Annotated in this window: 56 protein-coding genes and 1 tRNA gene (1 of these 57 cut by a window edge); 23 read left to right on the top strand and 34 right to left on the bottom strand. The window is 63.9% G+C overall.

Annotation, left to right across the window (positions count from 1 at the left end; genetic code table 11):
- Positions 1–95: 95 nt before the first annotated feature.
- Positions 96–635 (top strand): SH3 domain-containing protein, encoded by a 540-nt coding sequence (locus MUU55_RS14645; protein ID WP_244761462.1) that lies wholly within the window; start codon positions 96–98, stop codon positions 633–635.
- Here MUU55_RS14645 and MUU55_RS14640 read toward each other — a convergent pair.
- Complete coding sequence (locus tag MUU55_RS14640) at positions 628–1,620, bottom strand: adenosine kinase (RefSeq protein ID WP_244761461.1); 993 nt, start codon at positions 1,618–1,620, stop codon at positions 628–630. The two genes, MUU55_RS14645 and MUU55_RS14640, sit on opposite strands and share 8 nt — an antisense overlap.
- Before the next feature lie 174 nt (positions 1,621–1,794).
- Positions 1,795–2,364, bottom strand: coding sequence for an elongation factor P (gene efp, locus MUU55_RS14635; protein ID WP_244761460.1), 570 nt, complete (start codon positions 2,362–2,364; stop codon positions 1,795–1,797).
- Between the two features lie 150 nt (positions 2,365–2,514).
- On the opposite strand from efp, the gene epmA reads away from it, so the two are divergent.
- A complete protein-coding gene (epmA, locus tag MUU55_RS14630) occupies positions 2,515–3,579 on the top strand; it encodes an EF-P lysine aminoacylase EpmA (protein ID WP_244761459.1) in 1,065 nt (354 codons plus the stop codon).
- On the top strand, positions 3,576–4,631 hold the full coding sequence (locus MUU55_RS14625) for a lysine-2,3-aminomutase-like protein (RefSeq protein WP_244761458.1): 1,056 nt from the start codon (positions 3,576–3,578) through the stop codon (positions 4,629–4,631). Before epmA ends, MUU55_RS14625 begins: the two co-directional genes overlap by 4 nt.
- Positions 4,632–4,648: 17 nt before the next feature.
- Here the strand turns inward: MUU55_RS14625 and MUU55_RS14620 are convergent, their stop codons facing one another.
- A complete protein-coding gene (locus MUU55_RS14620; RefSeq protein WP_280518948.1) occupies positions 4,649–6,682 on the bottom strand; it encodes a HAMP domain-containing methyl-accepting chemotaxis protein in 2,034 nt (677 codons plus the stop codon).
- Positions 6,683–6,839: 157 nt separating this feature from the next.
- Here MUU55_RS14620 and MUU55_RS14610 point away from each other — a divergent pair, with 157 nt between their 5' ends.
- Entirely contained in the window at positions 6,840–7,565 is a 726-nt protein-coding gene (locus tag MUU55_RS14610) for a sulfate transporter family protein (RefSeq protein WP_244761457.1), read from the top strand.
- Here the strand turns inward: MUU55_RS14610 and MUU55_RS14605 are convergent.
- A complete protein-coding gene (locus MUU55_RS14605; RefSeq protein ID WP_244761456.1) occupies positions 7,548–7,973 on the bottom strand; it encodes a VOC family protein in 426 nt (141 codons plus the stop codon). The two genes, MUU55_RS14610 and MUU55_RS14605, sit on opposite strands and share 18 nt — an antisense overlap.
- A gap of 135 nt (positions 7,974–8,108) precedes the next feature.
- Here MUU55_RS14605 and MUU55_RS14600 point away from each other — a divergent pair, with 135 nt between their 5' ends.
- Entirely contained in the window at positions 8,109–8,681 is a 573-nt protein-coding gene (locus tag MUU55_RS14600) for a TetR/AcrR family transcriptional regulator (RefSeq protein ID WP_244761455.1), read from the top strand.
- Here MUU55_RS14600 and nth read toward each other — a convergent pair.
- Complete coding sequence (gene nth / locus MUU55_RS14595) at positions 8,671–9,426, bottom strand: endonuclease III (protein WP_244761454.1); 756 nt, start codon at positions 9,424–9,426, stop codon at positions 8,671–8,673. The genes MUU55_RS14600 and nth overlap by 11 nt on opposite strands.
- 22 nt (positions 9,427–9,448) lie before the next feature.
- Between nth and MUU55_RS14590 the strand changes: the two genes are divergently transcribed.
- Entirely contained in the window at positions 9,449–9,949 is a 501-nt protein-coding gene (locus tag MUU55_RS14590; RefSeq protein WP_244761453.1) for a DUF2244 domain-containing protein, read from the top strand.
- Between the two features lie 69 nt (positions 9,950–10,018).
- Complete coding sequence (locus MUU55_RS14585) at positions 10,019–10,891, top strand: methylated-DNA--[protein]-cysteine S-methyltransferase (protein ID WP_244761452.1); 873 nt, start codon at positions 10,019–10,021, stop codon at positions 10,889–10,891.
- A gap of 58 nt (positions 10,892–10,949) precedes the next feature.
- On the opposite strand, the gene MUU55_RS14580 is transcribed toward MUU55_RS14585, so the two are convergent.
- The 6 genes from MUU55_RS14580 to mepA all read right to left on the bottom strand — a co-directional run bounded on the left by MUU55_RS14580 (position 10,950) and on the right by mepA (position 16,999).
- Positions 10,950–11,585: a 2,3-bisphosphoglycerate-dependent phosphoglycerate mutase gene (locus tag MUU55_RS14580; RefSeq protein ID WP_244761451.1), complete on the bottom strand. Its 636-nt coding sequence runs from the start codon at positions 11,583–11,585 to the stop codon at positions 10,950–10,952.
- A gap of 26 nt (positions 11,586–11,611) precedes the next feature.
- Complete coding sequence (gene dapB, locus MUU55_RS14575) at positions 11,612–12,430, bottom strand: 4-hydroxy-tetrahydrodipicolinate reductase (protein ID WP_244761450.1); 819 nt, start codon at positions 12,428–12,430, stop codon at positions 11,612–11,614.
- Positions 12,431–12,439: 9 nt separating this feature from the next.
- Positions 12,440–14,242, bottom strand: coding sequence for an ABC transporter ATP-binding protein (locus MUU55_RS14570; RefSeq protein ID WP_244761449.1), 1,803 nt, complete (start codon positions 14,240–14,242; stop codon positions 12,440–12,442).
- A gap of 120 nt (positions 14,243–14,362) precedes the next feature.
- Positions 14,363–15,388 carry a glucokinase gene (locus MUU55_RS14565; RefSeq protein ID WP_244761448.1) on the bottom strand — a complete coding sequence of 342 codons (1,026 nt, stop codon included), beginning with the start codon at positions 15,386–15,388 and terminating at the stop codon, positions 14,363–14,365.
- A gap of 63 nt (positions 15,389–15,451) precedes the next feature.
- Positions 15,452–15,832: a methylglyoxal synthase gene (locus MUU55_RS14560; protein WP_244761447.1), complete on the bottom strand. Its 381-nt coding sequence runs from the start codon at positions 15,830–15,832 to the stop codon at positions 15,452–15,454.
- A gap of 96 nt (positions 15,833–15,928) precedes the next feature.
- Entirely contained in the window at positions 15,929–16,999 is a 1,071-nt protein-coding gene (mepA, locus tag MUU55_RS14555) for a penicillin-insensitive murein endopeptidase (RefSeq protein WP_244761446.1), read from the bottom strand.
- 181 nt (positions 17,000–17,180) lie between these two features.
- On the opposite strand from mepA, the gene MUU55_RS14550 reads away from it, so the two are divergent.
- The 5 genes from MUU55_RS14550 to MUU55_RS14530 all read left to right on the top strand — a co-directional run bounded on the left by MUU55_RS14550 (position 17,181) and on the right by MUU55_RS14530 (position 24,003).
- Positions 17,181–19,025 carry an extracellular solute-binding protein gene (locus MUU55_RS14550; protein ID WP_244761445.1) on the top strand — a complete coding sequence of 615 codons (1,845 nt, stop codon included), beginning with the start codon at positions 17,181–17,183 and terminating at the stop codon, positions 19,023–19,025.
- Between the two features lie 160 nt (positions 19,026–19,185).
- Positions 19,186–20,262, top strand: a complete 1,077-nt coding sequence (locus tag MUU55_RS14545; RefSeq protein WP_244761444.1) for a microcin C ABC transporter permease YejB — start codon at positions 19,186–19,188, stop codon at positions 20,260–20,262.
- Positions 20,262–21,401 (top strand): ABC transporter permease, encoded by a 1,140-nt coding sequence (locus tag MUU55_RS14540; RefSeq protein WP_244761443.1) that lies wholly within the window; start codon positions 20,262–20,264, stop codon positions 21,399–21,401. Before MUU55_RS14545 ends, MUU55_RS14540 begins: the two co-directional genes overlap by 1 nt.
- Positions 21,398–23,032 (top strand): ABC transporter ATP-binding protein, encoded by a 1,635-nt coding sequence (locus MUU55_RS14535; RefSeq protein ID WP_244761442.1) that lies wholly within the window; start codon positions 21,398–21,400, stop codon positions 23,030–23,032. Before MUU55_RS14540 ends, MUU55_RS14535 begins: the two co-directional genes overlap by 4 nt.
- Positions 23,033–23,043: 11 nt before the next feature.
- On the top strand, positions 23,044–24,003 hold the full coding sequence (locus tag MUU55_RS14530) for a 2-hydroxyacid dehydrogenase (RefSeq protein WP_244761572.1): 960 nt from the start codon (positions 23,044–23,046) through the stop codon (positions 24,001–24,003).
- A gap of 3 nt (positions 24,004–24,006) precedes the next feature.
- Here the strand turns inward: MUU55_RS14530 and MUU55_RS14525 are convergent, their stop codons facing one another.
- From MUU55_RS14525 to MUU55_RS14515, 3 genes are all read right to left on the bottom strand, one after another.
- Positions 24,007–24,861 carry a C40 family peptidase gene (locus MUU55_RS14525; protein WP_244761441.1) on the bottom strand — a complete coding sequence of 285 codons (855 nt, stop codon included), beginning with the start codon at positions 24,859–24,861 and terminating at the stop codon, positions 24,007–24,009.
- A gap of 7 nt (positions 24,862–24,868) precedes the next feature.
- Positions 24,869–25,219, bottom strand: a complete 351-nt coding sequence (locus MUU55_RS14520; protein ID WP_244761440.1) for a MarR family transcriptional regulator — start codon at positions 25,217–25,219, stop codon at positions 24,869–24,871.
- 165 nt (positions 25,220–25,384) lie between these two features.
- The gene (locus MUU55_RS14515; RefSeq protein ID WP_244761439.1) at positions 25,385–26,776 is read right to left on the bottom strand and encodes a leucyl aminopeptidase family protein; all 1,392 of its coding nucleotides are present in this window, start codon (positions 26,774–26,776) and stop codon (positions 25,385–25,387) included.
- Positions 26,777–26,912: 136 nt separating this feature from the next.
- On the opposite strand from MUU55_RS14515, the gene MUU55_RS14510 reads away from it, so the two are divergent.
- Positions 26,913–27,731 (top strand): tetratricopeptide repeat protein, encoded by an 819-nt coding sequence (locus MUU55_RS14510; RefSeq protein ID WP_244761438.1) that lies wholly within the window; start codon positions 26,913–26,915, stop codon positions 27,729–27,731.
- Positions 27,732–27,829: 98 nt separating this feature from the next.
- Here MUU55_RS14510 and MUU55_RS14505 read toward each other — a convergent pair whose 3' ends face one another.
- From MUU55_RS14505 to MUU55_RS14465, 9 genes are all read right to left on the bottom strand, one after another.
- Complete coding sequence (locus MUU55_RS14505) at positions 27,830–28,816, bottom strand: type II secretion system F family protein (RefSeq protein WP_244761437.1); 987 nt, start codon at positions 28,814–28,816, stop codon at positions 27,830–27,832.
- A 14-nt stretch (positions 28,817–28,830) separates the two neighbouring features.
- Positions 28,831–29,841 carry a type II secretion system F family protein gene (locus tag MUU55_RS14500; RefSeq protein ID WP_244761436.1) on the bottom strand — a complete coding sequence of 337 codons (1,011 nt, stop codon included), beginning with the start codon at positions 29,839–29,841 and terminating at the stop codon, positions 28,831–28,833.
- 9 nt (positions 29,842–29,850) lie between these two features.
- The gene (locus MUU55_RS14495) at positions 29,851–31,329 is read right to left on the bottom strand and encodes a TadA family conjugal transfer-associated ATPase (protein ID WP_244761435.1); all 1,479 of its coding nucleotides are present in this window, start codon (positions 31,327–31,329) and stop codon (positions 29,851–29,853) included.
- 49 nt (positions 31,330–31,378) lie between these two features.
- The gene (locus MUU55_RS14490; RefSeq protein WP_244761571.1) at positions 31,379–32,674 is read right to left on the bottom strand and encodes a CpaE/TadZ family protein; all 1,296 of its coding nucleotides are present in this window, start codon (positions 32,672–32,674) and stop codon (positions 31,379–31,381) included.
- A gap of 58 nt (positions 32,675–32,732) precedes the next feature.
- A complete protein-coding gene (locus tag MUU55_RS14485; RefSeq protein ID WP_280518947.1) occupies positions 32,733–33,431 on the bottom strand; it encodes a CpaD family pilus assembly protein in 699 nt (232 codons plus the stop codon).
- An 11-nt stretch (positions 33,432–33,442) separates the two neighbouring features.
- Positions 33,443–34,972, bottom strand: coding sequence for a type II and III secretion system protein family protein (locus MUU55_RS14480; protein WP_244761434.1), 1,530 nt, complete (start codon positions 34,970–34,972; stop codon positions 33,443–33,445).
- Between the two features lie 13 nt (positions 34,973–34,985).
- Complete coding sequence (gene cpaB / locus MUU55_RS14475) at positions 34,986–35,795, bottom strand: Flp pilus assembly protein CpaB (RefSeq protein WP_244761433.1); 810 nt, start codon at positions 35,793–35,795, stop codon at positions 34,986–34,988.
- 196 nt (positions 35,796–35,991) lie between these two features.
- On the bottom strand, positions 35,992–36,495 hold the full coding sequence (locus MUU55_RS14470) for an A24 family peptidase (protein ID WP_244761432.1): 504 nt from the start codon (positions 36,493–36,495) through the stop codon (positions 35,992–35,994).
- A 106-nt stretch (positions 36,496–36,601) separates the two neighbouring features.
- Entirely contained in the window at positions 36,602–36,778 is a 177-nt protein-coding gene (locus MUU55_RS14465; protein ID WP_244761431.1) for a Flp family type IVb pilin, read from the bottom strand.
- 388 nt (positions 36,779–37,166) lie between these two features.
- Between MUU55_RS14465 and MUU55_RS14460 the strand changes: the two genes are divergently transcribed.
- The 7 genes from MUU55_RS14460 (at position 37,167) to MUU55_RS14430 (ending at position 42,560) form a co-directional block, all read left to right on the top strand.
- Positions 37,167–37,511, top strand: coding sequence for a pilus assembly protein N-terminal domain-containing protein (locus MUU55_RS14460; protein WP_244761569.1), 345 nt, complete (start codon positions 37,167–37,169; stop codon positions 37,509–37,511).
- 122 nt (positions 37,512–37,633) lie between these two features.
- Entirely contained in the window at positions 37,634–38,242 is a 609-nt protein-coding gene (locus MUU55_RS14455; protein WP_244761430.1) for a TadE/TadG family type IV pilus assembly protein, read from the top strand.
- Between the two features lie 50 nt (positions 38,243–38,292).
- Positions 38,293–38,850: a TadE/TadG family type IV pilus assembly protein gene (locus MUU55_RS14450; RefSeq protein ID WP_244761568.1), complete on the top strand. Its 558-nt coding sequence runs from the start codon at positions 38,293–38,295 to the stop codon at positions 38,848–38,850.
- 111 nt (positions 38,851–38,961) lie between these two features.
- The gene (locus MUU55_RS14445) at positions 38,962–40,191 is read left to right on the top strand and encodes a phosphopentomutase (RefSeq protein WP_244761429.1); all 1,230 of its coding nucleotides are present in this window, start codon (positions 38,962–38,964) and stop codon (positions 40,189–40,191) included.
- 8 nt (positions 40,192–40,199) lie between these two features.
- Positions 40,200–41,156 (top strand): adenosine deaminase, encoded by a 957-nt coding sequence (locus MUU55_RS14440; RefSeq protein ID WP_280518971.1) that lies wholly within the window; start codon positions 40,200–40,202, stop codon positions 41,154–41,156.
- Positions 41,157–41,264: 108 nt separating this feature from the next.
- Positions 41,265–41,894 carry a uracil phosphoribosyltransferase gene (gene upp, locus MUU55_RS14435; RefSeq protein WP_117367370.1) on the top strand — a complete coding sequence of 210 codons (630 nt, stop codon included), beginning with the start codon at positions 41,265–41,267 and terminating at the stop codon, positions 41,892–41,894.
- A 126-nt stretch (positions 41,895–42,020) separates the two neighbouring features.
- Positions 42,021–42,560, top strand: a complete 540-nt coding sequence (locus MUU55_RS14430; RefSeq protein WP_244761427.1) for a TIGR02281 family clan AA aspartic protease — start codon at positions 42,021–42,023, stop codon at positions 42,558–42,560.
- Here MUU55_RS14430 and deoA read toward each other — a convergent pair.
- The 7 genes from deoA to MUU55_RS14395 are packed head-to-tail and all read right to left on the bottom strand — an operon-like array spanning position 42,550 to position 49,464.
- Positions 42,550–43,863: a thymidine phosphorylase gene (gene deoA, locus MUU55_RS14425; protein WP_244761426.1), complete on the bottom strand. Its 1,314-nt coding sequence runs from the start codon at positions 43,861–43,863 to the stop codon at positions 42,550–42,552. The two genes, MUU55_RS14430 and deoA, sit on opposite strands and share 11 nt — an antisense overlap.
- A 1-nt stretch (position 43,864) precedes the next feature.
- Complete coding sequence (deoC, locus tag MUU55_RS14420; RefSeq protein WP_244761425.1) at positions 43,865–44,626, bottom strand: deoxyribose-phosphate aldolase; 762 nt, start codon at positions 44,624–44,626, stop codon at positions 43,865–43,867.
- Positions 44,619–45,431 carry a purine-nucleoside phosphorylase gene (locus tag MUU55_RS14415; RefSeq protein ID WP_244761424.1) on the bottom strand — a complete coding sequence of 271 codons (813 nt, stop codon included), beginning with the start codon at positions 45,429–45,431 and terminating at the stop codon, positions 44,619–44,621. Before MUU55_RS14415 ends, deoC begins: the two co-directional genes overlap by 8 nt.
- Positions 45,428–45,820 (bottom strand): cytidine deaminase, encoded by a 393-nt coding sequence (locus tag MUU55_RS14410; RefSeq protein WP_117367381.1) that lies wholly within the window; start codon positions 45,818–45,820, stop codon positions 45,428–45,430. Before MUU55_RS14410 ends, MUU55_RS14415 begins: the two co-directional genes overlap by 4 nt.
- Positions 45,821–45,823: 3 nt before the next feature.
- The gene (locus MUU55_RS14405; RefSeq protein WP_244761423.1) at positions 45,824–46,795 is read right to left on the bottom strand and encodes an ABC transporter permease; all 972 of its coding nucleotides are present in this window, start codon (positions 46,793–46,795) and stop codon (positions 45,824–45,826) included.
- Positions 46,796–46,798: 3 nt separating this feature from the next.
- The gene (locus tag MUU55_RS14400) at positions 46,799–47,932 is read right to left on the bottom strand and encodes an ABC transporter permease (protein WP_244761422.1); all 1,134 of its coding nucleotides are present in this window, start codon (positions 47,930–47,932) and stop codon (positions 46,799–46,801) included.
- A complete protein-coding gene (locus MUU55_RS14395) occupies positions 47,929–49,464 on the bottom strand; it encodes an ABC transporter ATP-binding protein (RefSeq protein ID WP_244761421.1) in 1,536 nt (511 codons plus the stop codon). The genes MUU55_RS14400 and MUU55_RS14395 overlap by 4 nt, the downstream gene beginning before the upstream one ends.
- A 157-nt stretch (positions 49,465–49,621) precedes the next feature.
- On the opposite strand from MUU55_RS14395, the gene MUU55_RS14390 reads away from it, so the two are divergent.
- Positions 49,622–49,846 carry a SlyX family protein gene (locus MUU55_RS14390; protein ID WP_244761420.1) on the top strand — a complete coding sequence of 75 codons (225 nt, stop codon included), beginning with the start codon at positions 49,622–49,624 and terminating at the stop codon, positions 49,844–49,846.
- 93 nt (positions 49,847–49,939) lie between these two features.
- On the opposite strand, the gene MUU55_RS14385 is transcribed toward MUU55_RS14390, so the two are convergent.
- From MUU55_RS14385 to MUU55_RS14375, 3 genes are all read right to left on the bottom strand, one after another.
- Entirely contained in the window at positions 49,940–50,932 is a 993-nt protein-coding gene (locus tag MUU55_RS14385) for a BMP family lipoprotein (RefSeq protein ID WP_244761419.1), read from the bottom strand.
- A gap of 231 nt (positions 50,933–51,163) precedes the next feature.
- Positions 51,164–51,814: a peptide-methionine (S)-S-oxide reductase MsrA gene (msrA, locus tag MUU55_RS14380; RefSeq protein WP_244761418.1), complete on the bottom strand. Its 651-nt coding sequence runs from the start codon at positions 51,812–51,814 to the stop codon at positions 51,164–51,166.
- A gap of 39 nt (positions 51,815–51,853) precedes the next feature.
- Positions 51,854–52,159, bottom strand: a complete 306-nt coding sequence (locus tag MUU55_RS14375) for a hypothetical protein (RefSeq protein WP_244761417.1) — start codon at positions 52,157–52,159, stop codon at positions 51,854–51,856.
- A 245-nt stretch (positions 52,160–52,404) separates the two neighbouring features.
- Between MUU55_RS14375 and MUU55_RS14370 the strand changes: the two genes are divergently transcribed.
- Positions 52,405–52,494: transfer RNA gene (locus MUU55_RS14370), tRNA-Ser, on the top strand.
- 607 nt (positions 52,495–53,101) lie between these two features.
- Positions 53,102–54,271, top strand: coding sequence for a nucleotide sugar dehydrogenase (locus MUU55_RS14365; protein ID WP_244761416.1), 1,170 nt, complete (start codon positions 53,102–53,104; stop codon positions 54,269–54,271).
- A gap of 4 nt (positions 54,272–54,275) precedes the next feature.
- Here the strand turns inward: MUU55_RS14365 and lhpI are convergent, their stop codons facing one another.
- Positions 54,276–55,191, bottom strand: partial view of a cis-3-hydroxy-L-proline dehydratase gene (gene lhpI / locus MUU55_RS14360; RefSeq protein WP_244761415.1) — the 3' portion only. 767 nt of this gene lie beyond the right edge of the window; only the last 916 of its 1,683 coding nucleotides appear in the window; the start codon falls outside the window, past its right edge; the stop codon is at positions 54,276–54,278.

The following is a 55,191-nucleotide window of genomic DNA, read 5'->3' as shown; positions in this document are numbered from 1 at the left end:
CGAAGACAATCCGCCCATCGTGCGGTCCCCGCGATTTGCCACCGCTGACCGGCATGGCAGCCCGATGCCCCCTCAAAAATGTGTGCGGATCGTCCATGCGTAACCTTGTCGTGCGTCTCAGCCTTGTCGCCCTTGCGGGCATCCTCCTCTCCGTCGCCGGCCTTCAGTCGGCCCATGCACAGGCGGCAAAGGGTCCGAGCGGCCTGCCGCTGCCGCGCTTCGTCAGCCTGAAAGCAAAGAGTGTCAACCTGCGCGTCGGTCCGAGCGTCGATTATGCCGTGGCCTGGCGGTACCTGAAATCGGGCGTGCCGGTCGAAATCATCCAGGAATACGATAACTGGCGCCGCATCCGCGATGCCGACGGCACGGAAGGCTGGGTGAACCAGGCATTGTTGTCAGGCGAGCGCACCGCCGTCACCGCGCCGTGGATGCGCGGTAAGGGCGAAAACATCTTCGTCAACATGCGCCGTGAGGGCATGTCGAATGCCACGTTGGTGGCCAAGATCCAGCCCGGCGTCGTCGTCAAGGTCGGTGAATGCAACGGCGACTGGTGCCGCGCCGAAGTGGACGGCACGGCCGGCTGGGTCTCGCAGAACGAGATCTGGGGTGCCTATCCCGGCGAAGCCTTCAAATAAGGCCCAGTTTCTTCGCCTCCGCGGCCAGCGATTGCAACGGGCGGGGGCCGACCTGCTGAATGACGAGGCCGGCGGCCAGGCTGCCGAGGCGGCCGCAGTCGGCAAGCGACCGTCCGACGGTATAGCCATAGAGGAAGCCGGCGGCATAGAGATCGCCGGCACCCGTCGTGTCGACGACCGCGGGAATGCTGATCGCCTCCACCTTGGTGCGCTCACCCTTCGACAGGATGACCGAGCCCTCCTCGCTCATCGTGACCGCCGCAAGCCGGCAATCCTGAGAAATCTTCGTCAGGGCTTCTTCAAAGTCTTCCGTCTCGTAGAGCGCCAGCGCTTCGGCCTTGTTGGCGAAGACGATGTCGATGGTGCCGGAGCGCATCAGGTCCAGAAACTCGCCACGGTAGCGGTGCACGCAGAAACTGTCCGACAGCGTCATCGACATTTCGCGGCCATGGGCGTGCGCGATGCGGGCGCATTCGCGGATCGCATCCTTGGCGCGCGGCGGATCCCAGAGATAGCCTTCGAAATAGGTGACCTTGGCTTCGGCAACGACCTGCTCTTCGACATCCTCGGGGCCAAGCTCGACGCAGGCGCCGAGATAGGTGTTCATCGAGCGCTCGCCATCCGGTGTCACGAAGATCATCGAGCGGGCGGTCGGCGGCGGGCCGGCCAGCGGCTTCGTCTCGAAATGCACGCCCTGGGCGCGGATGTCGTGGATGAAGATGTCGCCGAGCTGGTCGTTTGCCACCTTGCCGAAATAGGCGGCCTTGCCGCCAAAGCTCGCAACGCCCGAGGCGGTGTTGCCGGCGCTGCCGCCGGAGGCTTCGAGCGCAGGCCCCATGCGCGAATAGAGGAGTTCCGCGCGTTCGGCATCGATGAGGTTCATCGCCCCCTTGATGATGCCGTTGTCCGTGATGAAGTTTTCGTCGCAGCGCGCGATGATGTCGACGATGGCATTGCCGACCGTCAGCACGTCGAATTTGGTCATGCGGAAGTCCCGTCTCGATAAGCCTGCCGCGCAAAAGTGTTTAGCGGTTTTGCGGCAACGGCATGCGTCAAAAAAGTAAGAGCCGGGATTTGGTCATAATGGTTTTTGCGGAGTTTAAAAGAAAAAAGCCGCCGCGCCGTTTCCGGCGGGCGGCTTGATGTCCGCGAAAGCGGATCAATCCTTGGCGCGTTCCACGTAGGAACCGTCTTCCGTCGCGATAACGACGCGCGTGCCGGCCGAAATGTGCGGCGGAACCAGCGTGCGGATGCCGTTCGACAGGATCGCAGGCTTGTAGGAGGATGAGGCCGTCTGGCCCTTCACAACCGGTTCCGTCTCGGCGATTTCCAGCGTGACGTGACGCGGCAGGTCGATGGCGATGGCGACGCCTTCATGCACCGAAAGGATGACCGTCATGCCTTCCTGGAGATAGGCCTTGAGGTCGCCGATGTCGTCGTGGGACATGGTGAGCTGATCGTAGCTCTCCGGGTTCATGAAGTGGAAGCCTTCACCGTCCTCATAGAGGAAGTTGTGCTCGCGGTCTTCGACGAAGGCGCGCTCGACCTGCTCGGTCGTGCGGTAGCGCTCGGAGACCTTCACGCCGTCGGAGATGCGGCGCATGTCGATCTGCGTGACCGGCGTGCCCTTGCCGGGGTGGAAGTTCTGCGCCGTCAGCACGACATAGAGCTTGCCTTCGACCTCGAGGACATTGCCCTTGCGGACGGAAGAGGCGATGATCTTTACCATAAGTCTTCCTTGTAAGTGGATGGTTCGCGTCGTAGAGGACCGCTTAAGGACGCTTCCCGGACGCTGAAAATCTGTATTCGGGGCCGCAACTACCCTATATCACGGCAAAAGACCAGTCTTCCCGCCGGCAAGGCCCAAGAAACCTGTCACATGAGCGTAACAAGCCAAAAACCCTCGCCCTGGTGGACGCCTGACGTCCATGCCGACCGCCGGCCGTTCCTTTTGGCCCGCAACCGCATCCAGGCGGCGCTGCGTGGCTGGTTTGCCGCACGTGATTTCGTCGAGGTCGATACGGCGACGCTGCAGGTTTCCCCCGGCAACGAGGCGCATCTGCATGCCTTCCAGACCGCCGCCATCGGTCATTCGGGCGCGGAGACGCCGCTCTATCTGCACACCTCGCCGGAATTCGCCTGCAAGAAGCTTTTGGCCGCTGGCGAACGGCGCATCGCCTGTTTCGCCCATGTCTATCGCAACCGCGAGCGCGGGCCGCTGCACCATCCGGAATTCACCATGCTGGAATGGTATCGCGCCGGCGAGACCTATGACGTGCTGATGGAAGACTGCGGCGCCATGCTGGCGCTCGCCGCCGACATCACCGGCGCCTCGATGCTCACCTATCGTGGCGCCACCTGCGATCCAACGCTTGCGGCCGAGCGGCTGACAGTGGCGGCCGCCTTCCAGCGCCATGCCGGGATCGACCTGTTGGCGACGATCGATCCCGATGGCGTGACGGACCGCGAAAAGCTTGCCACGGCCATGCGGACGGCCGGCTTGCGGGTGGCCGAAGACGACACCTGGGCCGACCTGTTCAGCCGCGTGCTGGTGGAGAAGGTCGAGCCCGAACTCGGCTTCGGCCGTGCCACCCTTCTCTGCGAATATCCGACGGCCGAAGCCGCCCTGGCCCGCCCCGCGCCGCACGACCGCCGCGTTGCCGAGCGTTTCGAGCTCTATGCCTGCGGCGTGGAACTGGCGAACGCCTTCGGCGAGCTGACCGACGCCGCCGAGCAGCGCCGCCGCTTCGAGCTGGAAATGGCCGAAAAAGCCCGCGTCTATGGCGAGACCTATCCGCTCGACGAGGATTTTCTGGCGGCCCTTGCGGTGATGCCCGAGGCAAGCGGCATCGCGCTCGGCTTCGACCGGTTGGTCATGCTGGCGACGGGCGCGTCGCGCATCGACCAGGTGATTTGGGCGCCGGTCGCGGAGACCGCGCCGTGACGGCGGCCCGCAGCCTCTCCACCGTGGACGATCTCGTCGCCGCCGGCCTCGTGCGGGAGGACAAGCGCGCGCAAACCGCCGCCGTTGCCGAGCGCTATGCGGTCGCCGTCACGCCGCCGCTCGTCGCGCTCATCGATGCCGACGATCCGTTCGATCCCATCGCCCGCCAGTTCGTACCCGATGCGGCCGAGCTGGTGACGCTGCCGGAAGAGCGCGACGACCCGATCGGCGACCTCGCGCATAGCCCCGTCGAAGGCGTCGTGCACCGTTATCCCGATCGCGTCCTGCTGAAGGCCGTGCATGTCTGCCCGGTTTATTGCCGTTTCTGCTTCCGCCGCGAGATGGTCGGGCCGGAGGGCCTCGGCACGCTGACGCCGGCAGAACTTGATGCTGCCATCGCCTATATCGCCGGCCGACCGCAAATCTGGGAAGTGATCCTGACGGGCGGCGATCCGCTCGTGCTGTCGCCGCGTCGGCTGCGCGACATGATGGAGCGGCTTGCGGCGATCGACCATCTGAAGATCGTGCGCTTCCACACCCGCGTGCCGGTCGTCGATCCCGCCCGTATCGATGCCGCGCTGATCGAGGCGCTAAAGGCCTCCGGCAAGACCACCTATGTGGCGCTGCATGCCAACCATCCGCGCGAGTTCACCGAGGACGCCCGCGCCGCCATCGCCCGCATCGTCGATGCCGGCTTGGTGATGATCAGCCAGACAGTGCTCCTGAAGGGTGTCAACGACGACGCGGATGTGCTGGCCGCGCTGATGCGCACCTTCGTCGAAAACCGGATAAAGCCCTACTACCTGCATCACCCGGACCTCGCGCCCGGCACGGCGCATTTCCGCCTGTCGCTCGCCGAAGGTCGGGCGCTCGTGGAGCGCCTGCGCGGCCGCGTCTCCGGCCTCTGCCAGCCCGCCTATATCCTTGACATCCCCGGCGGCCACGGCAAGGTGCGGGCGGATTCCATGGCAGTGGAAGAGGCGGACGACGGCTGTTTCCGCCTGCGCGATTTTCGCGGCGAGACGCATTTTTATCCGCCGAAAGAGAGTTAAGGCCTTAAGGGCCTTTCTCAAAACTCTTCCCAGTCCCCTTCATTGCCCTTCTCCTGCCGCACGCCGAGCGCGCCGGCGAGCTTTTCGCTGAGGGCGAGCGCCGGGGAGCTGACCGGGCGGGATTTGGCGCTGGCGGTCTTGACGTTCCATTGGCCGGGCGATTTGCGGGCGACGGCAGGTTCCGGCGCGGAGACGACCGGCGGGGCCGGGGTGGAGGGCACGATGTGGAGATGCGGTGCCTGCATGGAGCGGCCGGCAGCCGCGCTGCCGCCGACGTTGAAGCGGCCGATCAGCGCGTTCAGTGCCTGCACTTCCGAGGCGAGGCCGTGGCTGGCCGCCGTCGTCTCCTCGACCATGGCGGCGTTCTTCTGCGTGCCCTGGTCCATGGCATTGACGGCGGTGTTGATTTCCTGAAGGCCGGTCGACTGTTCGCGTGCGGCCTCGACGATCGCCACGACGTGGCTGTTGATCTCCTGCACCTCGGTGACGATGGTCTGGAGCGCGCGGCCGGTATCGCCGACCAGCGACACGCCTGTGCGTACCTGCTCGCCCGAAGTGGTGATCAGCGCCTTGATTTCCTTGGCGGCCTTGGCGGAGCGTTGTGCCAGTTCGCGCACTTCCTGCGCGACGACCGCAAAGCCCTTGCCGGCTTCACCGGCTCGCGCCGCCTCCACGCCGGCATTGAGAGCCAGAAGGTTCGTCTGGAAAGCGATCTCGTCGATCACGCCGATGATATTGGTGATCTCGCTGGAGGACTTTTCGATCTCCTGCATGGCCGAAACGGCGCGGCGCACGATCTCGCCAGATTTTTCCGCACCCGTGCGGGTGCGGCCGACCAGCGCGCCGGCCTCTTCCGCCCGCTTGGTGGAATCCTTGACGGTCGTGGTGATTTCTTCCAGCGCGGCGGCGGTTTCCTCGACGGAGGCGGCTTGCTGCTCGGTGCGGCGCGACAGGTCGTCGGCGGCGGCGCGGATCTGGCTGGCGCCGGCATCGATGGCGCGGGCGTTTTCGCCCACTTCGCGCAGCGCGTCGCTGAGCCGCGAGACCGAGGCGTTGAAATCCTCGCGCAGGCGATCGAGATCGCCGTCGAAGGGCTTTTCGATCTGGCAGGTCATGTCGCCGGCGGCGAGCTTTCCGAGTGCGTCGGCAAGGCTGGCCACGGCCTCCTGCACGCGGCCACTGTCGCGGGTGCGTTCGGCGTCGCGGGCCTGGCGTTCGCCATCGGCGCGGCGGCGATCGTCCTCGCTCTGGCGCTCCAGGCGCTGGCGGTCTGCGGCATTGTCGCGGAAGATCGCGACGGTGCCGGCCATTTCGCCGATCTCGTCGGTGCGGTCGGCATGCGGGATGGTGACGGTCGTGTCGCCCTCGGCCAGCCGCTTCATCGCGGCACCCAGGCCGTTGAGCGGCTTCACGACGCGGCGGTTGACGAGGAAGATCGCGGCAAGCGCGATACCCATGGCGGCGGCAAGCGACGCCCAGGTCAGCGCGAAGGCCGAGCCCTCCTCGGCGCGGGCCGACAGGATAGTCTCGTCCGTCACCTTCTGGGTGCGGGCGACGAGGTCGTTCAGCGCGGCGGTGATCGCATCGGCGCTCGCCTGCATCGGGCCTTTGTAAACTTCCAGCGCCGGCCCCTTGGCGGCAATGGCGGAGAACTGGATGAGCTTGGCGGATTCGTCGAGATAGGTCTTCAGCGTCGCCTTGATGCCGTCCACCTCGGTCGTCGTCGCCGCGTCGCCGGTATTGGCGGCGCCATAGCGGTCGACCATGCCGGCAAAGGCGTCTGCGCGTTCCTTGATGCGCGCCTCGATGCGGCCGATCTCGTCCGGATCCATCGAGAGCAGGTGTTCGGAATAGGTGGCGTTCAGCTCGGAAAAGGCATGGCTCAGCTGCAGGATGCTGCTCATCTGCGGCATGCGATCGGTGCCGATGCGCTCGATATGGCCGGTCATCGCCGAGAGCGAGCGGAAGGCGACGGCGCCCTGCAGGCCGCCCAGCACCACCATGAGGAGGAAGAGGGCGGGTAGCAGCCTGCTGATCCGGACATTGCGCATGACAGTTCCCTGATTTTTATGGTGTTTGCACGGCGACGTGCGAGTGCGCGAGAGTCTAGGCGCGGGCGTTTAACACCGGCTTAATGAGGCGTTGCGAAGGCCTGCCTTGCCGGGCGCTTTTCCACACCCTACATGCGGGAGCGAACAGGAGTTTGCGATGATCTTCGACGCTGCCCGGCTTTCGCTGGCCAATCTCTTCGCCCCTGAGACGCGCGGCGTCTTCTGGAAGGTTCTGGGCCTCACGCTGCTTGCCCTCGTCGTGATCTGGTTCGGGCTGCGCGAAACCTTCATCGCCTTCGCCTGGCCGTGGCTTGCGGGAGCCTTCATGCCCGATCTGCCGGATTGGGCAGGCTGGCTGACCCTCGTCTTCGGCATCGTCGCGAGCATCGGGCTGGCGCTTGGCCTTGCCTTGTTGCTTGCGCCCGTCACGGCCATCATCGCCGGCTTCTTCCTTGACGATGTCGCCGAGGTCATCGAGAAACGCGACTATCCCGCGGAAAAGCCGGGCGTTGCCCTGCCGATGGGGCAAGCCATTGCCGGCTCGATCAAGTTCCTCGGCATCGTCATTCTCGGCAACCTGATCGCGCTGTTCCTACTGTTCATTCCGGGCGTCAATCTTGTCGCCTTCTTCGCGGTCAACGGCTACCTGCTCGGCCGGGAATTTTTCGAGTTCGCCGCCATGCGCTACCGCCCGCCTCAGGAGGCACGGCTGTTTCGCGCCAAACACGGGTCTACGGTGCTGCTCGCAGGCCTGCTGATTGCGGCTTTCCTGGCGATACCGATCGTCAACCTGCTGACGCCGCTCTTTGCGGCCGGCCTCATGGTGCATCTCCACAAGGCCTTGAGCCGTAAGGATTCCGGTTTCTCACTGCGGCAGAACTGATGCGTCATAGAGGGCCGCATAGTCGGCGCTCGGCGGGATCGGCTTGATCACGTCGATCATCACGCCGTTCGGATCGGCGGTGATGAAATGGCGCTGGCCGAAATCCTCGTCCCTGATGTCGCGCAGGATGGGCAGCCCGGCGGCGCGCACGGCGTCATAGACCGCATCGACATCCTCCACCTCGAAATTCAACAGAAGCCCCGAGACCTTGCCGCGTCCCACGGCCGGGATCGTCTCATGGCTGCCGTCAAGCACTGCTAGCGTTACCTTCTCGTCTTCCTTCGACTGGAGGTGGATGTACCAGTCGCTGGTGAAGAGCGCCTCGAACCGGAAATGCGCCGTGTAGAATTCTGCGGTGCCGGCGACATCGTCGGTCATGATCACGGGATAGTAGCTGGTCGTTTTCATCGCTTTCCCTTTCGTCTCCTGTGCAATTCCAGCAAAACCACTTCACACTTTTGCTGGAATTGCGCCGTGAAAAAACATACAGTCTGCACGTTTCTATCAATTAACATACATTCAGTTTGCATGTAAAGAGGCAAGATGGCACGCAGCAACAAGGAACGCACGGAAGCGACCCGGCTGGCTCTGATCGAGGCGGCGCGGCGGCTGTTCGTGGAAAAGGGCTATGCGGAAACGGCGACGCCCGACATCGTGGCGGAAGCCGGCGTGACACGCGGCGCGCTCTATCATCACTTCGAAGACAAGCGGGCGCTGTTTCTCGCCACATTGGAGCGCGAGGCGCAAGCCGTCGCCGCACAGATCGAGACGGTCTCGACCGCTTCGGGTACGCCGTGCGAGGCGCTGCTGTCCGGTGCCGCCGCCTATTTCGATGCGATGGCCGAACCCGGCCGCACGCGGCTTCTGCTGCTGGAGGCCCCCGCCGTCCTCGGTTTCGAGGCCATGGGCGCCATCGACCGCGACAATGCCGAGGGTACGCTGAAAACCGGCCTATCCGAGCTGCTCGGGCCACATGTAGGCGCCGAAAAACTTCAGGCGCTGACGGACCTGCTCTCCGCCGCCTTCGACCGTGCGGCCATCGCCATCGAGGCGGGAGCGGACCGCAAGGCCTATGAGGCGGCGATTGCCGACCTGATCGACGGTCTCAGGGCGTAGGGCCGAACAGCTGGGCCGGCAGTTCCACCAGGGGCGCCGGCACGTCGCAGGTCTTTTCCGGCGATCGACAGAGATCGGCGATGACGCAGTGCTCGCATTCGGGCCGGCGGGCCTTGCAACAGTAGCGCCCGTGCAGGATCAGCCAGTGGTGGGCGTGGTAGAGATACTCGTCGGGGATGAGGCGCATCAGCTTCTCCTCCACCTCGTCGGGTGTCTTGCCGGGGGCGAGGCGCAGCCGGTTGGCGATGCGGAAAATATGGGTGTCGACCGCCATCGTCGCCTGGCCGAAGGCCATGGAGAGCACGACATTCGCCGTCTTGCGCCCGACGCCGGGCAGCATGATGAGCTCCTCGCGGGTGCGCGGCACCTCGCTGTCGAAGCGGTCGACCAGCATCTGGCTGAGCGCGATGACATTCTTCGCCTTGTTGCGGTAAAGGCCGATCGTCTTGATGTAATCGCGCACCGTCTCCTCGCCGAGCGCGAGCATCTTTTCCGGCGTATCGGCGATGGCAAAGAGCGCGCGGGTCGCCTTGTTGACGCCCGCATCCGTCGCCTGCGCGGAAAGGGCGACGGCGACGACGAGCGTGAACGGGTTCACATGCTCGAGCTCCCCCTTCGGCTCCGGCCGCTGGATGGAGAAGCGGCGAAAGATCTCCTTCAGTTCGTCCTGCGAATAGAGACTTTTCGGCCGGGCCGGTGCCTTGCGGCGCGGGGCCGCCGTCTTTTTGATCTTTCCGTTTTCCATCGTGCTTCTATAATCCCCGCCCATGACGCAAGGCAACGCTGACATCACGATGAACGACCTGCCGGTCTTCTCGGCCGAGCTGCACCCCTACCGGTCGCTCGGACGCAACGGCCACCGCATCTTCTTCCTCATCGCCGGTGCGCTCAGCTTCGCCCATATGGCGGTGTTCATGATCTCTGGCGCCTGGCCCGTGGTGCTGTTCTTCGGCGCGGATTTCCTGATCCTTTTCGGCGCCTTCTGGCTTAACAACCGGGCGGCCAGGGCGCGTGAGGTGGTGTCGCTGTCGCGCACCAACATTTCCATCCGCAAGATCAGCCCGTCCGGCCGCGAGACGGAGCATGTCTTCAACCCGTTCTGGGCGCGTTTCCAGGTGTCGCGCAAGGCCAAGATCGGTATCACCGCCATGCATGTGCGGGGCAATGGCCGCGAGACCGATGTGGGCACCTTCCTGCCGCTCGACGATCGGGAGCGCTTCGCTTCGGCCTTTTCCGGTGCCTTGGCGCGTGTCAAGCGCGGCTATTGAAGGGATTGGCAGGAATCGGGTGGCGAGCCCGCGCGCGCCATGGTTTTCTGGCGGCACAGGAGAAAAGCGATGAACATTGCCGCGACTTTGCAAACCGACATCACGCCCGAGGGCGATGATTACACGACCGTCCGTCAGGTCATCGAGATGATCACCGACGACTATCGCGACCAGCCCGGTCTGGACGACATTGCCGGCCGTCTCGGCCAGTCGCCGACGCAACTGCAGAAGACCTTCACTCGCTGGGCCGGCCTCTCGCCGAAAGCCTTTCTGCAAGCTGTGACACTCGATCACGCCAAGCGCCTGCTGCGCCAGGAAGAGCTGCCGCTGCTCGAAACCAGTTTCGAGGTCGGCCTCTCCGGCCCGAGTCGCCTGCATGATCTCTTCGTCACGCACGAGGCCATGTCGCCGGGGGAGTGGAAGGCGCGCGGCGCCGGCCTGACGATCCGCTACGGTTTTCATCCGTCGCCCTTCGGCCGTGCGCTCGTCATGATCACCGACCGCGGTCTTGCCGGCCTTGCCTTCGCCGACGAGCCCGGTGGCGAGGATGCCTTCGAGGACATGTCCTCACGCTGGCCGAACGCCCATTATGTCGAAGACAGCGAAGCGACCGCTGCCTATGCCGAGCGCATCTTCGACCCGACCCGCTGGGATCCCAAGGCGCCGCTGCGTATCGTGCTGATCGGCTCGGATTTCCAGGTCCGCGTCTGGGAGGCGCTCTTGCGCATCCCCATGGGCTGCGCCGTCACCTATTCCTCGATTGCCGAAACGCTCGGCCAGCCCACCGCCTCGCGCGCCGTGGGTGCTGCCGTCGGCCGCAACCCCATCTCCTTCGTCGTGCCCTGCCACCGCGCGCTCGGCAAGAGCGGCGCGCTCACCGGCTACCATTGGGGCCTGACGCGCAAGCGGGCGATGCTCGGCTGGGAATCGGGCAAGGCCTGAAACGAAAAAGGCCGGCAGCGATGCCGGCCTTTTCATTTGGGAAGATGTTGGAAACTGCTCAGTGCGCGCCCGACATGTCGCCGAGGACGTCCTTGGTCTTGACGGTCGAATCGGCGTTCAGCGTGTAGACCATCGGAACGCCGGTTGCGAGGTTGAGCTTCAGGATCTCGTCCTTGGTCAGCTTGTCTAGCACCATGACCAGCGAGCGCAGCGAGTTGCCGTGCGCGGCGACCAAAACCTTTTCGCCGCGCAGCACGCGGGGCAGGATTTCCGTGAGGTAATAGGGCCAGACGCGGGCGCCGGTGTCGCGCAGGCTCTCGCCGCCCGGCGGTGGGATGTCGTAGGAACGGCGCCAGATATGCACCTGCTCCTCGCCCCACTTAGCACGGGCATCGTCCTTGTTCAGGCCGGAGAGGTCGCCATAGTCACGCTCGTTGAGCGCCTGGTCGCGGATCGTTTCCAGACCCTGCTGGCCGATCTCGTCGAGGATGATCTTCAGCGTCTTCTGAGCGCGGGAAAGGTCCGAGGTGAAGGCGATATCGAACGTGATGCCGGTCTCGGCGATCGCCTTGCCGCCGGTCTTGGCTTCCTCGACGCCGAGTTCGGTCAGGTCGGGATCGCGCCAGCCGGTGAAGAGGTTTTTCAGGTTCCATTCGCTCTGGCCGTGGCGAACGAGGACGAGGGTTCCGCTCATGAAGTGTTCTCCCGATTGAAAAAAGATCAGTTGAGCCCGAGCACGTCGAGCATGGAATAGAGGCCGGGTTTCTTGTCGCGCGCCCAGAGTGCTGCCTGCACCGCGCCACGCGCAAAAATCGAGCGGTCGGTCGCGCTGTGCGACAGCGTCACTAGCTCGCCTTCGCCGGCGATGACGACGGAATGTTCGCCGATGACGGAACCGCCGCGCAGCGTGGCAAAGCCGATCGTGCCCGTGGGACGCGCACCGGTATGGCCGTCGCGCACGCGCACGGAATTGTCGGCCAGCGAAATGCCGCGCCCCTTGGCGGCGGCCTGGCCGAGCAGGAGCGCCGTGCCGGAGGGCGCGTCGACCTTGTGCTTGTGGTGCATTTCCAGCACCTCGATATCCCAGTGGGCAGGGCCGAGCGCGCGGGCGGCGGTCTGCGTGAGCACGCCGAGCAGGTTCACGCCGAGGCTCATATTGCCCGATTTGACGATGCGGGCATGGCGGGCAGCCGCCTTGATCTTCTCGTCGTCTTCGGAAGAGCAGCCGGTGGTGCCGATGACGTGCACGATGCGCGCCTGCGCGGCCAGCCCTGCAAACTCGACGGTCGCGGCGGGAGCGGTGAAGTCGAGCACGCCTTCGGCGGCCACGAAAGCTTCAAGCGGCTTGTCGGTGATGGCAACGCCGATCGGGCCGAGGCCGGCGAGTTCACCCGCATCGCGGCCGATGAAGGGCGATCCCTCGCGCTCGACGGCGGCGAACACTTCCGCCCCCTCGATGGCGTGGATGGTGCGGATCAGCGTCTGGCCCATGCGGCCGGCGGCGCCGACGACGACCAGCTTCATTGCGGTGCCGCTCATGTGCTCTTCCTATTCTGCATTCTTGTCGGTGTTTGCGACGGGCGCCTGCAGGCTGTTGAGGCGAGCGTAAAGGCCGTTTTCGCGGCTCGCAAGCGTCGCGTGCGAGCCCTCCTCGGCGACCGCGCCATCCTGCATCACGATGATCTTGTCGGCGCGCACGACGGTCGACAGACGGTGCGCGATAACGACGACGGTGCGTCCGCTCATCGCCTCGTCCAGCGCCTTCTGCACGGCCTGCTCGGATTCCGTGTCGAGCGCCGAGGTCGCCTCGTCGAGCAGCAGGATCGGCGCATTGCGCACCAGCGCACGCGCAATCGACAGCCGCTGGCGCTGGCCGCCGGACAGCGTCACGCCGTTTTCGCCGACCGGCGTTTCGTAACCGAGCGGCTGCGCGAGGATGAAATCATGCGCATAGGCGTGGCGCGCGGCTTCCTCGATCTCGGCATCCGTCGCCTCGGGCCGGCCGTAACGGATGTTGTCGCGGATCGTGCCCTCGAACAGATAGGGCTGCTGCGAGACATAGGCGATGGCGTTGCGCAGCGACTGCTTGGTCACATGCGCGATGTCCTGCCCGTCGATCAGGATCTCGCCTTCCGCCGGGTCGTAGAAGCGCGGAATGAGGCTGATGACGGTGGATTTGCCGGCGCCGGAGGGGCCGACGAGCGCCGTGGTCTTGCCGCCCTCGGCGGTGAAGTTCAGGCCCTTGAGGATCGTCTCGTTGTCCGAATAGCCGAAGCGTACATCCTTGAAGGTGATGGTGGCATCGGTAACGGCCAGCGCCTTGGCATCCGGCCGGTCGGCCTGGCGGGGCTTGAGATCGAGAATCTCGTAGATCATGCGGGCATTGACGACCGCGCGCTCCAGCGAGACCTGCAGACGGGCCAGACGTTTGGCCGGCTCATAGGCCATCAGGAGCGCCGTCACGAAGGAGAAGAAGGCGCCGGGCAGGATGCCACCGTAGATCGAGCGGTAGGCGGCGTACCCCAGCACGCCCGAAATGGCGAAGCCCGCAAAGGCTTCCGTCATCGGGGCGGTGCGTTCCGACAGGCGGGCGATGCGGTTCGAGCGGTTTTCCGCCCGTGCAATGATGCCTTCCACCTTGTCCTTCAGCTGGGCTTCCATGGTGAAAGCCTTGACGATGGTGATGCCCTGCACCGTTTCTTGCATCGCGCCGAGCACATGGCTGTTCAGTTCGACGGATTCGCGCGTGGCGCTGCGCAGGCGCTTGGAAACGTAGCGCAGGCCGATGAGCAGCGGCGGGGCGACGAAGAACACGATCAGCGTCAGGATCCAGTCTTTCGACAGCATCACCCCGATGAGCGCGACGAGCGTCAGGAAATCGCGCGCGACCGACGTCACCGTCATGTTCAGCACGTCGCGGATGCCGGTGACGTTCTGGCTGATCTGGGCGGCGAGATAGGCCGAGCGCGATTCCGAGAAGAAGCCGACGCTGAGCGCCATCAGATGCGAATAGAGGCGGCGCTGATAGCGCGCCACGATGTTGTTGCCAATCTTCGAGAGAATGACGGCCTGGAAATAGGTGGCAAAGCCGCGCAGCACGAAGGCGAGAAAGATCGAGCCGCAGATCAGGATGACGAGGTCGGCGCGCTTGTTGGCGAAGGCCTCGTTGACAACCGATTCCATGATCCAGGCGGTAAAGGCCGTGGTCAGGGCGACGATGGCGAGGCTGAGCACGGCCAGAGCATACCCCTTGATGTGGTCGCGACCGTTCTCGGCGATGACACGCTTCAGCACGGTGGTGACGGTGTCGGAGCTGACGTGGGGGCGCTCGGGACGACTCTTATCGGCCAATAGACTGACTTTCCTGCACGATCTCTCGGGCGGCCGGACGAAACCGGCGCTTTGGCCGCTCTATAGGGTGTCGGTCGGCCTTTGGCGAGTCCGCGGCGGCGTCAAGTGCTGCCGAAGGCCTCACCTTTTCCAGTGGCGTCCCTCGGTTGCAACACCAAAACGGTCCGGCATGCGGGCAAAGGCGGCGAGACCGGCAAGCGCTGCGACCGGATGGGTGACCACATAGGTCGGGATGGATTTGAGCAGCGCACTGTGCGGTGCCTTGTCCTCGAATGCGGCGCGGAATTCCGGGCCGCGCAGCGCCGGCAGGATCTTCTGCGAGATGCCGCCGGCCAGGAATACGCCGCCCTTGGCCATGAAGATCATCGCCATGTCGCCGGCCACGCGGCCGAGATAGGTCGAAAACAGCGAGACGGTCTCGACCGCTGCACGGTCCCCCTGCGCCAGCGCCTTGGCCGTCACGTCGGACGGCTTTTCGAGCGTGGCGTCGATGCCGTCCGCGGCACAGATCGCGCGGTAGATGTTCATGATGCCGCGACCGCAGAGCAGCTGCTCGGCGGAGATGCGGCCCTCGATCGGCTCGAGGAACGGCCAGATGCGGTAATCGCGCTCGCTGCGCGGGCCGACATCGACATGGCCGCCTTCGCCGGGAACCGGAATCCAGCTGTGCCGGGCATAAACGAGGCCGGCGACGCCAAGGCCGGTACCGGGGCCGAGCACGGTGCGAGAGGCCGCGTTGCGCTCGATGCCGGGGCCGATCTTTTCCCGGTCGGCATCGCCAAGCGAGGCGACGGCGAGCGCCTGCGCCTCGAAATCGTTGACGAGCAGCACATCCTCGAAGCCGAGATTGGCGATCATGTCGCGCGGGCGCACCACCCAGGGGCAATTGGTCAGCGGCACCTCGTCGCCCTGGATCGGGCCGGCAAGCGCCAGGATCGCCGAGCGCGGCTGCACCGAACTCGTGTCGAGGATGCATTTCTGCAGGGCATCGTCGATATTGGCGAAATCGGCCGTCTGGACGATCGGGAACTGCTTGGGTTCGGCAAAGGCGTCCAGCAGCAGCGCGAAGCGCGCATTGGTGCCGCCGATATCGCCGACGAGAATGGGGAAGGGGAGGTTGGTCTCGTTATCGCCAGGCCGTGCCATCAAGCTATCCCGTTCTTTCGCGTCGTGATTTGGCTCATCGCCTATCCGGGCTCAACAGTGCCGTCAATCGGCGGCGAAGTCGAGCAGGTGTTCGGCCGTGGCGCGGTTCAGCGCCATCGGAATGTCGTAGACGATGGCAAGCCGCATCAGCGCCTTGACGTCCACGTCATGCGGCATGGGGGTGAGCGGATCGACGAAGAAGATCAGCACGTCCACCTCACCGGTCGCGATCAGCGCGCCGATCTGCTGGTCGCCGCCGAGCGGGCCGCTCTTGAGACGCGTGACGTCGAGGCCGGGGCAGGCTTCCAGCACCTTGCCGCCCGTCGTGCCGGTCGCCACGATCTTCGCCTGCGCCAGCACCTTTTCGTTGCGCTGCGCGAAATCCGCCATGTCGTCCTTCTTCTCGTCATGGGCGATGAGGGCGATGCATTTGCGGCGGGACATGGCGTTCCTCGTGGGCTCGACGGGGAAATTTAAATCGATTTGATCGCCTTATACAAAAGCGGCGGGGCCTTGAAAAGCCCCGCCGCCGAAGGTGTCTTACTGGAATGGCCGCGGGATCGGGATCGGCACGATGGCGGGCAGCGCCGTATCGTTGGCGATAACAGCTTCGATGCTGCTCGCCGGTGTGTCACCGCCGCCGGAGAAGGCAAGCGCAGTGGAGGAGACGCCGCCATTGCCCTGATAGGTCACTTCCTGCTCGGAGGCCGGCGAGGCGCTGGCCAGCACGGTGCCGCAGGCTTTGGGCAGGTTCGCCATCGTCAGATACCAGGGCTTTACGGGCTTGTCGTCCTTCTTCGGCTTCGGCTTGGCCCAGGGCTCTTTGGTGAACCACCAGGCAAGCGAGGCGTCGCAACCGTCGCCGGCCGGCACGCGGGCCTGCGGCTTGCAGCCGGCCGCCCCCTCCGGGCACTTGATGCGGATATGGAAGTGTTCGTCATGGCCGTAGATCGGCCGCACCTTGCCGAGCAGCGCGCGGTCGCCCTGCCAGGTGTCGCAGAGCTTCTTCTTGATCGCCGGGTTGACGAAGACGCGATCGACCTGCGGATAGCTTGCCGCCTTCATGACGAGCCTGGCATGGGTCGCCGTCCAGCGGCGCGAATCGACGGTCAGGAACTTGCTCTTGTCGAGCATGGAGGTGAAGGGCAGCTTTTCGCGTTCCTGCGCCGACAGGCGGTGGTCCGGCATCGGCGTGAACCAGATATCGGCGTCGAGGCCGACCTGATGCGAGGCATGGCCTGACAGCATCGGTCCGCCGCGCGGCTGCGAGATGTCGCCGAGCAGAAGGCCCGGCCAGCCGAGCTTCTGGGCATCCTGGGAAAACTCTTCCAGCAGGGCAATCATCTGCGGGTGACCCCAGCGCCGGTTGCGCGACAAGCGCATCGCCTGCCAGGCCGGACCATCTGTCGGGATCGCCACGGCGCCGGCGATGCAGCCCTTGGCATAGGAACCGTAGGGGCTCGCCGCCATTTTCGCCGGCAGGCGCTTGGCGCCGAACAGTTCCTTGGCCGGCTGGTCCTCGGCAGCGGAGGGGGCGGCAAGGGCGGTCAGCGCGAGGCCGGCGGCCATCAGGCACGGGATGAGGCGGGTAAGCTTGGAGGGCAGAGGCATTGGCGGGTCTCGAAGTCGCAATCGTTGCGAAAGGTTAAAGGATCATCCTTTCGCGGAAGTGAATCGTCGTGTCGGATAGGGGCGGCAAAAACCGCCGCTTTCATGGCAGGCCTGTCAATTGCCCGGATTTTGCCTATTCTTCGCTGCATGCTTCGGCAAACGCATTGGAAAGGGAAGTGGCATGCAGGCAGCCTTCGGGAGAATTTTGGTCACGGCGGCTCTGTCGCTTGCACTGACAACGGGCGTCGTCGCGCAGGATGCCGCAAGCCCGGTCTGGCGCAGCGGCATATCGACCATCGGCGAGCTGAAGCACCCCAACGGCTTCGAGCGGTTCGACTATGTCAATCCCGACGCGCCGAAAGGCGGCGAGCTGAAACTCTCCGAAACCGGCACCTACGACACGTTCAACCTCATCCTCTCCAAGGGCGAGGCGGCGACGGGCGTCGGCTCGCTCGTCTTCGATACCTTGCTGAAATCGGCCGAGGACGAAATCACTGCCTCCTACGGTCTGCTCGCCGAGGGTGTTTCCTATCCCGATGACTTCTCGTCCGCGACCTTCCGTCTGCGCGCGGAGGCGAAATGGGCGGATGGGCAGCCGGTGACGCCGGAGGACGTCATCTACTCCTTCGAAAAGCTGAAGGAGCACAACCCGCTCTATGCCAACTATTATCGCCATGTGACTTCGGCGGAAAAGACCGGCGATCGCGACATCACCTTCCGCTTCGACGAGAAGAACAACCGCGAACTGCCGAACATTCTCGGCCAGTTCCCGGTCATTCCCAAGCATTGGTGGGAGGGGACGGACGACAAGGGCAACAAGCGCGATATCAGCCGCACGACGCTGGAGCCGGTGATGGGCTCCGGCCCCTACAAGATCGGTGCCTTCCAGGCCGGCGCCTCCATCCGCTTCGAACGGCGCGACGACTATTGGGGCAAGGACCTCAATGTGAATGTCGGCCAGAACAATTTCGGCACGATCAGCTATACGTTCTTTGGTGACAGGACCGTCGAATTCGAAGCCTTCCGCACCGGCAATGTCCAGTTCTACCAGGACAACAGCGCCAGCCATTGGGCGACCTCCTACGATTTCCCCGCTGCCAAGGACGGGCGCGTGGTGCGCGAGGAGATCGAGAACCCGCTGCGTGCCACCGGCATCATGCAGGCTTTCGTGCCGAACCTGCGCCGCGACAAGTTCAAGGATCAGAAGGTGCGCGAGGCGCTGAACTACGCCTTCGACTTCGAGGACCTGAATCGCAGCCTCGCCTATAACGCCTTCCAGCGCGTCGACAGCTATTTCTGGGGCACGGAACTGGCCTCCTCCGGCCTGCCGGAAGGGCGCGAGAAGGAAATCCTCGAGGAGCTGAAGGACAAGGTCCCCGCCGACGTCTTCACCACGCCCTATACCAATCCCGTCAACGGCGACCCGCAGAAGGTGCGCGCCAACCTGCGCAAGGCGCTCGACCTCTTCAAAGAGGCCGGTTACGAGTTGAAGGACCGCAAGCTGGTCAATGTGAAGACGGGCGAACCCTTCGGCTTCGAAATCCTGCTCTCCAATCCCTCCTTCGAGCGCACGGTGACACCCTTCGTCAACAGCGTGAAGAAGATCGGCGTCGATGCGCGCATCCGCACCGTCGATGCCTCGCAATATACCAACCGCACGCGCAGCTTCGACTATGACATGATCTACGGCATCTGGGCGCAATCGCTCGTTCCGGGCAACGAGCAGAGTGATTATTGGGGCTCGGCCTCGGCCAACCAGCAGGGCTCGAAGAACTATGCCGGCATTTCCGATCCGGCGATCGACGATCTCATCCGCCGCATCATCTTCGCGCCGAACCGCGACGAGCTGGTGGCGACCGCCCATGCGCTCGACCGCGTGCTGCTCGCCCATCACTATGTCGTGCCGCTGTTCTACGCCAAGGCGCAGCGCATCGCCTATTGGAACAATCTCGTGCGCCCGGCGGAGCTTCCCTATTACGGGCTCGGCTTCCCGAATGTCTGGTGGTCGAAAACCGCCGCGAAATGAGCCGGGGCTTGCGCCGCAAAGCCGGCTGGGCTCCATATAGCGACAGCGAATCACCGCTGCCGATAGCGGTGGCAAAACGAGAAGGTTTGGGCTTGATCGACAGGATATCGAAGCGGCGGCGTGCCGCAGACGGGCGCGTCCTTCCGGTGGAGCGTCGCTGATGGGCGCCTATATCCTGCGTCGTCTCCTGCTGATGATCCCGACCATCTTCGGCATCATGGCGATCTCCTTTGCCATCGTGCAGTTCGCACCGGGCGGCCCGGTCGAGCAGGTCATTTCCGACCTCACCAACCAGGGCGCGGGCGACCGTCTCTCCGGCGGTGGCGACATGCTGCAGAATGCCAGCGGCGAGGGCGCCTATCGCGGCTCGCAGGGGCTCGATCCCGAATTCATCGCCAAGCTGGAAAAGCAGTTCGGCTTCGACAAGCCGCCGCTCGAGCGCTTCTTCACGATGATGTGGGATTATATGCGCTTCGATTTCGGCGAGAGCTTCTTCCGCAACACCTCGGTGGTCGATCTGATCGCGGAGAAGATGCCGGTCTCCATTTCGCTCGGCGTGTGGATCCTGATCTTCTCCTACGCCATCTCCATCCCGCTCGGCATCAAGAAGGCGGTGTCGGATGGTTCGGCCTTCGATGTCTGGACCTCGGGCATCATCATCATCGGCTATGCGGTGCCGAGCTTCCTGTTCGGCATCTTGCTCATCGTGCTCTTCGCCGGCGGGTCCTTCCTCGACTGGTTCCCGCTGCGCGGCATTGTGTCGGACAATTTCGACAGTCTCGCCTGGTGGCAGAAGCCGCTCGACTATATGTGGCACATGACGCTGCCGCTGATCACGCTGCTGCTTTCCGCCTTCGCCACGACGACGCTGCTCACCAAGAATTCGTTCATCGACGAGATCAAGAAGCAGTATGTCACGACGGCGCGCGCCAAGGGGCTGACGGAGGGGCAGGTGCTCTACGGTCACGTCTTCCGCAATGCCATGCTGATCATCATCGCCGGCTTCCCCGGCGCCTTCATCTCGGCCTTCTTCACGGGATCGCTGCTCATCGAATATATCTTCTCGTTGGATGGCCTCGGCCGTCTCGGCTACGATTCCATCGTGCGGCGCGACTATCCGATCGTCTTCGCCACGCTCTTCATCTTCTCGCTGATGGGCCTCGTCGTCAGCCTCATCTCCGACCTCATTTACACCTGGGTCGACCCCCGCATCGATTTCGACCGGAGGGATGTGTGATGAGCGCCGTGATAGACGCAAAGCCGGTCGCCCCCCCGCGCAAGGGGCTGCTCAACCCGACCAATCTTCGACGCTGGGAAAATTTCAAGGCAAACCGGCGCGGTTACTGGTCGCTCTGGATTTTCCTCGTCATCTTCGTGCTGTCGCTCTTTGCCGAGGGCATCGCCAACGACCGGCCGATCATCGCCTCCTACAAGGGTGAACTGCTCTTCCCGGTCGTGATCGACTACCCGGAGGAAAAGTTCGGCGGCTTCCTGGCCGAGACCGATTACCGCTCCGATTTCATTCAGGAAGAGGTCAATGCCAACGGCTGGATGATCTGGCCGCCGATCCGCTATTCCTACAGCTCGACCAATTCGAACATCCCGCATTCCGCCCCGACGAAACCCTTCTGGCTGATGTCGAAGGAAGAGCGCTGCGCCGGTTATCCCGGCGGCGTGAACGATCCGAACTGCACGATCAGCAATCTCAACTGGCTCGGCACCGACGACCAGGCGCGCGACGTGCTCGCCCGCGCCATCTACGGCTTCCGCATCTCGGTTCTGTTCGGTCTGGCGCTCACCATCGCGTCCGCCATTGTCGGCGTGACGGCCGGGGCCGTGCAGGGCTATTTCGGCGGCTGGACCGATCTTCTGATGCAGCGTTTCATCGAGATCTGGTCGTCGATGCCGGTGCTCTATATCCTGCTCATCATTGCCGCCATCCTGCCGCCCGGCTTCTGGATTCTGCTCAGCATCATGCTGCTCTTCTCCTGGGTCGGCTTCGTCGGGGTGGTGCGCGCGGAATTCCTGCGCGCCCGCAATTTCGAGTATGTCCGGGCCGCCCGCGCGCTCGGCGTCGGCAATGTCACGATCATGTACCGGCATCTGCTGCCGAACGCGATGGTGGCGACGCTGACCTTCCTGCCCTTCATCCTCTCGGGCTCGATTACCACGCTCACCTCGCTCGATTTCTTAGGGTTCGGCATGCCGCCGGGCTCGCCGTCGCTGGGCGAACTGATCGCGCAGGGCAAGAACAACCTTCAGGCGCCGTGGCTCGGCATCACCGCCTTCGTCGTCATGTCCGTCATGCTGTCGCTTCTGATCTTCGTCGGGGAAGCGACGCGTGACGCCTTCGATCCGAGGAAGACCTTCCGGTGAGCACACGCGAAATCCTCCTGTCCGTCAAAGACCTGTCGGTCGCCTTCCACCAGGGCGGCAAGACCTCGCTTGCCGTCGATCAGGTGTCCTTCGACATTCACCGCGGCGAGGTCGTGGCACTGGTCGGCGAATCCGGCTCCGGCAAGTCGGTGACCGCCAATTCCATCCTGAAGCTCCTGCCCTATCCCGCCGCCAGTCACCCCTCCGGCGAAATCCGTTTCAACGGCAAGGACCTGCTGAACGCGTCGGATGCGACGCTGCGCGCCGTGCGTGGCAACGACATCACGATGATCTTCCAGGAACCGATGACCTCGCTCAATCCGCTGCATTCGATCGAGCGGCAGATCGGCGAGATTCTCAAGCTGCACCAGGGCATCGAAGGCGTCGCTGCACGCGCCAAGATTCTTGAGCTGCTGAACCAGGTCGGCATTCGCGAGCCGGAAAAGCGCCTCGCCGCCTATCCGCACGAACTGTCCGGCGGCCAGCGCCAGCGCGTCATGATCGCCATGGCGCTCGCCAACCGCCCGGAACTGTTGATTGCCGACGAGCCGACGACCGCGCTCGACGTGACCGTGCAGGCGCAGATCCTCGAGCTCCTGAAGAAACTCAAGGAAGAGCACGGCATGTCCATGCTCTTCATCACCCACGATCTCGGTATCGTCCGGAAATTCGCCGACCGGGTCTGCGTGATGACCAAGGGCAAGATTGTCGAGACCGGCCCGGTCGAGGAGATCTTCTCCAATCCGCAGCATGCGTATACGCGCCACCTGCTCGCCTCGGAGCCGAAGGGCGAGCCGCGGCCGGGCGATGCCGGCCAGCCCGTCATTATCGAGGCCGACGACGTCAAGGTGTGGTTCCCGATCAAGGCGGGCTTCATGCGCCGCGTCGTCGATCATGTGAAGGCGGTCGACGGTATCGATCTCACGCTGCGCGCCGGCCATACGCTCGGCGTCGTCGGCGAATCCGGCTCCGGCAAGACGACGCTCGGCCTCGCGCTGACGCGGCTCATCGCCTCGCAGGGCCGCATCGCCTTCGTCGGGCAGGACATTGCCGGCCACTCCTTCGCCGAGATGCGCCCGCTGCGCCGGCGCATGCAGATCGTCTTCCAGGATCCCTTCGGCTCGCTGTCGCCGCGTATGTCGGTGGCCGATATCGTCGCCGAAGGCCTGAAGATCCACGAGCCCGCGCTGTCGGAGGCCGAGCGCGACCATCGTGTGGCATCGGCGTTGGAGGAAACCGGCCTCGACGCATCGACCCGCTGGCGCTACCCGCATGAATTTTCCGGTGGCCAGCGCCAGCGCATCGCGATTGCGCGCGCCATGGTGCTGAAGCCCGAATTCGTCATGCTCGACGAGCCGACCTCCGCGCTCGACATGAGCGTGCAGGCGCAGGTGGTCGAGCTGCTGCGCGATCTCCAGGCCAAGCACAATCTCGCCTACCTCTTTATCAGCCACGACCTCAAGGTCGTGCGAGCGCTCGCCAATGACATCATCGTCATGCGCGCCGGGCGCGTCGTGGAAAAGGGGCCGGCGAAAGACATCATCGAGCGTCCTACGGAGGCCTATACCAAGGCCCTCATGGCCGCCGCCTTCAATCTCGAAGCCGTCAGGGCCGAGAGCATCCATCAGTAGCCAAGAAGAGACTGCCCATGAAAAGCCCTGTGATCATCGATCTGAAATTCGATCAGGAGGAGGTTGCAGCGGCGTTGAAGGGGGCCTTTCCGGACCGCGAGGTCGTCAACCTGCTGCATCCGATCCATCGCAAGCGCGATCTCTCCGGCATCGACTATGCCGTGGTCTGGAAGCCGGGTGCCGATCTCTTTTCGCGGGCGAAGGATCTGAAGGTCGTATTTTCAGGCGGCGCGGGCGTCGATCACGTGCTGACGCTGCCGGGCCTGCCGGACGTGCCGCTCGTCCGCTTCGTCGATGACACGCTGACGACGCGCATGAGCGAATGGGTGGTCATGCAGTGCCTCCTGCACATGCGCCAGCACCGGCTCTACGAAGCACAGCGCGACAAGCGCATCTGGCGCGAGCTTTCGCAGCCCGAGGCCAAGGATTTCACCGTCGGTATCATGGGCTTCGGCGTGCTCGGACAGGATTCGGCGAAAAAGCTCAGGACGCTCGGCTTCAATGTCATCGGCTGGTCGAAGAGCGGCCGCAAGGTCGAGGGTTTCGAGACATTTGGCGACAGCGGTCTCGATACCTTCCTCGGCAGGAGCGATATCCTCGTCGGTCTGCTGCCGCTGACGCCGGATACGAAGGGCATCTTCAACACCGGCCTCTTCACACGCCTCAGCCGCAAAGGCCCGTTCGGCGCACCGGTTTTCATCAATGCCGGCCGCGGCGGCAGCCAGGTCGAGGGCGATATCGTCGCGAGCCTCAATGACGGCACGCTCCATGGCGCCTCACTCGACGTGTTCGAGCAGGAGCCACTGCCGCTCGAAAGCCCGCTCTGGTCGATGGACAAGGCCTTTTTGACGCCGCATGCGGCAGCGGCCTCGGATGTCGCAGCGCTCTTCCGCCATGTGGAACAGCAGATCGAACGTCTCGAAGGTGGCAAGCCGCTCGAACACCTCGTCGATCGAAACGCAGGCTATTAAGATTCAGGGCCGACGGTAACCCGTCGGCCGCTCATAGAGCCAGCCGATCCGCTCGATTGCGGCATCCAGGCCTTCACGCGCTACGGTCATCGTGTGGCCATTGGCGTGGAGGATCGTCTTTTCGTCTTCCATGATCGCTACGTGGCCCTTCCAGAAGACGAGGTCGCCGCGGCGCAACTCTTCGCGGCTGATCGGTGTGCCGAAGCCGGCGGCCTGCATATCGGAATCCCGCGGTGCCGTGCGGCCGGCCATCATCATCGACAGCTGCACCAGCGCCGAGCAGTCGAGCCCGAAGCCGGACCGGCCACCCCAGAGATAGGGCGCCTCGAGGAAGCGGATGGCGATGGCGACATAGTCGTCGCTCGCCGTGGCGTCGATGGCAATACAATGGCCAGCGACGACGGACTGGCCGCCCGCCAGCGTCAGATAGCGTGTTCCGCGCGTCTCGCTCTCACCAATGACCGTTAGCCGGCTCCCGATCGACAGCGCAAAGGCGGCGGGGGTCCGGAGATCCGCGCCGCTATACGCGAAAGTGCGGGGCACGGCGACGATATGGGTGGGGGCGGCGCCTCCCGAAGACAGCGCCGTCTCCTCGATATAACCGACATAGCCGTCGAAGCCGGATTTCACCCAGGCCCAGCCGTTCGCACGGTCGAGCACCTGCACGGCCTCGCCGAACAGCACCTGTGTGTCGATGCCGGCGGCCGCATCCGGCCGGGGCCGCAGCGATGCGACGGGCACGGCGACATGTGCGGGCGTACCGGACACGTAATGCGGCGCCTCCACGCTGCCGCGCAGCGCCTCTTCCGCAAGGTCGGGACGGTAGGCATTGAGGCGGCGGTCGGGCAGGGCGTTCATGGGCGTCTCACGGAACGAGCGTATGGCCCCTGGCGATGATGAGATCGCCGAGCCGTTCGAGATACAGCGCACCCTCGACGGTGCGCTTGATGATGACGTTGCGGCGATCGCGGTCGTCGCGCATGCGGGTAACGAGACCCTGTTCGCCCATCGTGTCAAGAGCGCGCGTTATGACGGGCTTGGTCACGTCCAGCTTGGCGGCGAGGCCGCGCACGGTGTGCGGCGGCGGCACGAGGTAGATTTCGAGCAGGATGGCGAGCTGGCGCAGCGTCAGGTCGCGTCCATCCGCATGCACCTGCTGCACGGTCACCTCGTGCCAGAGGCCGAGCGCCTGCGATGGGTTCAAGTCTACCGGCACGACGCCTCCGGGGATGAGCCTGTCCGCACGGTTCAGGGCGGCTCAGGCAGTTGTTCCGCATTTGCGTTAGCGTTTCGTTACGCTACCGTACCGGTTCTTGAAACGGAAGTCTTTGAATGCCGCAATTGCGGACGCAAAACCGCTTCGCACTTTTGCTGCAATTGCTTAGGCGGTCATCGTGCGCAGATGGTGGTAGAGCGCGCGAATGGCCTGCGCCTCGCCGCCGACGGGCGAATGCGGCCGCTCGGCCTGTGCCCAGGCATAGATGTCGAAATGCGCCCAATGCCTGTTGCGGGTGACGAAGCGCTTCAGGAAGAGTGCCGCCGTGATCGAGCCCGCCATGCCGCCCGAGGGGGCATTGGTGAGATCGGCGATGCGGGCGGAGACGTCCTTGTCATAGCCCATGTAGAGCGGCATGCGCCACATCGGGTCGTCCACCGTGAGGCTCGCTTCGGTGAGGTCATGCGCCAGGTCCTCGTCGTCGGTGAAGAAGGGCGGCAGGTCGGGGCCGAGCGCCACGCGGGCAGCGCCCGTCAGCGTCGCCATGTCGACGATCAGGTCAGCCTCCTCCTCGTCGGCATAGGCCAGCGCATCGGCCAGGATCAGCCGGCCCTCGGCGTCGGTGTTGTCGATCTGCACGGTCAGGCCCTTGCGGCTCTTGTAGATATCGCCGGGGCGGAAGGCGTTGGACGAGATCGAGTTCTCGACGACGGGCACCAGCACACGCAGGTCCACCTTCAGCTTGGCGTCCATGATCATCAGCGCAAGGCCCATGACATTGGCTGCACCGCCCATGTCCTTCTTCATCAGGAGCATGGAGGAGGCCGGCTTGATGTCGAGGCCGCCGGTATCGAAGGTCACGCCCTTGCCGACCAGCGTCACGCGCTTGTGGCCCTTCTTCCCCCAGCGCAATTCGAGCAGGCGCGGTGCCTGTTCGGAGGCGCGGCCGACCGTGTGCACGAGCGGGAAGTTCTCCTTGAGCAGGTCGTCGCCCGAGATGACAGAGACCTTGGCTTTGTAGTGCTCGCCGAGCGCGCGAAAAACGTCCTCCAGCGCATCCGGGCCCATGTCGTTGGTGGGCGTGTTGATCAGGTCGCGGGCGAGGAAGACGCCGGCGAGCTGGCGCTTGATATCGGTGGCGTCGGCATCGGAGGGGATGAGCAGCGTCGGGGCTTCGGAGACGGAGGCCTTGTAGCGCTCGAAACGGTAGCTGCCGAGACCATAGCCGAGCGCCAGACGGTTTGCCGTCAGCGGCGCGGTCTCGACATGCCAGTCGCCGGCCGGCAGCGCGCGGGCGAGCTTGCCCGCCAGGAAGGGGGCGTCGGACGGGTTCTTGCCCAGCCCGAAGAGGGCACCGCCGAGATGGCCATCCGCTGTCGGCACCATCAGAAGCGCACCCGAATCCGCCTTGAAGCCCGCCTTCTTCGCCCAATCCAAGGCGATCGGATCGATCGTGCCGGTCTCGATGTGGGCCGGCGTGATCGCAAAGATCGGCAGCGTCTTCCCGTTCTTCGTGTTGAAGGGAGAGGGCCGGTCGATGAACTGGAAGGGGGCCATGGGGTAACCTTTGGAGAAAGCCGGGAGAATCGGCCAATTAACACTCTGTTAGGGTTAACAGATTATTGCTGGAGCGAAGATTGCGGCGTGATTCCTTAACCGCCGCGTCATGCGGAAATCGCTTCGGGGACAGATCATGACCGCTTACCGCACGCGTTCGTCACTTCGCAACGGGCTCCTGAGGGGGGCTGCACTTGCCATCATCGCGGTGGCGGTGGCCGGCTGCGCGGGTGGCAAGAGTAACCTGACCACCGGTTCCATATCGAGCGGCGGCAAGCCTGTTGCGCAGATGAACGCGACGGAGCTTCGCGGTGCGGCCGACAGCATCGGCCAAGCCTATGCGAAGAACCCGAAGGATCGCAATATCGGCCTCAACTACGCCAATGTGCTGCGCATGAACGGGCGCAACGATCAGGCGCTCGCCGTCATGCAGCAGGTCGCCATCAACTTTCCGAGCGACCGCGAAGTGCTCGCCGCCTACGGCAAGGCGCAGGCGGCCGCCGGCCAGCTGGAGCAGGCGCTGAGCACCATCCTGCGCGCCCAGACGCCCGATCGTCCCGACTGGCGGCTGAAATCCGCCGAAGGCGCCATCCTCGACCAGCTGGGTCGCTCCGGCGAAGCCCGCCAACGTTACCGCGATGCCCTGGATATAAAGCAGAACGAACCGTCCGTCCTTTCCAATCTCGGCATGTCCTATCTGCTGGCGAAGGACCTGAAGACGGCGGAAACCTACCTGCGCTCCGCCGCCTCCCAGCCCGGCGCCGATAGCAGCGTGCGCCAGAATCTCGCGCTTACCGTTGGCCTGCAGGGCCGCTTCCAGGAAGCCGAAAACATCGCGCGGCAGGAACTGACCGCCGAGCAGGCGGAAGCGAATGTCAAATATCTGCGTGGCATGCTCGCCCAGCAGAACTCCTGGAAGAAGCTTGCCGCCGACGATAGCGGCAACACGAACTGATCGTTGAACGCCTGAAGTAAAGCCTCCTCCCAAGGACGCCTTCGCCCCGGCCGATGTTTCGGACCGGGGCGTTTTGTTTTGTTTTGCGGAGAGGGGTTCTATTTGAACGTATCGGAAACCTGGATGCCGGCGGGGCCGAGAATGACGGCGATCAGCACGGGCAGGAAGAACAGGATCATCGGCACGGTGAGCTTCGGTGGAAGGGCGGCCGCTTTCTTTTCCGCCTCGTTCATGCGCTGGTCGCGGCATTCCTGGGCAAGCACCCGCAGTGCCTGCGCAATCGGCGTGCCGTAGCGCTCGGCCTGGATGAGCGCCTGCCCGACCGCCTTCACCGTGTCGAGGCCGATACGCGCGCCGAGATTTTCATAAGCCGCACGCCGCTCCTGCAGGAAGGAGAGTTCGGCGGTCGTGAGCACCAGTTCCTCGGCGAGCTCCGGCGAGGACATGGCGATTTCGTCGGCCACACGCTTGAAGGCGACTTCGATGGTGATGCCCGATTCCACGCAGATCAGCATGAGGTCGAGCGCATCCGGCCAGGCGCGGCGGATCGAGCTTTGCCGTTTCGACACCTTGTTGGAGATGAAGATGTTCGGCGCGTAAAAGCCGAGATAGGCGCTGAGAAGCGTCGCCAGCACGCGGACCAGGAACGGTTTGTCGTCGAGATAACCGAGATAGAAAATGTAGAAGGCGCCGATCGTGCCGAACACGAAAGGCAGCACGAAGCGCGCAAAAAGGAAGATGTTGAGGGCGTTCTGCGAGCGATAGCCGGCCTGACGCAGCCGGTTCATCGTGTTGGCGTCGACGAGGGCTTCGCGCAGGTTCAGCCGTTCGACGATCTGGCGCACCGAGGTATTGTGCTGGGCGCGCAGCGAGGCCTTGCTCTGGATGGTTTCCGCATTGAGGCGCGCGCGCTCGCGGGCGCGCATCTGCTCGCGTTCGAGCGCCACCGATTTCATGCGCTTGTCGAGGTCGCCGCGATCGAGATAGGGCGCTGCCAGCGTATAGATGGTCGCGAGCACCGCCATCATCACGAAGGCGGGCAGCAGAACGGCCGGGTCGGTGAGGGTGGTGACGAGTCCGGACATGGGTCCCCGCGCTCCTAGATGTCGAAGTTGATCATTTTGCGCATGACGAGAATGCCGATCGACATCCAGCCGAGGCCCACGCCGAGGATCAGATGCCCGCGCGAATCCGTGAACAGGATCATGATGTAGTCGGGCGACGTCAGATAGACGAGGAGGGTCACGATGAAGGGCAGGGCGCCGATGATGGCGGCCGAGGCCTTCGCCTCCATCGACAGCGCGTTCACCTTGTCGCGCATCTTGCGCCGCTCGCGCAGCACGCGCGAGAGGTTGCCGAGCGCCTCCGAGAGGTTGCCGCCGGCCTGGCTCTGGATGGCGATGACGATGGCGAAGAAGTTGACTTCCTGCAGTGGAATGCTGGTAAACATGCGTGCGCAGGCTTCCGGCACGCTCAAGCCCACCTGCTGCGCTTCCACGATCTTGCGGAACTCCGTGCGGACCGGTTCCTGACCTTCCGCGGCGATGAGGCGCAACGCATCGGTCAGCGGCAGGCCCGACTTGATGGAGCGCACCATGACGTCGAGGGCGTTGGGAAGCTCGGCAAGGAACCGCTTGAGGCGACGCTTGACCATGAAGCCGACGAACCAGCGGGGTATGCCAAGCGCCGCGATCACGGAAGCGCCCAGACTGACGAGCAGGCTGGCGCCGGCAAGAATCGAGAGCACGAATGCGAACAGCCCGAAAACGGCGCTGTAGACGTAGAACTTGGAAACGGTGATCGAAAGGCCGGCCTGGGTAAGCTTGGCCTTCAGGGTCGTCGCGACGCGTCTGGTCTGCTCCTGCTGCTTCTTTTCGAGGTCCTTCAGCGAATCCTGCACGGATTTACGCCGCTTCGACAACTCCTGCATGCGGTCGCGGGCCGCCTTGGCCTTGTTCTGGTCGGTTTCGGCCGCATGAACGCGGCGCACGCGGCTTTCCGCCTTCTTCTGCGCCTCGATGCGCGAGAAGAGCAGGCCATAGGTGAGCCCCGCGGTGGAAAGTGCCGCCAGCGCGAAGATTGCGACGATGGTGATATCCAGTCCGAACATCTCGCCTCCTTACGGCTTTTCCATCGCGTCGAGCGTTGCGGCCAGGCGCTTGTCCTCGTTGAAATACCGGGCGCGATCCCAGAAGTGTGGTTTGCCGATGCCCGTGCCGGTGTGCTGGCCGATGAGACGACCATTGGCATCTTCGCCTTGGATGTCGAAGCGCATCAGGTCCTGGGTGACGATGACGTCGCCTTCCATGCCGACCACTTCGGTGATGTGCGTGATGCGGCGCGAACCGTCACGCAGACGCGAGGCCTGGATGATGACGTCGATCGAGCCGGCAATGATTTCGCGCACGGTCTTTGCCGGCAGCGTATAGCCACCCATGGCGATCATCGATTCCATGCGGCTCAGGCATTCGCGCGGCGTATTGGCGTGGATCGTGCCCATCGAGCCGTCGTGACCGGTGTTCATCGCCTGGAGCAGGTCGAACACTTCCGGTCCGCGGACTTCGCCGACGATGATGCGTTCGGGGCGCATACGCAGGCAGTTCTTGATCAGATCACGCATGGTGATCTCGCCCTCGCCCTCGATGTTCGGCGGGCGGGTTTCGAGACGCACGACATGCGGCTGCTGCAGCTGAAGTTCGGCCGAGTCTTCGCAGGTAATGACACGTTCGTCGCGGTCGATATAGTTCGTCAGGCAGTTGAGCAGCGTCGTCTTGCCCGAGCCCGTGCCACCGGAAATGACGATGTTGCAGCGCACGCGGCCGATGATCTGCAGAAGTGTCGCGCCCTCGGGCGTGATCGAGCCGAACTTGACGAGCTGGTCGAGGGTCAGCTTGTCCTTCTTGAACTTACGGATGGTGAGCGCGGTGCCGTCGATGGCGAGCGGTGGGGCGATGACGTTGACGCGCGAGCCGTCCGGCAGGCGCGCGTCGCAGATCGGGCTCGATTCATCGACGCGGCGGCCGACCTGGCTGACGATGCGCTGGCAGATCGAGAGAAGCTGGGCATTGTCGCGGAAGCGGATTTCCGATTCCTGCACCTTGCCGGCCACTTCGATATAGGTCTTGCCCGCGCCGTTGACCATGATGTCGGCGATGTCGTCGCGCGCCAGCAGCGGCTCGAGCGGACCATAGCCCAGAACGTCGTTGCAGATATCGTCGAGCAGTTCCTCCTGCTCGGAAATCGACATCGCGAAGTTCTTGATCGTGATGATGTCGTTGACGATGTCGCGGATTTCTTCGCGCGCGCTCTCGGTGTCGAGCTTGGCGAGCTGGGACAGGTCGATCGTGTCGATAAGCGCGGAGAAAACCTGGCTTTTCGTGTCGTAATAATCTTCGGTGCGCGGCGTGCGGCGGCGTGCCGTTGCGGCAGGCGCCGGTGCCGAGACCGGTGCTGGCGCCGGTTCGAAGACGGGTTGCGCCGGTGTGGCGGTGACCGGCCGTTCCGCCGTCACGGTCTGGGTAGAAGCGGGCACGGCATGGGCCGTCTGCCCTGCCAAGACGCTCTTGCCTGAACCTTCATTGCCGCGTTTGCCGAACATGCCTTGTCATCCAGTCTGTTGCGTCGCCCCTCGGATTTTCCTGCGAGGCTTACTCGGGGGCCTGTTTGCGGCCGAGCAGGCCCAGCATCTTGCCGAGGCCGGCCTTCTTGGGTTTCTTGACCGTCGAGCGGCCCGTCACGATATGGGCGAGTTGCGAGAAGGTCTCCGCCATCGGCGCCTTCTTGTCGATTTCGGCGATCATCCGGCCGCTGTTGGAGGCCGTGCCGAAGAGTTGCGCATCGAAGGGAATGATGGCGATCGGCTGAATGCCGAGCGGCTCGCAGAAGTCGTCAGGCGCGATTTCCGGACGCTTGGGAAGGCCGACCTGGTTCAGCACCAGATGCGGCGGCTTGTCGTTCGGCCGCAGCTTTTTCAGGGCGTCCAGCATGTTCTTCGCGTTGCGCAGGTTGGCAAGGTCGGGCACCGCGGTGATGATCACCTCATCGACCTCCGACAGCAGCGTGCGGGTCCATTCCGACCAGGCATGCGGCACGTCAAGCACGGTCACCGGCGCGCTACGCTGCAGCACCTCGATGATCGGCTGGAAGGAGTTCCGGTCGAGATCGTAGCCGCGGTCCAGCATGGAGGGAGCGGCGAGCAGCGACAGGTGCTCGGAGCACTTGGTTAGAAGGCGGTCGAGGAAGACTTCGTCGAGCCGGTCGGGCGCACCGATCGCTTCGGAAATGCCCTGTGGGGGATCCTGGTCGAAATCGATGTTGGCCGTGCCGTAAGGCAGGTCGAGATCGGCAAGGATGACCTCCGTCTGGAAGAGATTGGAAATGTCGAAGGCGCAATTGTGTGCGATCGTCGAGGAGCCGCAGCCGCCCTTGGCGCCGATGAAGGCGATGGTGCGGCCGAGCGGCTCGGCTTCCGGATCGACGAAGATCGCCGCCATGGCATTCAGCACCTCGGCCATGCCGACCGGGCCGACCATGTATTCGGAAATGCCGTTGCGAATGAGTTCGCGATAGAGCGGGATGTCGTTATAGCGGCCGACGATCACGACCTTGGTGCTCGGATCGCACACCTGGGCCAGCGGCGCGAGCTCGTCCATGATCGCATCCGGTTCCGTCGCGGTTTCCAGGATCAGGAGGTTGGGCGTCGGCGCGGAGGCGAACATGTTGGCGGCCGCCGCGATGCTCGCACTCGATATGCGCAGGCTCACCTTGGCCATGCGACGGTCCTGGCCGCAGCGTTCCATGGTGCGCAGCATCGCCTCGCTTTCGCAGAAGGCATGCACGGAGATGCGTGGCAAAGGACGCACGGTCTCGATCTCGACCGGCCGGACGGCCTCGTCGGCCATTCCCTCGCCGGCACGTTCAATGGTGTAGTCTACTGTGCTCATCGTCATGCCCGTTCCTGGTGTCCGGCGAACCGGAGGGAGTGGTTCCGCGTGCCTGTCGTCAGAAATCCGGCTGGCCGAATTCGCGGTAGTCCTGGATCACCACGTTGCGCTGCTCGGCGTCGATCGGGGTCATGCCGCGCGGCTGGACGAGGTCCATCGGATTGGCGATCTGAGCCGCGAGGTTGGCCTGCGTGGCGCAGCCGAAATTGTGATAGTTCTTGTTTTCCATCGTGTTTTCGACGAGATCCTCCGGCCATTCGCCGCACGGACCGGCCTTGGCCGTGATGGCGAAGAAGGCGAGCCGGATCGGCGCTGCCGGACCGTAACCGCTTGCGTCGTAGTTGGTTTCGATCATCTGGTCGCGTTTGACGCCGGCGCTCAGCAGTGTTGCGCGGATTTCCTTGCGCATGTGGTCTGCCGCGGCCGCGTTGGCCGAGCCGCGCGGTAGCATGATCTGAACCGCGCCGCGCGATTTGGCGGTATGGTCGGCGGCAAAACCGCGGATATTGTCGCGCACGCCCGTCGTCAGCGACCGGTCGCCGAGGGCGATCGGGATGTCGAGTGTCTGGGCATCCTCGGTCAGCACGATCGGGTGGCGCGTGCGGTAGTCGTCAGGGATCGAGCCGGTGGCGTTGCGATCCGGCCGCGTGCCGCAGCTGGAAAGCGCCATGACGGAAACGAGAAGGGTTACAGAGAACGCGGCGCGCATCGGGCGGCTCCTGGCGGAAAGACGGATGGTCTGGATCGTTTCGCTCATGGGATCGCTCGTCACTTGTAGATGAAGCCGATGGAGCCGTGGTAGTTGCCCGACGGCATCGCATCTTCCTTGCGGCCATAGACCTTGTTCACCCTTCCGAGGAAGAAGCTTGCTGCGTCATTGGTCGCGTTGAAATTGTCGTCGGGACGCGAGAGCGCCGTGCGTGCCACCGGTCGCACGAGGTATGGCGTCGCGATGATCACCATTTCCGTCTCGTTGCGCACGAAATCCTTCGAGCGGAAGAGCGTTCCGAAGATCGGGATCTTCGACAGGCCCGGCAGTCCGGACATCGCCTGACGGATGTCGTCCTTGACGAGGCCGGCGATGACGATGGAGCCACCGGAGGGCAACTCGACGCTGGTCGTCGCCTCGCGCCGGCGAATGCCGAGTGCCGTCAGGCCGGGAATGTCGCTATGGGCGAGGAAGGTGGCGGATCCCTCGAAGGTCGGCTCGGAGACCTCCGTCTGAACACGCAGGCTGATGCGTCCCGGCGACAGCACGACCGGCCGGAAATTCAGCCGGATACCGTATTCGACCTCGTCGACCTTGCGCTTGATCGTGCGTTGTCCATCGTCGCCGACGTCGATTTCCTGCTCCGATGCCAGGCGGAAGTCGCCGCCGACATAAAATTTGGCTTCCTCGCCGGAAATGGCGGTGAGACTGGGTTCGGCCAGCGTACGCATCACGCCTGCCTGTTCCATGGCGCTGACATAGCTTGCAAGATTGAGGCCGCCCACGCTGCCGGCGAGGGATCCGCTGGCGACCCAGTCAGCTGCGCCGCCGAGATTGGTGGGATTGCGGAAGGAGATGCCCCCGGCCGAGCCTTGGGCGGAGCCGTTGAAGCCGAGCTGCTTGAGAACCTGGCGGCTGACCTCGGCCACGGTCACCTTGAGCGTGACCTGGTCCTCGCCCTCGATCTTCAGCATGTTGACGACCTGGGAGCGCTGGCGGTCTTCGCCGAAGATCGCCGCGTCGCCGTTGTTGCCCTGGGCGGTGATGTTGCGGGTCGTCGCCTCACCGCCGGTCAGGAAGATCTCGGCAAGCCGCGTCGCCTGGATGGCATCCTGCGGCGTGCGCACCGTACCGTTCAGCACGATGTTGTCGGAGATGATCTCGACCTGGATGTCGGAGTCAGGAATGAAGCGGCGCAGATTGGCCTGCAGGCCGTCGATGTCGCGCTCGACGGTGAGGTCGATGCTGACGATTTCCTCACCGCCGGGGCCGAAGATGAAGATGTTGGTCTGCCCGACTTCCTTGCCGAAGAGATAGATGCGGCGTGAACTGCGCGTCACCGCGTCGGCCTTGACGGGATCGGCGACGAGGATGTCGTGCGCGTCCGTCGGCAAATCCACCACGATCGCCTTGTTCAGGCCGAGCTTGACGGCCTTGCGGGCACCCGGACCGCTGTTGCTGATGCGAATGATCGAGGCGGTCGCCGCCTCAGCGGTCGCCACCGGTGCGAGCGGAAAGCCGGAAAGGGCGAGGCAGACGCTCAGCCCGCCGGCGACGGAAGCCCGAAAAGTCCTTGCGATTCCAAACACGGTCAGCTCCTGGTCACTGCTTGGCGGCGCTAGCGCCGTTTACGATTTCACCGGTCTTGATCACCTGGACGAGCGGCACGCCGTCTCCGCCGGAAAGCAGGTATTCGGCAGCGCCGGTATCCGACTCCTGGGCGTCGGCGACACTGCGCAGCGCCAGCTGAAGCCGCTCGGCCATCTGCTGGGCAACGGTGATCACCTTGGTCTGGTCCGGCGTCAGTTCGAGCGTGGCGGTCGTGCCGATGGCCGATTTGGAGCCATCGGGGTTTTCCTGGATCTGCTGGTCGATGGCCAAGACGCGTACATTCGACAGAACGGTCTCCGTCAGGAAGGACCCGCCGTCGCTCTTGCGCACCATGATGACATCGACGCGGTCGTTCGGCAGGATGAAGCCGCCGGCGCCCGTCGCGACCGAGATTTCGGTTGCGACGGCGCGTTTGCCGGCCGGCAGCAGCGACGACATGATGCGGTTGCTCGCGTCGGCGATCTTTTCCTGACGGATCGGCTCGCCGTTGAAGATCGGCATGCGGGCAATGGCGCCGTCGAGGCTTTCCATCGCATCCGGCCGGTTCTGATCGGTGATGAAGCCTTCCACCACGCCACCCTGCGGCCACGCCGCCCAGGTGAGCGAATCGGGCTTGAGCCGCGATCCGACGGGCAGGCTTTCGCGCGCCACGAGCACGTTGATGGTCGGCTCCCGTTCGATGACGGGGTCGCCCTTGACAATGGCCGTCCTGCCGCCGCGGGCGACCTGCAGGGCGAGCAGGCCCGCGATGCCGGCCGACACGACAGCCACTGCCAGAATGATGATTCGCGCCGGTCTCATATGGATTCCCTGGAGGTGCGGACTCTTCTATCCGCCCACATTGACCGGCAATGGTGTAATTATGGTTAATAAGCGCCTTACGCGCATGGTTAACGCGACGCTAATGCCGGTATGGCCGCTATGGACTGCGCCAACGCAAAAGACCGGGATGCAGGCCATCCCGGTCGTTCATCGTCTCAAGCGGGGGAAGGCTGCGTCAGCCGAGGGCGGCGAGCATCAGGGGGGATGACGGGTAGGCGACGAAGGCCGCAGCGCCGATCGCGATCCCGTAGGGCACCTTGCGGCCGGCCAGAAGATGGGCCGGCACGGGCAGGCCGGATGCGTACACCACGGGGGCCTTTGCCCGCAGGACGAGGATGCCGAGCGTCAGAAGCCCGCCGAAGGCCGACACATAGATCATGTATTCGAAAAGCGATGGATTGATGCCGAACCAGACGGCGCTGGCCGAAAGCAGCTTCACGTCACCGCCGCCCATCGTGTTGAGCGCGAAGAGGACGAAGCCGATCGAAAAGATCAGAAGGCCGGCGCCGAGATGCAAAGCGATCTCGGTGAGACCGAGGCCGGCAAGCGGGGCGGCGAGGAGGAACGCGCCAAGCAGAATGGCCGAGACCCGGTTTGGAATGGTCATCGTGAAGAGGTCGGAAAACGCCGCGACTGCAAGACAGAACGGAAAGATCACGAAGATCAGAGCCTGTGTCACGCGAATTTCTCCCGATATCCGGTCCGGTTCAGACCGATGAACCCTGGAATGGAGAAGCCGCCCTCGTTTGGAGGGCGGCTTCGAAACCGAAAACGTCCCGGTGGTATTAGTTCTGGGAGTCGGTGAGCTGGTCGTTCAGGAAGTTGAACTGGGCGTCAAGGCCCGTGCCGAGCGCGCGGGCGCCGGCGATGAGGGCGACGGAAATCAGGGCGGCGATCAGGCCGTATTCGATGGCGGTTGCGCCAGATTCGTCCTTCATAAGGCGAGCAAAAATCTTGGTCATGGTATTCTCCTAGCTCCACGAGTGTTGGTTCAGCACGTCCGCCAACTGTTTCCGTTGTTCGGATGACTGCAACCTACAGTGCTGCCATTGCCATCGGCTTAAGGAAGTCAGTTAATCTTGTCCTAACGCGAGGCTGTCGAAAATATGGTCACCAAAGGGTTAATCGCCTCGCGCGCGATTCTTCTATCTTTATGGGGAACATTACGGGTCGGTGTGCCGTCCCGCGGCGCCGGCATGCGGAATTGTCGCGCGCTGCCTTAAGTCTTCATTCACCATTCCCGGCGATGCTGGTCCCATAGTATCTCCGGGATGAGTGATTATGGGACGCGACTGGATTTTCGCTGCGAAAGCCGCAAGGCTTGTGTCGGCCGCCCTTCTTGTGGTGTCGATGGCGGGTGCCGCGGCCGCCGAAGAGCCGTTCATGCGCGTCTATATGGATCACGCGCGGGTGCTCAAGCTCGACCGGCCGGTGAGCAAGGTCATTATCGGCAATGCCAAGGTGGCCGATGCAACGGTGGCCGATGCCAAGACGATCGTGCTGACGGGCCGCAACTTCGGCACCACCAATCTCGTGCTCCTCGACGCGGACGGCAATGCCATCGTCGACGAACGGATCCTGGTGTCGATCGACGAAGGCAATACGGTGCGCGTCTTCCGCCAGACGGACCGGTCTGTTCTGTCGTGCACGCCCAATTGCGAAGAACACGCCACCGAGCGGCCGAACGACGGCTGACCGCTGTTGCGCTTCGATTGCCCAAAAGCGGGAAACCGTTCAATTCTTCGGCTCCACACACACGAAAAATAAACGGTCGGCGATCTAGTCTTTTTCCATCCAGCATATGGGAACGGATCGCGATGACGCTCGATCACACGACAAACACCCGGCGGCGGCCTATAAGAGGTCTGTTCCGCCGTTTTCTCGCCCGGCGCGATGGCGCGACGGCGATCGAATTCACGCTGCTCTGCCTGCCTTTCTTCGCAATTGTCTTTGCGTCGCTCGAGACCTTCGTGGCGTTCTCGGCCGAGCAGGTTCTCGCCAGCGCAAACGATACGATGGCCCGCAAGATCCGCACGGGCGAGATCACGTTCAATCTCGGCAAGACCTCGGATATGAGCCAGGAACAGTTCCGCAAGGCCTTTTGCGACGAGATCGCGATCCTGATGCCCTGCTCGCCCACGGAGCTCAAGACGCCGAACAAGCTGTTTATCGACGTGCGCAGCTTCCCGAAGTTCACCGATATTCCTAAGTCGATCCCGTTGACAGGCAAGTCTCTCGACACCTCCGCCTTCAAGTTCTCGCCCGGCGGCAAGAAGTCGATCAATATCATCAGGGCCTATTACCGCTGGGATATCGTCACGGATCTGGTCCGCCCGTACATCTCGAACGTCAAATCGGCCGACGGCTCCCAGCAGAACTATCTGATGGTCGCGACCACCGTGGTCCAGAACGAGGACTATCCGTGATGGGCAGCCTTCTTCCGTCTCCGGGTGCCGACAAGAAAACGCAGCCGCCCATGGGTGGCGTGCTGCTCAAGCTGCGGCGCCTCATCGAGGATCGCCGCGGGGTCGGCGCCATCGAATTTGCGATCGTCGCGCCGCTGCTCGTCGTGGCCTATGTCGCCGCCTTCGAGATTTCCGTCGCCGTCACCGTGATGCGCAAGGTCAATCGTGCATCGAGTACCGTGTCCGACCTTCTTACCCAGAGTCAGTCCACGAACGTCGCCACGCTCGACACGATGAAGGAGGTGACCAAGACCGTGATCGCCCCCTTCACGCAGGATGGTTACTCGCTGAAGATCACCGGTATTGCCGTTGCCGCGGACGGCAAGGCGACGGTTGCCTGGTCGCGAGACCAGAGCGCCGGCAAGCCGTATGCCACGGGCGCCACCGTCACGCTGCCCTCGACGCTGGACGCCAAGAGCACGTTCATCGTGCGCACGGAACTCGTCGTGCCGCATAGGGTGCTGTTGATGATGCCGAGCCTCGCCTCGACCTTCAACAAGGTCAATCTGTCAAAGACGAGCTACTTCCGCCAGCGGACGGGTGAAAAGATCAGCTGCACCGATTGCTGAGGCCCGCTCCGGCACGCGATTTTTCTTGAACCCGTCTTGCCGCCCGTGCCATGTCTGGCGGTTCATTCCCGCCGCTCCGCGACGGGGGTGCGGACAGACGGCAGGTGATTCATGGCGCGAGCCTTTCTCTTCGTTCTCGACAGTTTCGGCATCGGCGGCGGGCCGGATGCGGCCGCCTTCGGCGATCTCGGTGCCGATACGCTCGGCCATATCGCCGAATTCTGCGCGGCCGGCGTAGCCGACCGTCCGGGCCTGCGTCAGGGGCCACTGAAGCTGCCCAACATGTCGGCGCTCGGGTTGCTGCACGCCGCCCGGGCCGCCACCGGTCGTTTTCCCGAAGGCATGGACGTGCCGCCACGCGTCTTCGGTTATCACGGGGCGGCGAGCGAGGTCTCGAACGGCAAGGACACACCGTCGGGCCATTGGGAGATCGCCGGCACGCCGGTCTCCTTCGACTGGGGTTATTTCCCTTCGGAAGGCGACGCCTTCGAACCCGAACTGGTGGAGGCGATCTGCGCGGCCGGCAACGTACCCGGCATCCTCGGCAATTGCCACGCGTCGGGCACGGATATCATCGCCCGGCACGGACAGGAGCATCGGCGCAGCGGCAAGCCGATCTGCTACACCTCCTCTGACAGCGTCTTCCAGATCGCCGCGCATGAGGGCACGTTCGGCCTCGATCGGCTGCTTTCCTTCTGCGAGACCGTGCGCAAGATCCTCGACGAGCGGCCGGGCGGGCGCATCGGCCGCGTCATCGCCAGGCCTTTCACCGGCAATACGCCCGAGACCTTCGAGCGCACGGGCAACCGGCGCGACTATTCCGTACTGCCGCCGGAGCCCACCCTGCTCGACCGGCTGACGGAAGCGGGCCGCACGGTGCATGCCGTCGGCAAGATCGGCGATATCTTCGCCCATCAGGGCATCGGCACGCTCACCAAGGCGAACGGCAACATGGCGCTGTTCGACGCGACGCTTGCGGTCATGGACGAGGCCAAGGACGGCGATCTCGTCTTCACCAATTTCGTCGATTTCGACATGCTCTACGGCCACCGCCGCGACGTCGCCGGCTATGCCGCGGCGCTCGAAGCCTTCGACCGGCGCCTGCCGGAAGTGGACCGCAAGCTGAAACCGGGCGATATTGTCATCCTCACCGCCGATCACGGCTGCGACCCGACCTGGCGCGGCACGGACCATACGCGCGAGCGGGTGCCGATCCTGAGCTTCGGGCCGGGCCTGCGCTCGCGCCTCATCGAAACCCGTACGACCTTTGCCGATATCGGCGAGACCGTTGCCCGCCATCTCGGCATCCCGCCTGGCCAGCACGGAAGGAGTTTTTTGTGACGAAAACCATGCCCAAGGCGGAGCTGCACTGCCATATCGAAGGTGCGACCCCGCCCGCACTCGCCGCCGCCCAGGCGAAACGCTACGGCATCGACACATCCGCCTTCATCAAGGACGGCCAATATTCCTGGCAGGATTTCACCAGCTTCGTGCAGAGCTACGACGCGACCGCCAACCTCTTCCGCAGGGAGGAGGATTACGCGCTGCTCGCCGAGACCTATCTGACCGAGATCGCCGCGGCCGGCGCCATCTACAGCGAGTTGATCGCCTCGCCCGACCAGGGCGATGCCGTGGGCATCGGCGCGGATGCCTATATGCGCGGGCTTGCCGAGGGCGCCGAACGCGCCAGGGCGAAGACGGGCATCGAGACACGCCTTCTCGTCGTCGGCATCCGCCATTTCGGTCCGGAGCGGGTGGTGAAGGCGGCCGAATATGCCGCGCGCCGTCCGCATCCGCTGATCACGGGCTTCAATCTCGCGGGCGAGGAGCGCATGCACCGCGTCGCCGATTTCACCCGCGCCTTCGATATCGCCCGCGATGCCGGTCTCGGCATCACCATTCATGCGGGCGAATTGTCGGGCGCCTTCAGCGTTCGCGACGCGCTGGATCATGTCCGCCCGTCGCGCATCAGCCACGGCGTGCGCGCCATCGAGGATGCCGATCTCGTGAAACGTCTGGCGGACGAGGGCACGGTGCTGGAAGTCTGCCCCGGCTCGAATGTGGCGCTTGGCGTCTTCAAGGATTTTCAGAGCCATCCGCTGCGGGCGCTTCACGATGCCGGCGTGCGCGTTACGCTCAATTCCGACGATCCGCCGTTTTTTCACACGTCGCTTGCCCGCGAATACGAGGTTGCCTCAACCGTGATGGGGTTCAGCGATGCCGAGATCCTCGGGATGACGCGCACGGCCATCGAAGCGGCTTTCGTCGACGAGCCGACGCGGCAGAAGCTGCTGGCCAGGCTGTAGGAGGAAAGCCGGCTGTGAGGATGTTGCGTCCGGCCGGCTGTCTTCTCTTGCAGGTCTTGGCCGTTCCGTGGAAAAAGAGGGATTACTGAATTTTCGGAAGGTTTGGCCATGGACGGCGTTACAGTCATCAATCACCCGCTCGTGCAGCACAAGCTGACCATCATGCGCAAGGAGGAGACGTCGACGGGCAGTTTCCGCCGCCTGCTGCGCGAAATCTCCACGCTGCTCTGCTATGAGGTCACGCGCGATCTGGAACTGACGACCGCGCGCATCAAGACGCCGCTCGAGGAGATCGATGCGCCTGTTCTCGAAGGCAAGAAGCTGGTCTTCGCCTCGATCCTGCGCGCCGGCAACGGCCTGCTCGAAGGCATGCTGGAGCTGGTGCCGTCCGCCCGCGTCTCCCATATCGGCGTCTACCGCGATCACGAGACGCTGGAGGCGGTCGAATATTTCTTCAAGGCGCCCGACAGCATCGATGAGCGCCTCGTCATCGTCGTCGATCCGATGCTGGCGACCGGCAATTCGGCGATCGCCGCCATCGACACGCTGAAGAGCCGTGGTGCGACGAATATCCGCTTCCTCTGCCTGCTCGCCGCGCCCGAGGGCATCAAGAGTTTTCGTGCCCATCATCCCGACGTGCCGGTCTATACGGCCTCCATCGACCGTCAGCTCAACGAGAAGGGCTATATCGTGCCCGGTCTCGGCGATGCCGGCGACCGCATGTATGGCACGAAGTGAGCCGTTAACCGGCCGTTCACCAAGTCGACCGAAGTTCGTGGAGAGGGGCGCCGTCGGGCGCCCCTTTTGCCGTCCGTTAGCCGGAAGCGTGTTATTTCGGGACAGATCCTCCCGGAGACCTGTCCCATGTTCGTTCGCAGCCTTGTTCTTGTCGTCGGTGCCGTCGTTGCCGCTGCCGCCGTCGTTCCCGGCGTGGCAACCCGCTATCTCGACGCGACCAAGGGCAAGGCGCCGGAGGAGACGATCGAAAAGGCCTCCATGCCGGCAGGACAGGACGCGGCGCGCTATACCGGCAACCGCAGCGCCGTCATCAGTGCCGATGCCGAGGGTCATTTCACCGGCCTCTTCTCGATCAATGGCCGCAAGGAAGAAGGCCTCGTCGATACGGGTGCCAGCATGATCGCGCTCAATGTCACGACTGCCCAGCGGCTCGGCATCGACAGGGCCAGGCTGAATTTCCGCTACGCCGTCGAGACGGCGAACGGCAAAGCCCGCGCGGCCTATGTCCGCCTCGACAAGGTCGAGATCGGCCCCGTCAAGGTCGAGAATGTCGGCGCCATGGTGCTGGACGACAAGGCATTGTCGGGAACGCTGATCGGCATGAGCTTCCTGAAGGGCCTCGCCTCCTACAGGGTCGAAGACGGCCGGATGCACCTCACGCGCTGATGCGTGTCAGGATATTCGGTGACAAGGCAGGGGCCTCCGGCGCAACGGCATAGCGCGTCGTAAGCCGTTCCGCCGCCCGCACCGCATCCCCGGCATTGGCGGCATGCACGCGGCCGATTTCGTCGCCTTTTTCCACCTTCGTACCAAGCGGCAAAAGACGGTCGAAGCCGACGCGGTGGTCGATTGCATCATCCGGGCGACTGCGCCCACCGCCAAGTTCGATGACGGCAAGGCCGACCCCGCGCGTGTCGCAGGCGCTCAGGTAACCGGCCTGTGCAGCGAGGACCGGCCGGATGACCGGCGCGGGCTTCAGATGGCTATCCACCTTCTCGACGATATCGGCGGGGCCGCCGAGCGCGTGCACCATGCGCCCGAAAACCTCGGCTGCCGCACCGCTGGAAAGGGCCTTCGCCGCCTGTGTTTCGGCAGCCGGCCTGTTCGGCTCCAGACCCGACAGCACCAGCATCTCGGCGGCGAAAGCGAGCACGACGCACTCCAGCCGCGAACCGGCTTTTTCGCCCTTCAGGAAGGCGATGCAATTGGCGATCTCGACGGCATTGCCGGCGGCATCGGCGAGCGGCTGGTTCATGTCGGTGATGAGGGCCGACGTTGTCACACCCGCGCCGTTCGCCACCTCGACCAGTGAGCGGGCGAGCGTCTCGGCCTCCGCTGCATCCGTCATGAAGGCGCCGTTGCCGACCTTCACATCCAACACGAGCGATTGCAGGCCTGCGGCGAGTTTCTTCGAGAGAATGGAGGCGGTGATCAGCGGCACGGAATCGACCGTCGCCGTCACGTCGCGGATCGCATAGATACGCTTGTCGGCGGGGGCGAGCGCCGTGGTCTGTCCGATGATGGCGCAGCCCACATCCTTCACCGTGCGCCGGAAAAGCGCGGCCGAGGGCATGATCGTATAGCCGGGGATTGATTCCAGCTTGTCCAGCGTGCCGCCGGTATGGCCAAGACCACGCCCCGAAATCATCGGCACGGCGAGGCCACAGGCAGCGGCGATCGGCGCCAGCATCAGCGAGACATTGTCGCCCACGCCACCGGTCGAATGTTTGTCGGCGATCGGCCGATCGATATCCGACCAATCGAGCACGTCGCCCGAATCGCGCATGGCGAGCGTCAGCGCCACCGTCTCGTCGCGCGCCATGCCGTTGAACCAGATGGCCATGGCAAGGGCTGCCACCTGGCCCTCGGAGACGCTGCCATCCGTCACGCCGGCGATGAAGCGGGCGATCTCCTCACGGGTGAGGGGCTCGCCGCTGCGCTTGCGGCGGATCGTCTCCTGCGGCAGCATTTCAGTAGCTCGCGGGAGCGGGCGGTGCCGACTGGCCGTCGAGTACGGAGAGGATATCGCCGAGCAGGCCCGACGCGCCGAAACGGAATGTCTTCGGCGTCGCCCAGCCCGCTCCGAGGATCGCGGCGGCCCGGTCGAGATAGTCACGCGCATCCGTTACGGTGCGCACGCCGCCTGCCGGCTTGAAGCCGACAGGCTTGCCGCTGGCCTTGATGGCATTGAGCATGATCTCGGCGGCCGGCAGCGTGGCGTTGACGGAAACCTTGCCGGTCGAGGTCTTGATGAAGTCTGTGCCGGCGGCGATCGCAAGGTCGGAGGCCTCGCGAATCAATGCCGGATCCTTCAGTTCGCCGGTTTCGAGAATGGTCTTGAGACGGACGGGCGGGGTGCAGACAGCCCTTACGGCTTCCACCATCTCCGTCACCGCCGCTTCATCGCCGGTGATGAAATCGCGATAGGGAATGACGAGGTCGATCTCGTCGGCGCCGTCGGCGATCGCCTGTTTCGTTTCGGCGATCACCGCGGCAACGGCAAGATCGCCGGAGGGGAAGTTGACGACGGTCGCGATGTTCACCGCATGGCCCGCGCCGAGAATGCCGCGGGCCTGCGCGACGAAGCGCGGCCAGATGCAGATGGCGGCGGTCGGGCCGAAGGGCGTCTGCGCCTGCGCGCAGAGCCTTTCGATGGCGGCGGCGTCGCAGGTGTCGGTGAGGTCGGTCAGGTCGAGCAGCGAGAGCGCTTTCTGCGCGGTGTCCTTAAGCATGGTCGTTGCCTCCGCCCGCGATCATTTCGGCGAGGATGGCGGCGAGCCGCTTTCCGCCGATCGGGGCCATGTCCTTGGTTTCGTGATGGCTGAGTTCGCCGCCCGTCATGCCGGCGCCGAAATTGGTGATGACAGAGGCCGCCGCGACCTTCAGGCCGAGATGGCGGGCGATCAGCACTTCCGGCACGGTCGACATGCCCACGGCATCCGCGCCGAAGACGCGCGCCATGCGGATTTCCGCCGGCGTCTCGAAGCTCGGGCCGGAGAACCACATATAGACGCCCGACGACAGCGGAATCTTCAGCTTGTCCGCCACCGCTTCCATGCGGGCTGCGAGCTCCGCGTCATAGGCATTGGTCATACCGACGAAACGGTCGTCACCGTCGAGGCCAACAAGCGGATTGGTGCCGGAAAAATTGATGTGGTCGGAAATGCGCATCACCGAGCCGGGGGGCATGTCCTCGCGCAGCGAGCCGGCCGAATTGGTGAGGATCAGCGACGTCACACCAAGCCCCTTCAGCACCTCGATCGGCGCGCGCATGGCATTCGCATCGCCGCTTTCATAGTAGTGCACGCGGCCGGACAGCATGATGACGGGCACCGCGCCGAGATAGCCGATGACGAGTTCGCCGGCATGGCCCGAGACGGAGCTCACCGGAAAGCTCGGCAGGTCGGCATAGGGAATGCGCAGCGGGTTTTGCACGGCGTCCACAAGGGAGCCCAGGCCGGAGCCGAGCACGATGCCGTAGCGTGGCAGCACACCGGCAAGGCGCGAGATCAGGAAGTCCGTGGTCTGAACGCTCATCCGAGAATATCCGTCGCGAAGCTGTGCGGCAGCAGTTCGTCCATCGTCATGGTCTTCTTCACCCCGGTTTCGTCGCACAGATAGATCGGCGTCTTTGCCGTTGCGAATTCTGCGATCTTCTGCCGGCAGCCGCCGCAGGGCGGGCAGAGCGGCAGTTTTTCGGCAATGACCGCCATTTCGACGATCTTCTTGTTGCCGGCCATGATCATGTGGCTGATCGCGGTCGGCTCGGCGCACCAGCCCTGCGGGAAGGACAGGTTTTCGATGTTTGCGCCGGCATAGATCTTTCCATCCTCGGCACGGATGGCGGCACCCACCGGAAATTTTGAGTAGGGCGCGTGCGCGAAGGCCATGGCCGCGCGCGCCGCCTCGAAGAGGTCGTGGGACATCTTTTATCGCTCCTTGACGTAGGGCACGCCGCCGGCCTTCGGCGGAATGGCCTTGCCGATGAAGCCTGCAAGCAGGATCACGGTGAGGATATAGGGCAGGGCCTGCATCAATTGTACCGGCACCTTGCCGATCAGCGGGAAGGCAAAGCCCTGGTAGCGGATGGCGAAGGCATCGAGGAAGCCGAAGAGCAGGCAGGCGAAGAGAATGTTCTTCGGCCGCCATTTGGCGAAGATCAGGGCGGCGAGCGCGATGTAACCCTTGCCTGCCGTCATGCCCTTGGTGAAGCCGGCGCCGGCCGAAAGCGAGAGATAGGCGCCGGCAATGCCGCAGAGAATGCCGCAGCAGATGACGGCGCGGTAGCGCAGCCAGATGACCGAGATGCCTGCGGTATCGACCGCACCCGGATTTTCACCGACGGCGCGCAGCCGAAGACCGAAGCGCGTGCGGTAGAGGATCCACCAGCTCGCCGGTACCATCAGGAAGGCAAGATAGGTCAGCGGCGAATGGCCCGACAGCAGGCCGGAATAGATCTGGCCGAGGATCGGCACGTCGCGCACGGCATCCGCGAAAGGAAGGTGGATCGCGCTGAAGCGGCCGCTTTCGGACAAAGCCGGTGTGCGGCCGCCCTGCCTGAACCAGGCCTCGCCGAGAATGACGGTGGAGCCGGCAACCACGAAGTTGATGGCGACGCCCGAGACGATCTGGCTGCCGCGCTGGGTGATCGAGGCATAGCCATGCACCAGCGAGAGCAGCACTGAGACGAGGATGGCGGCCAGCAGGCCCATATAGACCGATTGCGTGATGTAGGCGACGCAGCCGGCGGCGAAGGCCGCACCCAGCATCTTGCCCTCAAGGCCGATGTCGAAGACGCCGGCGCGTTCGGTGAAGAGGCCGGCAAGGGCGGCAAGGATCAGCGGGGTCGAGACGCGGACGGTCGACTGGGCCAGTTCGATGAAGACCTGAAAGAAATCCATGGATCAGGCTCCCTTGGTGGCGGCGACGTCGCGCGTCTTCGGCGAAAGTCCGATGACAAGTCGGGTGATGGCGGGCCGGAACATGTGTTCGAGCGCCCCGGCAAAGAGGATCACCAGACCCTGGATGATGACGATCATGTCGCGCGAGATGGACGGCATCTCGAAGGAGATTTCCGCGCCACCCTGGTAGAGCATGCCGAAGAGGAGGGCGGCTGGAATGATGCCCGCCGGATGCGAGCGTCCCATGAGTGCGACCGCGATGCCGACGAAACCTGCGCCCTGCACGAAATCGAGCTGCATGCGGAACTGCTCGCCCATGATCGGGTTCAGCGCCATCATGCCGGCAAGGCCGCCCGAGATCATCATGGTGATAACGATGATCTTGGCTTCCTTGATGCCGGCATAGCGTGCTGCGGCAGGGCTGTGGCCCATCGTGCGCATCTCGTAGCCGAGCTTGGTGCGCCAGATCAGAACCCAGACGGCGAAGGCGGCGACAAGCGCGAGCAGGAAGGAGATGTTGAACGGTGCCGAGCCGACGGAAAGGCCGAAGATCGACATCAGCCAGTCGAGCTTGGGCAGCTGGCCGCCGGCCTCGAAGGTGCGGGTTTCCAGCGACATCGAGCCGAGCGGCTTGAACACCTTGTTGAGCAGGTAGTTCATCAGGCTGGCTGCGATGAAGTTGAACATGATCGTCGTGATGACGATATGGCTGCCGCGCTTGGCCTGCAGCCAGCCGGGGATCATCGCCCAGAGCGCACCGAAGAAGGCAGCCCCCAGGATGGCGATCGGGAAAACCAGATACCAGGGCAGCGTGCGGTCGAGCGCAAGGCAGGCGAGCGCCACCCCGATGCCGCCGACATAGGCCTGGCCTTCGCCGCCGATGTTGAACAGGCCGGCATGGAAGGCGACGGCCACCGCAAGGCCGGTGAAGATGAAGGTCGTCGTGTAATAGAGCGTGAAGCCGATATATTCGCCGCGGCCGAAGGCGCCGTTGATCATGTGATAGGCGGCTTCCAGCGGGCTTTCGCCGACGATCAGGACGACGAGGCCGGAAATCAGGAAGGCGACGGCGAGGTTGACGAGCGGGATCAGGCCGTATTCGGCCCAGGCCGGCAGTTTTGCATAGGGAACACTCATTCCGCGGCCTCCTTCGGACCTTCCACCCCGGCCATCAGCAGGCCGAGTTCTCCTTCGGTGGCATCAGGCGCGCGCTCGCCGACGACGCGGCCGGCAAACATCACGAGAATACGGTCGGACAGAGCCCTGATTTCGTCGAGCTCGACGGAGACGAGCAGCACCGCCTTGCCCTGGTCGCGCATCTCGATGATGCGCCGGTGGATGAATTCGATGGCGCCGACATCGACGCCGCGTGTCGGCTGGCCGATGATCAAAACGTCGGGATTGCGCTCCATCTCGCGGGCCAGGACAATCTTCTGCTGGTTGCCGCCGGAGAAATTGGCGGTTTTCAGCCGCGGGTTCGGCGGGCGGATATCGTAGGCGGCGATCTTCTCCTCGGCTTCGGCCCTGATGGCGTCGACGTCGAGCGTAAGGCCCTTCCGGTATTTCGGGTCGTCGTGATAGCCGAGGATGGCGTTTTCGCTCTCTTCGAATTTCAGGACGAGGCCGACATGGTGACGGTCTTCGGGCACATGGGCGAGGCCGCATTTGCGCAGCTCCGCCGGGTCGGCATGACCGGTCACGTCCACGGGGCGGCCGTTGAGCAGCACGGTGCCGGATTTGGCGCGGCGGATGCCGGAAATCGCTTCCAAAAGCTCCGACTGGCCATTGCCGGCAACACCGGCGATGCCGACAATCTCGCCGGCCCTGAGATCGAAGGAGACGTCGTCCACCATGGTCACGCCGCGGCTGTCGCGCACCGTGAGGTTCTTGACCGAAAGCTTGACGTCGGCGGGCCTGGCCTCGCCCTTTTCGACACGCAACAATACCCGGCGACCGACCATCAGCTCGGCCAGTTCCTCGACCGACGTCTCGCTGGTTGTGCGCGTCGCCACCATCTCGCCGCGGCGCATGACGGAGACCTCGTCGGTGATCGCCATGATCTCGCGCAGCTTGTGGGTGATGAGGAGAACGGTTTTGCCCTGGTCCTTCAGCTGACCGAGGATGCGGAACAGGTGATCGGCCTCGGCCGGTGTCAGTACTCCGGTCGGCTCGTCGAGAATGAGGATATCGGCCTTGCGATAAAGCGCCTTCAGGATTTCGACGCGCTGCTGGATACCGACGGGCAGTTCCTCGATCACGGCGTCTGGATCGACTTCCAGCGCATATTCCTTCTCGAGCCGCTTCAGCTCGGCGCGCGCCTTGGTGATGCCGGCATTGAGGATCTGGCTTTCCTCGGCTCCGAGCATGATGTTCTCAAGCACGGTGAAATTTTCGACCAGCATGAAGTGCTGGTGCACCATGCCGATGCCGGCGGCGATCGCCGCATTGGGATCGCGGATATTGACGGTCTGGCCGTTGATGACGATGTCGCCGTGGTCGGCCTGGTAGAAGCCGTAGAGGATCGACATGAGGGTGGATTTGCCGGCGCCGTTTTCGCCGATGATACCGTGAATGGTACCTTTGCGGACCTTCAGGTTGATGTTCCGGTTGGCGTGGACGAGGCCGAAGCTCTTGTCGATGCCCTTCAGTTCGATTGCCAGTTCGCTCATGACGATCCACTCTTACGGGGATTTGGGGCCGACGGGCCGTTTTTCGGCCTGCCGGGTCGTAGTCTTGTTGCTTCCGGAGCGCTTGTCCAGTGCGATTGCGGGTGCAGGCCTCCCCCGCTATAGCTCATGCCGGCCGCATGAAGCCACGAGGACAGCCATGACCGATCTCCCTGACGATACCGACGCAGCGCGCATCGCCCGCCTGGAGGAACATGTCGCCCACCAGGCCCATACGATCGAGGAGCTTTCCGACCAGCTCGCCGAACAGTGGCGTGTGGTCGAGCAGGTCCGAACGAAGCTCGACCGGCTGACGGAGCGGTTTCTCATGCTGGAGGAAGGGTCTCGCGAGGCCCCGGCCATCACCCGTCCGCCGCATTACTGAGCCAACAGCGCCGCAGGCGGATTGTTCGGAAACGGGCAAGTCCGGAAAACGGAATCGGCCCGTCTGCTTTCGCAAACGGGCCGTCAGTGCCGCTTAGTAGGGGCAGGTCTCGTCCGTCATGTAGTCGTGGACCTTGACGGCGCCGCTGTTGATGTCGGCGCGCGCCTTGTCGATGGCGGCCTTCATCTCTGCCGTGATCAGCGCGGCGTTGTTGTCATCCATGGCTACGTCGACGCCGCTTTCCTTGAGGCCGAGCACGTTGATGCCGGGCTTGAACGTGTCGTCCTTGGCGCTCATGAAGGCGTCGTAGACGGCCACGTCGACGCGCTTGACCATCGAGGTCAGGACCTTGCCGGGGTGCAGGGCGTTCTGGTTGGAATCGACGCCGATGCCGAGCTTGCCGGCGTCGGCTGCCGCCTGGAGGACGCCCACGCCCGTGCCGCCTGCGGCATGGTAGACCACGTCAGAACCCTGGTCGAACTGCGACTTGGCGATTTCGCCGCCCTTGACCGGGTCGTTCCAGGCGTCCGGCGTCGTGCCGGTATAGGCTTCGAGCACCTTGTAGTCGGCGCCGAGCGACTTCACGCCGCCCGTGTAACCGCAGGCGAATTTGTGGATCAGCGGAATGTCCATGCCGCCGACGAAGGAGACCGTCTTCGACTTGGAGGCCATGCCGGCGAGGATGCCGGCGAGCCAGCCGCCTTCCTCTTCCTTGAAGACCACCGAGCGAACGTTCGGCTTGTCGACGACCATGTCGATGATGGCGAACTTGGTGTCCGGATATTCGGCTGCGACCTTCTCAAGCTGCGCAGCCCAGGAGAAACCGGCCATCACGATCGGATTGTTGCCGTCGCTTGCGAAGCGGCGCAGGGCCTGCTCGCGCTGCGCGTCGTTGGCGATTTCGAAGTCGCGGTATTCGATGCCGGTCTCGGCCTTGAATTTTTCCGCGCCGTTGAAGGCCGCTTCGTTGAACGACTTGTCGAACTTGCCGCCGAGGTCATAGATGATCGCCGGCTTGATATCCGCGGCGAAAGCGCTGGCCGACATGGCAGCCGTGGCAAGAAGGGTGAGAAGGGTTTTTTTCATTGTGCAGCCCTGTTCGCTATTGATCTTATAGGGACCTTCCGTGCGGCGCCCCATGGCGCGCGCGGCGGAGCCACCGACCCGTTCCCTTGGGTCAGGCTGGCGGCATCCTTGCACGGCGCAGGGAAAAATTCACCAGAAATTTTTCAGTTGGTAAAAAATAGAAGCCGTCGCCAACAGGATTGCAAAACCCTGTTGCGACGGCAGACATTTCCCCGGAATCTGTGGGTTTCCTCAGCCGATGGCGCAGGCCACGCCCGTGCCGCGCAGGCCGCAATAGCCGCCGGGATTCTTGGCGAGATATTGCTGATGCACGTCTTCCGCGAAGTACAGCGGACCGGCTTTGGCGATCTCCGTGGTGATGCGGTCCGTGCGGCCGGCTGCCCTCAGCGCCGCCTGGTAGGTGTCACGGGCGCGCCGCGCCGTCGCAAGGTCGGCGTCGTCGTCGAGATAGATCGCCGAGCGGTAGGTCGTGCCGATATCGTTGCCCTGGCGCATGCCCTGCGTCGGGTCGTGCGCCTCGAAGAAGGCCTTCAGCAGTGTCTCGAGCGTCACCTTGGCAGGATCGTAGACGACGAGCACGACTTCGGTATGGCCCGTCAGCCCCGTCGTCGTCTCATGATAGGTCGGATTAGGCGTGAAGCCGCCGGAATAGCCAGCAGCGGTGACCCAGACGCCGGGTATCTTCCACAGCAGCCGCTCGGCGCCCCAGAAGCAGCCCATGCCAAGCAGGACGGTCCTGAAGCCGTCGGGATAGGGGCCTTTCAGTGGATTGCCGTTGACGAAATGCGTTTCCGACGTGGGGATGGGCTGGTCCCGGCCGGGAAGCGAGGCTCCCGGCGCGGGCATGACGGTCTTCTTGTTGAACATGTCGATCAGGAACATGGATGGCCTCCTGCCGCGCTGGCGGCGGCGGTTGATGTGTCAGGCAGTGAAGCGGCCTGCGACGCGCGGGCGCCGGTAGGCGATCACCCAGAAGAACAGCGAGACGGCGAGCAGCACAGCGAAGGCCGGCTGCGACAGGACCCACATGGCCGCCGGATCCCAGGCATAGGGGAACTTGCGCATGATGCCGTCGGCGACGAGCGCGATCGTATCCGGGCTTGCCGTGCTCCAGGCGACGGCGAGCGGGGTGAGCACGGGTTCGGAGGCCGAAACCGACTGGATCGCATCGATCGTGCCGGCCATGACGGCGACGACGAGGGCGAAAAGACTGATGGCTTTCAGCATGAACCGTATCATCGCGCACCCTCCCGGTGCCTGCTGGGAGCCGAATTCCGCTCCACTTCACTGCTGCCTATAGATAGGAAGACGGCCGACCTTGCGCAATCCTTCGCGGCATTGCGGCATATCCTTCAAAAAACTGTCAGAAAGCGGTTGATCCTGCGTGAAACCTCGGTATATATCGCGCCGTCTCGCCGGAATGGAAACAGGAAAGCGACCCGCGCCGGACTGACCACCGGCAGCGAGCGGACGGACAGGTGGCCGAGTGGTTGAAGGCGCACGCCTGGAACGCGTGTATAGGGGAAACTCTATCGAGGGTTCGAATCCCTCTCTGTCCGCCATCCCCATCGATTTTAGCAATCGCCCTGTCTCTTGTTTGCTCAACAGTACCACTCGTGGCGCGGTTCCGACCTGCTCACGAAGCACTCAGGCGTGGTGTCGAAGGTTGCCTCCTTTGTCCGTCCTTATCGCAAACTATTCTGGGGGAGTGCCAGGTTGTGAGCGGACGGGAACATTGGCGGTGTCGCGCTTCGAAAGCAACGCGACGGGGCATGCCAGCGACGCGACGAATCGCATCATCCATGAAAAGGATGCGGGCGAGCTTTATTACGATGCCGACGGCATCGGTACATAAGAGCCGTTCTTTTGCCAGGCTGGGGGCGAATCTGGACCTCACCCACCAGGATTTCCTTATGTACTGACACCGGTTCGCCGGGAAATCTGATCGAGCCGGCATGCGGCGCTCCCGCCGGGCTCTGTCGGTTCGGCGCGGGTTGTGTCTGTTCCGCAGGACGGTCACGGCCGAAGACGGGTTCGAGGAAGGGCAGCGGTTGTGCACCCTGTTCGCCATCCTTTTGTAACCCTCCCTGCGTACACTCTGTCGAATTCACGCGGGCCTGGCGCTGCCGCCCGCCGCCCAGTTTCGATAGTGTTGCCGACGGGATTTTCATGGTCACGATTGCAGTTGCCGGCATCGGTTATGTCGGGCTTTCCAATGCGGTGCTTCTCGCCCAGCACAATGACGTCATCGCCTATGACATTTCCGCAGATAGGGTGGAGAAGGTCAATCAACGCCTCTCGCCGATCGTCGACGCCGAGATCGAGGACTACCTCGCTACCCGGCCGCTCCGGCTGAAGGCGACGACGGACAAGGTGGAGGCGTTTTCCTCTGCCGATTTCATCCTCGTGGCAACGCCGACGAACTATGATCCGCAGTACAACTATTTCGATACGAAAAGCGTCGAGGCCGTCATCGACGAGGCGCGGGTCCTCAATCCGGACGCCACCATCGTCATCAAGTCCACCGTGCCCGTCGGCTATACCCAGACCTTGCGCGACGAGCGCGGCGACGAGCGCATCGTCTTCTCGCCGGAATTCCTGCGCGAGGGCAAGGCGCTCTTCGACAACCTTTATCCCTCGCGCATCGTCATGGGAGCGGAGACACCACAGGCGCGGCTTTTTGCGAGCCTGCTCCAGCAGGGCGCCGTGAAGGAAGACGTGCCGGTGCTTTTTACCGGGTCGGGCGAGGCGGAGGCGATCAAGCTTTTCGCCAATACCTACCTCGCCATGCGCGTCGCCTATTTCAACGAACTGGATTCCTATGCCATGACGCATGGCATCGACACGCGCCAGATCATCGATGGGGTGGGGCTCGATCCGCGTATCGGCAAACACTACAACAACCCGTCTTTTGGCTATGGCGGTTATTGCCTGCCGAAGGATACCAAGCAGCTGCTCTCCAATTTCTCCAATGTCCCGCAGAACCTCATCCGCGCCATCGTCGACGCCAACACGACGCGCAAGGATTTTCTGGCCTTCGATATCATCGCGCGCGATCCCGATGTTGTCGGCATCTACCGTCTCGCGATGAAGAAGGATTCCGACAATTTTCGCGAATCCTCCATTCAGGGCATCATGAAGCGCATCAAGGCGAAGGGCATTCCCGTCATCGTCTACGAGCCGGATTTCGAAGAGGACACGTTCTTCCGCTCGGAGATCGTGCGCGATCTCGACGTATTCAAACGCCGCGCCGACCTCATCATCGCCAATCGCCGGTCCGAAGACCTCGACGATGTCTGGGACAAGGTTTACACGCGCGACGTGTTCGGGCGGGATTGAAACGTCAGGCGAGCCAGGCCGGCAGGCGTGGCGGCACGCGGCCGGTGAGCGTCGCCTCGATGCAATCGGCGAGGTTGCCGAAGCGTACTGTGCGGCCGGAGAGACCCGGGCCATAGTGGGCGTATTTGCCGGAATTGGTGATGAGCGCCCGTGTCTTCGTTGGGAAGACCGGTTCGGAAATCGAGCACCAGCAGAGATCCGGCAGGATTTGAACGCCGCTCGCCCTGAGCCGGGTCAGGACATCGCCGGTTTCAGCCATGATGTCGCGGCCGGCGGTGACGATGACGGTAACGTCGGGGTGGCGCTTGCGGTCGCCAAGCGCGTCAGCCAGCGCCCGGCATTCGGAGGCCGAGGCATGGGGGCTGCCGATGGCGACGAGTTCGACCTCGGCGGGGCCGTCATTGAACATCCTCCAGACATCGACCATGTCGGCGCGCGTGATTGTCGTGTGGCCGGCATTCTCGGCAGCGATGCCGTCGGCTTCCGGCGTGACACCTTCGATATGCAGCATCGGGGCGGCCGAGGTGGTGCCGAAGGCGGCGCACAGCGCCTTGAGGTCGTCCTGCGTCGGTTTGGCGGCGGCGAGGCCGCGCAGCAGGGGAATGCGGTCGGGCGCGGTGCGGCCGGCGAGATAGCCGACGATCGGCCAGAAGGCGTCGTCGACATTGTCGGGCAACTCGACGTCAATGACGCGCTGGGCCTTGCGGTGTTCGTCGAGATAGACGCCGGAGAGCGGCGCGCGGCCGGTGAGCGCGATGCAGAGGTCGAGGAAGTCAGGATGTTTGGCCGTGCGCGCGCCGAGCACCGTGTTGGCGAAGATCACGGCGTTGGATTCCGCCCAGGCGATGGCCTCGCCCGTCTTCGGCGCGCTGTCGAGCAGATAGGGGGAACAGGTAAACGTCGGGCGACAGCCCATGCGC

It is taken from the genome of Shinella curvata, assembly GCF_022899935.1.
Classification (GTDB): Bacteria; Pseudomonadota; Alphaproteobacteria; order Rhizobiales; family Rhizobiaceae; genus Shinella; species Shinella curvata.
Note: the sequence above shows the minus strand (reverse complement) of the source record. Positions and strands in the feature narration are given on the sequence as shown.

Coding starts and splice junctions, on each gene's coding strand:
- MUU55_RS14400 (WP_244761422.1), bottom strand. CDS start 47,932: ATGAGTGTTCCCTATGCAAAACTGCCGGCCTGGGCCGAATACGGCCTG.
- upp (WP_117367370.1), top strand. CDS start 41,265: ATGGACGGCGTTACAGTCATCAATCACCCGCTCGTGCAGCACAAGCTG.
- deoA (WP_244761426.1), bottom strand. CDS start 43,863: ATGCTGCCGCAGGAGACGATCCGCCGCAAGCGCAGCGGCGAGCCCCTC.
- MUU55_RS14645 (WP_244761462.1), top strand. CDS start 96: ATGCGTAACCTTGTCGTGCGTCTCAGCCTTGTCGCCCTTGCGGGCATC.
- deoC (WP_244761425.1), bottom strand. CDS start 44,626: ATGCTTAAGGACACCGCGCAGAAAGCGCTCTCGCTGCTCGACCTGACC.
- MUU55_RS14545 (WP_244761444.1), top strand. CDS start 19,186: ATGGGCGCCTATATCCTGCGTCGTCTCCTGCTGATGATCCCGACCATC.
- MUU55_RS14415 (WP_244761424.1), bottom strand. CDS start 45,431: ATGAGCGTTCAGACCACGGACTTCCTGATCTCGCGCCTTGCCGGTGTG.
- MUU55_RS14540 (WP_244761443.1), top strand. CDS start 20,262: ATGAGCGCCGTGATAGACGCAAAGCCGGTCGCCCCCCCGCGCAAGGGG.
- MUU55_RS14485 (WP_280518947.1), bottom strand. CDS start 33,431: ATGAGCGAAACGATCCAGACCATCCGTCTTTCCGCCAGGAGCCGCCCG.
- MUU55_RS14605 (WP_244761456.1), bottom strand. CDS start 7,973: ATGAAAACGACCAGCTACTATCCCGTGATCATGACCGACGATGTCGCC.
- MUU55_RS14500 (WP_244761436.1), bottom strand. CDS start 29,841: ATGTTCGGACTGGATATCACCATCGTCGCAATCTTCGCGCTGGCGGCA.
- MUU55_RS14465 (WP_244761431.1), bottom strand. CDS start 36,778: ATGACCAAGATTTTTGCTCGCCTTATGAAGGACGAATCTGGCGCAACC.
- MUU55_RS14550 (WP_244761445.1), top strand. CDS start 17,181: ATGCAGGCAGCCTTCGGGAGAATTTTGGTCACGGCGGCTCTGTCGCTT.
- MUU55_RS14405 (WP_244761423.1), bottom strand. CDS start 46,795: ATGGATTTCTTTCAGGTCTTCATCGAACTGGCCCAGTCGACCGTCCGC.
- MUU55_RS14490 (WP_244761571.1), bottom strand. CDS start 32,674: ATGAGCACAGTAGACTACACCATTGAACGTGCCGGCGAGGGAATGGCC.
- MUU55_RS14430 (WP_244761427.1), top strand. CDS start 42,021: ATGTTCGTTCGCAGCCTTGTTCTTGTCGTCGGTGCCGTCGTTGCCGCT.
- MUU55_RS14565 (WP_244761448.1), bottom strand. CDS start 15,388: ATGGCACGGCCTGGCGATAACGAGACCAACCTCCCCTTCCCCATTCTC.
- MUU55_RS14385 (WP_244761419.1), bottom strand. CDS start 50,932: ATGAAAAAAACCCTTCTCACCCTTCTTGCCACGGCTGCCATGTCGGCC.
- MUU55_RS14395 (WP_244761421.1), bottom strand. CDS start 49,464: ATGAGCGAACTGGCAATCGAACTGAAGGGCATCGACAAGAGCTTCGGC.
- MUU55_RS14590 (WP_244761453.1), top strand. CDS start 9,449: ATGACGCAAGGCAACGCTGACATCACGATGAACGACCTGCCGGTCTTC.
- MUU55_RS14610 (WP_244761457.1), top strand. CDS start 6,840: ATGATCTTCGACGCTGCCCGGCTTTCGCTGGCCAATCTCTTCGCCCCT.
- cpaB (WP_244761433.1), bottom strand. CDS start 35,795: ATGAGACCGGCGCGAATCATCATTCTGGCAGTGGCTGTCGTGTCGGCC.
- MUU55_RS14450 (WP_244761568.1), top strand. CDS start 38,293: ATGGGTGGCGTGCTGCTCAAGCTGCGGCGCCTCATCGAGGATCGCCGC.
- mepA (WP_244761446.1), bottom strand. CDS start 16,999: ATGCCTCTGCCCTCCAAGCTTACCCGCCTCATCCCGTGCCTGATGGCC.
- MUU55_RS14640 (WP_244761461.1), bottom strand. CDS start 1,620: ATGACCAAATTCGACGTGCTGACGGTCGGCAATGCCATCGTCGACATC.
- MUU55_RS14390 (WP_244761420.1), top strand. CDS start 49,622: ATGACCGATCTCCCTGACGATACCGACGCAGCGCGCATCGCCCGCCTG.
- MUU55_RS14505 (WP_244761437.1), bottom strand. CDS start 28,816: ATGTCCGGACTCGTCACCACCCTCACCGACCCGGCCGTTCTGCTGCCC.
- epmA (WP_244761459.1), top strand. CDS start 2,515: ATGAGCGTAACAAGCCAAAAACCCTCGCCCTGGTGGACGCCTGACGTC.
- MUU55_RS14495 (WP_244761435.1), bottom strand. CDS start 31,329: ATGTTCGGCAAACGCGGCAATGAAGGTTCAGGCAAGAGCGTCTTGGCA.
- efp (WP_244761460.1), bottom strand. CDS start 2,364: ATGGTAAAGATCATCGCCTCTTCCGTCCGCAAGGGCAATGTCCTCGAG.
- MUU55_RS14525 (WP_244761441.1), bottom strand. CDS start 24,861: ATGAACGCCCTGCCCGACCGCCGCCTCAATGCCTACCGTCCCGACCTT.
- MUU55_RS14365 (WP_244761416.1), top strand. CDS start 53,102: ATGGTCACGATTGCAGTTGCCGGCATCGGTTATGTCGGGCTTTCCAAT.
- MUU55_RS14580 (WP_244761451.1), bottom strand. CDS start 11,585: ATGAGCGGAACCCTCGTCCTCGTTCGCCACGGCCAGAGCGAATGGAAC.
- MUU55_RS14585 (WP_244761452.1), top strand. CDS start 10,019: ATGAACATTGCCGCGACTTTGCAAACCGACATCACGCCCGAGGGCGAT.
- MUU55_RS14410 (WP_117367381.1), bottom strand. CDS start 45,820: ATGTCCCACGACCTCTTCGAGGCGGCGCGCGCGGCCATGGCCTTCGCG.
- MUU55_RS14460 (WP_244761569.1), top strand. CDS start 37,167: ATGGCGGGTGCCGCGGCCGCCGAAGAGCCGTTCATGCGCGTCTATATG.
- MUU55_RS14375 (WP_244761417.1), bottom strand. CDS start 52,159: ATGCTGAAAGCCATCAGTCTTTTCGCCCTCGTCGTCGCCGTCATGGCC.
- msrA (WP_244761418.1), bottom strand. CDS start 51,814: ATGTTCCTGATCGACATGTTCAACAAGAAGACCGTCATGCCCGCGCCG.
- MUU55_RS14560 (WP_244761447.1), bottom strand. CDS start 15,832: ATGTCCCGCCGCAAATGCATCGCCCTCATCGCCCATGACGAGAAGAAG.
- MUU55_RS14510 (WP_244761438.1), top strand. CDS start 26,913: ATGACCGCTTACCGCACGCGTTCGTCACTTCGCAACGGGCTCCTGAGG.
- MUU55_RS14445 (WP_244761429.1), top strand. CDS start 38,962: ATGGCGCGAGCCTTTCTCTTCGTTCTCGACAGTTTCGGCATCGGCGGC.
- MUU55_RS14515 (WP_244761439.1), bottom strand. CDS start 26,776: ATGGCCCCCTTCCAGTTCATCGACCGGCCCTCTCCCTTCAACACGAAG.
- MUU55_RS14440 (WP_280518971.1), top strand. CDS start 40,200: ATGCCCAAGGCGGAGCTGCACTGCCATATCGAAGGTGCGACCCCGCCC.
- nth (WP_244761454.1), bottom strand. CDS start 9,426: ATGGAAAACGGAAAGATCAAAAAGACGGCGGCCCCGCGCCGCAAGGCA.
- dapB (WP_244761450.1), bottom strand. CDS start 12,430: ATGAGCGGCACCGCAATGAAGCTGGTCGTCGTCGGCGCCGCCGGCCGC.
- MUU55_RS14455 (WP_244761430.1), top strand. CDS start 37,634: ATGACGCTCGATCACACGACAAACACCCGGCGGCGGCCTATAAGAGGT.
- MUU55_RS14620 (WP_280518948.1), bottom strand. CDS start 6,682: ATGCGCAATGTCCGGATCAGCAGGCTGCTACCCGCCCTCTTCCTCCTC.
- MUU55_RS14600 (WP_244761455.1), top strand. CDS start 8,109: ATGGCACGCAGCAACAAGGAACGCACGGAAGCGACCCGGCTGGCTCTG.